We start from the raw sequence: 53,118 nt of genomic DNA on the forward strand, positions 1-53,118 counted from the left end.
GAAATAATAAGACAGACAGAGTGCTATTGATTGTTGACCAGGTATTCATTCGGGCTTGGAGGGAGGGGGCGGGGTGGGTGAGGTGCAAATAGACTGAAATTCTGTGCATATGCACGCAGTTTAAGGTGATTCCGGGGCGGTTGCTTCGGGGATGTGGGTTCTCATAGGGTGGCCGGGTGCGTTGGCGAGTCGTGGCATGGTTATTCGGCGTGGGTCTTGCGGTGGCGGGGTGCGACCGGGAGGCGGTGTCGGTGTCTGGGCGGCCGGGGACGGCACCGGGGGCGCCTGTGGCACCGGCCACAACCGGGTTGGGGGGGGCAGGTTCGCCCTGGCTGGACGATGGACGACCGCAGGCGGGGCTGCCGCGGATGCGGTTGTATTTGGGGGCGCACGAACTGGATGCGGAACTGGCGCTGACGACGGCGGCGATCCAGAAGGGGATGATGTGGCGGACCAACGTGGCGGAGACGGAGGGGATGCTCTTTGTGTTCGGACGGCCGCATCAGACGGCGTTCTGGATGAAGAATGTCCCGATCGACATCGATGTGGCGTACCTGGACACCGAGGGGATCATCCGGGAGATCCACCGGTTGGAGCGGTTCAACACGAACCCGGTTCCGGCGCGGACGGACACCATTCAGTTTGCGCTGGAGACGGCGGAGGGATGGTTTGAGCGGCGCGGGATCGGGCCGGGGGTGATGGTGCGGACGGACCGTGGATCGTTGCGGGAGACCTTTGCGGGTGCGGGGCCGAGACCCTGAAATCATGAAACGACCGAATTCGGAGCGACTGTTCGAGGAGGCGTTGCGGCTCATGCCCGGCGGGGTGAATTCGCCGGTGCGGGCGTTTCGCGCGGTGGGCGGGACACCCTTTTTTGCGCGGCGGGCGGCCGGTGCGCGGGTGTGGGATGCGGACGACCGGGAGTATATCGACTACGTGGGGACCTGGGGGCCGGCGATTCACGGGCATGCCTTTCCGCCGATCATCCGGGCCGTGCAGGAGGCGGCGGAACGGGGAACCAGCTTCGGGATACCGAATCCGCTGGAGGTGGAGATGGCGCGGTTGATCCGGGAGCTGGTGCCGTCGGTGGAGAAGGTGCGGTTCACCAATTCGGGGACGGAGGCGTGCCTGACGGCGGTTCGGCTGGCGCGAGGGGCGACGGGGCGGGATCTGATGGTGAAGTTTGCGGGCTGCTACCACGGGCATGTGGATGCGTTGCTGGTGAAGGCGGGGTCGGGGGCGTTGACCTTGGGGCAGCCTGACAGTGCGGGGATCCCGGCGGAGGTGGCACGGCACACGGTGGTGTTGCCGTTCAATGATTTCGAGGCGGCGCAGGCGCTGTTCCGGGAGCGGGGCCGGGAGATTGCGGGGTTGATTCTCGAGCCGGTGCCGGCCAATGCGGGGCTGTATCTGCCGAAGCCGGGTTACCTCGAGGAACTCCGGAGGTTGACGGACGAGAGCGGGGCCCTGCTGATCTTTGACGAGGTGATGACGGGGTTTCGGCTGGCGCGGGGCGGGGCGCAGGAGGTGTACGGGATCCGGCCGGATCTGAGTTGTTTTGGGAAGATCATCGGGGGCGGGCTTCCCGTGGGTGCGATTGGAGGGCGCGGGGACGTGATGGACCGGCTGGCACCGGTGGGGCCGGTGTACCAGGCGGGGACGTTGAGCGGGAATCCGCTGGCGATGGCGGCGGGGTTGGCCTCGCTGGAGGCGCTGCGGGATGGGGCGGCCTACGGCCGGCTCGAGGCCCTGGGGTCGAGGCTGGAGGACGGGTTGCGGGAGGCGGCCCGGCGACACGGGATACCGATGCGGTTGCAGCGTCTGGGGTCGTTGTTCTGCGGGTATTTCACGGACCGCGAGGTACACAGTCTGGACGACGCGATGACGTCGGATCGGGCCCGGTTTGCGCGGTTCTTTCACGGGTTGCTGGATCGCGGCGTGTACCTGGCGCCATCGCAGTTCGAGGCGGGGTTTGTGTCCACGGCGCACACGGAAGCGGACCTGGAGACCACGGTGCGCTGCGCTTCGGAGGCCCTGGCGGAACTCGCACGGGGATAAGGGCCATGCGCATTCTGGCATTGGATCACGGGACGGTGCGGATTGGGGCGGCGGTGAGCGACGAGCTGGGGATGCTGGCGCATCCGATCGAGCACCTGCCGGCCGAGCCGGCGGCGACGTTTCTCGAGCGGTTGCGCGGGGTGCTGCGGGAGAAGGAGGTGTCGTTGATCGTCGTCGGGTTGCCGCGAAACATGGACGGGTCGCGCGGCCCGGCGGTGGAAAAGGTGGAGGTATTCGTGCAGTTCCTGAAGGAGGCGGTGGCCATTCCGGTGCGGACATGGGACGAGCGGCTTACCACGACGCAGGCGCACCGGATGCTGGCGGAGCGCGGTTTGAGGGAGCGGGAGCGTCGGGGACGGGTGGATTCATCGGCGGCCGCGGTCCTGCTGCAGAGCTACCTCGATGCGCAGGCGGCGGGGGGTGCAGGGGGAACGACCGGGGTTTGAGGTGTGGACGGGTCCGAGCCAGCGGCGGCCGGGGGTGGCGTGGTGAGGTTGCGCCTGGTGGTGGCCTACGACGGGACGGGGTATCAGGGGTGGCAGACGCAGACGATCGGGCAGGGCGTGCAGGAGAAGGTTGAGGAGGCCTTGCGCCGGGTGTTCCCGGGGGCGGGGGCGTTGCATGGGTCGAGCCGGACCGACACGGGCGTGCATGCACTGGGGATGGTGGCGCATGTGGATCTTCCCCGGGGGGAGTGGCGGATGCCGGGTTGGAAGGCGGTGCTGGCGGTGAACGCCCATCTGCCTGGGGACATCCGGGTGATGGGGGTGCGGCGGGCCCGTCCGGATTTCCATGCGCGCTTCCAGGCGATCTCGAAGGAATACCGGTACCGGATCTGGAACGGACCGGCGGAGAATCCGCTGCTTCGTCACCAGGCGTGGCATGTGCCGCGACCGCTGGATCGGGGGGCGATGCGGGAGGCGGCCCGGCACCTGGTGGGGCGGCACGACTTTGCGTCGTTCACGGCCAACCCCGGCTACGCGAGGGCCAGCACGGTGCGGACGATTCTGAGGTGCGAAGTGGTGGGGCGATCGCGGGAGGTGACGGTGGTGATCGAGGGGACGGGATTTCTCTACAAGATGTGCCGGGGCATTGCGGGCACCCTGGTGCAGGTCGGATTGGGGCGCATCGACGTCCGGGACATGGCGGGGATACTGGAGCGACGGGACCGGCGGGTGGCGGGCATGACGGCGCCGGCCCACGGGTTGGTGTTGTGGCGGGTGCGGTATGGGAGGGACGGGGAGCAGGTCTGAGCTGTCCGATGGGGAGGCGCTGCATCGGAGCAGCAGTCCTGAGTTGACTTGGGTGCATCCATGCAAATCGTGGATCCGTGCAAAAGCTTCAGGTTCTCTTTCCTGATCCGATGATGCGGCGGCTTCGCGAGGAGGCGGACCGCGAGGATGTACCGCTCAGCGAGATCATCCGTAAGGCGACAGCACACTGGCTGGATCGTTTGCCGTCGCAGGCGAGGCGGTTGACGCGTGTTCCGGTGGTTGATGCCGGGCGGTGCCTGCTGGACGCGGATGGGATGAAGGAGGCGCTGCATGAATAGCGTGGATGACCCATCCCATCGACGGATGAGGCGCCATTGCTAGGGCGCCACGGTGCATGGGGCGAGGACGGCGTCGCGCATGCCGTGGATGATCTTCTTGTCGGCGGGGCAGAGGGTGGCGAGGACGCCGCCGAGGTGGGGGCGGGCGGCATCGCGGTCACCGACGACGAAGTAGTAGGGGGACAGGCGGACGCGTCCGGGCATGGGGACGGGGGTGGCATGGTCGAAGTCGAACCAGGCGGTCTGGGTGAGGGCGGGTTTGTGGTAGCGCTGGAGGACGTGGGGGGCGCGGGGCCAGTTGGCGAGGGCCTGATCGACGGCGACGGACCAGTCGGCGGAGCTGAGGTCGCTGCCGAGGAAGACGCCGCGGGCGCCCCAGGCCTGGTCGGAGTATCCGGAGATTTTGAGGATGAGATCGCGATCGCGCTGGGAGAGGGCCTTGAGCTGGTGCCAGTCGGTGAGGCCGAGTTCGGGGATGGCGGCGTGGGGGGGGATGGGGGTGGGATCGAGGGCCCAGGAGTACGGGACGAGGCGCAGGAGGCGTTGCAGGAAGGCCTCGCCGAGTTCCTGGCGCCAGAAGTCGCGGAGGTGGCGGTTCCAGAGGAGGGCGAGGAGGAGTTTTTCTTCGAAGAGGGGTTTCGGAGGGGGGGTGAGGGTGAGGTGACCGTCGCGTGCGGCTTGGAAGGCGGGGGCGGCGGCCGGGACATTGGGAAGATCGAACAGTTCGAAGAAGCGATAGACGGCATCACCGTCCTGCCAGTTGCGAAAGTCCTGGGGCCGGACGTGAAAGCGGTCCGGGTCGAGCTGGGCGGCGAGCCATTCCATTTCGGGGCGGTAGGTGGCGGATTCCTCGGAGATGACGAGGTGGACACGGGGAGCGGCGCCGAAGATGCCGGCGAAGCCTTCGCGCATGGCGTGGTCCGAGCCGAGGAACGGGGGGGCATCGGCGGGGGCGGTTTCCCGGTAAGCCTGGTAGAGCCAGGTGGTGAGGCCGATGCCGCCGGGGACGGAATCGAGTTCGGTGATGGCGAGGCCGTTGTCGGTGAGGAGGAGGTCCGGGCGGATGACCCTGGGGACCTCGTTACGGAAGGCGGGATCGCGTTGCCAGGCGATGAGTTCGGGCGGCTTGCCCTGGTCGAGCCAGCGGGCGACCCAGTCGGGGGCTTTGCCGGCGATGCTGCGTCGGTAGAGGAGATTGGCGGCGCGATAGAACTGGAGAAGGACGCGGCCGAGGGATTCGATTTCGCGGGCGAGGGGGGGTGGGAGCGGAAAGGGGTCCAGGGCGATCCGCCAGTGGAGGTCGGCGAAGAGACCGCCGGGCGGGAGCCGGTCGCGGATCTGGCGGGGGCGATCGGACGGTTCGGTGGAGGGCGGGGTGGGGGCTTGGGAAGCGGCCACGCACGAGGCTAACGGGGGTTGGGGGGTGGGGTCACGCATTCAAGCGGGGGAGTGGGAGGGCCGATAGTGAGAGAGAGCCTGAGCGTCGGTTGACGCATTGCGCAGGGTTTGCTGTGTTGACGATCGAACTTCCTTTCCTGGGACCGGTCCCCTCGCGGTGGTGGAGGGGTGCCGCGCGCGGACTGGTGTTTCTCGGCGGATGGCTGGCGCTGGCGGGGCAGGCGATGGGGGATTCCGGGGCATCGGAGGATTCGATTCGGGGCACGATGGACGGCATTTCCGCCTACTGGCAGGTGCCGGACGAGCATCGCGAAGGGCGGCACCCGGTGGATATGTCGGTGGTGGTGCTTTACCACGACCGGCACTGGGGGGTGGGGTATTACGAGGATGAAGCGGGGAACCGGGGTTATCTGCCGGTGAGCCGGGAGGCCCCGGCGTTGGAGGTGGGTCAGCGGGTCCGGGTGCGGGGCGAGACCGATTGGAAGAGCGGTATTTTTGGAGCGGGGACGACGAAGGAAGTTCTGTCGATGGGGGCGGGATGGGAGCCTCTGCGGATTGAGGAGGGTTGGGAGGAGCACGAGCGGTACGATCTACGCTGGGTGGAAGTCGAGGGGCCGGTGGTGCGGACCATCGAGAGCGACGAGCATCATCTGGAGGTGCAGATTCAGAACGCCGGATTCCTGGTGACCGGGCGGATTCTGCTGAAGGACCGGTTTGTCCCGGTTCCGCAGGTGAGCGGGGCGCGGGTGCGACTGAGGGGCGTCTTGACGCGAACCATGGATCCGCAGGGGAGGCTGACGGCGGTGGAGGTTTGGGCGGGCCATCCGGGATTGATCGAGATTTCGGGCTGGCAGCGGGAGGATCCGCGATTCGAGGTGCCCGTCCGAGACATTGGAGATCTGGACACGGTGGCCGGGGGCACGCTGGTCCGCGTGCGAGGCGAGGTGCGCGAACACGAGGCGGGGTTGCAGGTGACGATTCGCGATGCGACGGGCCAGGTACGGGTGCGGACATTGCAGGCGCGGCGGCTGCGTCCCGGGGGGGAGGTGGAAGCGGTGGGCCGGGCGGCGAGAGCGGGAATTGAGACGCGGCTGGAGGATGGTTGGGTGCGTCTGGTGTCGTCCGATCGAAGACGTGAGCCGGTGCCGGCGACGGGTCTTCCCAGGCTGCGGGTGGTGGAACAGGTACGGGAACTGGCCCGGGAGCAGGCCGCGCTGGGGTATCCGGTGGGGTTGCACGGAGTGGTGACCTGGTCGCATCCGGGTGCACCGACGCTGTTTCTGGAGGACGCGACGGGGGGGCTTCAGGTGCGCCTGTCCGAGGCGGATCGCGAGCGGCCGCCGCTGCCGGGCATGGGTGTCTTGATTTCCGGAGTGACGGAACCGGGCCTGTACGCTCCGGTGGTGCGGGCGACGCAGGTTCGGGAGGGTGTTTCGATGGGGCTGCCCGAGGCCCGGCAGGTGACGTTGGACCATGCGCGGGCGGGGATCGAGGAGGGGCAGCGGATCGAATTGACGGGCTACCTGCGGGAGGTTGGGGGTGGGGATGGTTGGAGCCGGATGCGGCTGGCGACGCCCCGGGGCCGGTTTGAGGCGCGGTTGCCGTACGACGAGACGCTGGCGGGGTTGGTGGGAGGGATTGTGAGGGTGCAGGGCGTTTGCGTGGCCGGAGCCAACGACTCCCATCAACTGACCGGGATCGAGTTGTGGCTGCCGTCGTCGGACGGGGTGGTGGTGGATGTGGCCCCGACCGAGGATCCGTTTGGGTTGCCCATGCGAAGCCTGGAGAGTCTGGGACGCTTCGGGACGTTCCGGTCCCTGCACCGTCTGGTGCGGGTTTCGGGCGTGGTGCGATTGCATGTGCCCGGGCAGTACATGGTGATTGAGGAGGGGGAGGATGCGGCGTGGGTGTGGAGCCGGAACACCGAGCCGGTCGTACCCGGCACGGTGGTTGACGTGGTGGGATTGCCCGGGCGGGACGGGCAGGCCCTGATGGTTTACGAGGGCAGTTACCGGGTGAGGCGGGTGGGAGCGGAACCGCCGGCGACGGAGTTGACGGATGTTGCGACGGCGAATCCGGCGTGGGTCCACCGGTTGACCCGGCTGGACGGGGTGGTGCTGGACGTGTTCGGCGGGGAGGAGGGGCTTCACATGGTGTTGGAGAAGGACAGCGCTGCGTTCAAGGCATGGCTGGCGCCCAACACCTTGTGGGCCGGGGGTCCGATTCGGCGGGCGTGGGCACCGGGGAGCCGGGTACGGCTGACCGGGGTGTACAATCCTGCACAGGAGGAGGACGAGGCGATGGCCGGGGGTGTCCGGATCCAGATGAGGGCTCCGTCGGATGTCGAACTGTTGCAGGCGGCACCGTGGTGGAATCTGCGTCGGGCGGCGGGGGTGAGCCTGGGTCTTGGGGTGTGCGCCTTGATGGGATTGGGATGGGCGGTGTCGCTGCAGCGGCGGGTACGGAGTCAGACCGGGGAGATCCGGGCGCAGAACGAGGATCTGGTGCGGGCACGGGATGCGGCGGAGGCGGCGACCCGGGCGAAGAGCGTGTTTCTGGCGAACATGAGCCACGAGATCCGGACGCCGATGAACGGGGTGATCGGGATGACCCAGTTGCTGCTGGGGACGCCGTTGACGAAGGAGCAGTCCTCGATGGCGGCGACCTTGCGGGACAGCGCGGAGTCGTTGTTGAACGTGCTGAACGACATTCTCGACGTCTCGAAGATCGAGGCCGGGAAGGTTGACCTGGAGCGGGTCCAGTTCGATGTGCGGGAGACCGTCCGCTCGGTGACGGCGCTGCTGGGTCCGAAAGCGACGGAGAAGGGGATCGGGATGGTGGCGGAATTGGGGGCTGAAGTGCCGGGGAAAGTCTGGGGCGATCCGCTTCGGGTGCGGCAGGTGCTGCTGAACCTGGTGGGCAACGCGATCAAGTTTACCCGGCGCGGGGAGGTGCGGGTGGGGGTTGACGTGGAGGAGAGCGGGGGGATGGGCGCGCTGCCGGTCTGCCTTCGGTTCACCGTGGCGGACACCGGGTTGGGCATTTCCGAGGAGGCCCGGAGCCGGTTGTTCCAACCCTTCACGCAGGCGGACAGTTCGACCACGCGGCGTTTTGGGGGGACGGGGTTGGGGCTGGCGATTGCGCGGCAGCTTGTGGAATTGATGCACGGTCGGATCGACGTGCGGAGCGCGGTGGGGAAGGGATCGGTGTTCACCTTCACGGCGCGGTTTGGGGCCGGCGAGGGCGAGGGCAGGGAGCGGACGACGTCGCGACCGGAACCGGGGATGCCCGACACCGGAGGCATGGGGGCGCCGGCACTGGGCGGCGGTGGCGGGAGCGGGGTGGACCGGAACGGATGCCTGGCGGGCCTGCGGGTGCTGCTGGCGGAGGACAACCCTGTGAACCGGATGGTGGGCGTCCAGTTTGTGCGGAAGCTCGGGTGTGATGTCGTGGTGGCGAAGGATGGGCTGGAGGTGTTGCAGGCGATGGAGCGGGCGACGTTCGATGCGATCCTGATGGATGGTCACATGCCGGAGCTGGACGGGTACGAGACGACGCGGCGGCTGCGGGAACATCCGCGGCACCGCGGGGTGCGGATCATTGCGTTGACCGCGGATGCGATGAGCGGGGATCGGGAGCGATGCCTGGCGGCGGGGATGGATGATTACCTCAGCAAGCCGATCCGGATGGAGGCCTTGCGGGCGGCATTGGAGCGGGTTCGGTCCGGGGTGTGTGCCGGTGCGTGAGTGTACCGGGTGGAGCTGTTACCGGGCGGACCGGGGTCTGGCGGGGGATGCGGGTCGTGCATCCCGGAGTTGTGGGGAGAGGCGCGAACTTCGCGAAGCGTCGCCTCGGAGGGCCGGGTTCCACGAGGCCGCAACGGTGTGGAGCGTTGGGTTGAGGACTCGCGGAGCTCGTCCCTCCGATGCGTTGCCTCCTCACCCAAAAAATCTGGGATGCACCGGGATGCGGGCGGAGCGAAGGGCCGGGCTTTTCTTGGGAAGCGGGGGTGCCTAGGGTTTCGGCGAGGCATGGCGAAGGCCAATCGTTATTACATCCCGGGGGAGGGGCGTGCGTCGGGGGTGCGCGACCTGTTCGCGTCCATCGCCCACCGTTACGACCTGATCAACGATCTGCAGAGTCTGGGGTTGCACCGTTGGTGGAAGGGGCGGCTGATCCGGTGGGCGGGGGTTCGACCGGGGGAGGAGGCGCTGGACCTGTGCTGCGGGACCGGGGACATCGCCTTCCGGCTGGCGGACGAGGGGGCGCGGGTGACGGCGGTGGATTTCAGCGAGGCGATGCTGGCGGTGGCGCGGAAGCGTGCGGAAGGGGGAGCGGGGCGGGGCGGGGACAGGGTGCGATTCGAGCAGGGGGATGCATTGGGACTGGCCCATGGGGCGGGGCGGTTCGACCTGGTGACCATGGCCTACGGGTTGCGGAATCTGGGCAGCCTTGACGGGGGATTGGCGGAGATGGCGCGGGTGACGCGGGCTGGGGGGCGGGTGTTGATTCTGGACTTCGGGAAGCCACGGGTGGGTTGGTGGCGCTGGCTGTATTTCCTGCACCTGCGGACGGTGGTGCCGTTGCTGGGACGATGGCTGTGCGGGGACACGGATTCGCACGGGTACATCCTGGAATCGCTGCGGCGCTATCCAGAAGGGGAGGAAGTGGCGCGCCGGATGGAGGGGGTGGGCTGGGAGCGGGTGGAGTGGTGGAACCTGCTTGGGGGGGTGATGACGGTGCACCGCGGCTGGCGGGCGCTTCCCCCGGGGGAGGGCGGGGAAACTGAAGGGACCGGGGAAGGGCGGGGGGGAGGATAGGACTCCCCGCCGGGAAGGTGGGCGGGAGGAACCGGACCGTGCGGTCAGGCCGGTGTCGCGAAGCGTCTGGCGACGTCATCCCAGTGGATGACGTTGAAGAAGGCGGCGACGTAATCGGCGCGGCGGTTCTGGTATTTGAGGTAGTAGGCGTGTTCCCAGACATCGATGCCGAGCAGGGGGGTACGGCCGGCCATGTAGGGGGAATCCTGGTTGGGGGTGATTTCGAGCCCGATTTCACCGGACGCCTTGTCCATGCTCAGCCAGGCCCAACCGGATCCGAAGACCGACATGGCGGCCCGGGTGAACTCTGTTTTGAAGGTGTCGAAGGTGCCGAACTTGCGGACGAGGGCTTCCATGAGGGGTCCGGAGGGGGTGGCGCCACCGTTCCGTCGGAGGAGATTCCAGAAGAGGGTGTGATTGACGTGGCCGCCGCCGTGGTTGCGGACGGCGGTGCGGATCGATTCCGGCACGGCTCCCAACTGGGAGATGAGGTCGCGGGCGGACTTGGCGGCAAGTTCGGGATGGCCTTCGAGGGCCCGGTTCAGGGAGGTCACGTAACTGGCATGGTGGCGCCCGTGATGGATCTCCATCGTGCTCTTGTCGATGAACGGTTCGAGGGCGTCGGCCGGATAGGGAAGGGGATCGAGCCGGTGGGGGCCTACGGGGTTGGCGGCCGGTTGGGCCGGTTGGGCCGGTTGGGCCGAGGCGACGAGGGTTGGGGAGAGGGCGGAGGCCAGGGCGACGGTTTTGAGGGCTGAGCGACGGTTCATCATAGGAATACCCGGGCAGGATGGGGCTGCACGGACTCGCGTCAACCGCGGGATGGACTGCGGCCAGGCAGGCGGTGCATCCCGGAGTTGTGGGTGAGGAGGCAGAGAATCGGAGGGACGAGCTCAGCGAGTCCTCCATCCACGGCACCCCTTCGCTGCGGGCCGGAGTCAGGAGGTGGGGCGATCCTCCACGACATCTTCGATCGGGGGCGGGGTGGGATGGGGAGGGGACAATTCGCCGCGGTCGAGGCGGCGGAGGTAGTCGCGGTAGGCGCGCATGGCGTGGTGACCGAAGAGGAGGAGGATGGGGATGTTGGCGAAGAGCATCACGCCGGTGCCGAGGGCGGTCCAGTCGTCGAGCTGGGCATCGGTACGGATGAATCCGAGGGTGGCGACGACGATGACGGCGCAGTAGGCGACCTTGTAGGGGAGGACAGCGCGGGGGCCGGCGAGGTAGATGACGCCCTGCTCGCCGTAGTAGCACCAGGAGATGATGGTGGAGTAGGCGAAGAGCCAGCAGGCGAGGGTGACGAGCCACATGCCGAGGCCGGGGAGGACGCGGTCGAAGGCGTGGCCGGTGAGGGCGGCGCCGACGTAGTCGCCATAGATGCCGAGGTGGGGGGAGCCGTCGGGGTTGAGGACGGGTTCCGGGGCAAGGGAGGCGACGAGGGGGGTCCAGCGGACGGTCCAGCCGTCATCGGCGTTGCCTGCGACGACCCCGGCGACGCGGTGGAGGTTGCCGTCGGTATTGGGATTGGGATCGGCGCGGACGAGGAGGAAGAGGGTTTCGTTGGCACGCCAGCCGGGGCCGGAGGCGAGGTTGGCGACGCGACGGGCTTCGGCGGATTTGGGGGGCAGGGGAGGGGTTTCGAGCTGCCAGGAGCGTGGGGAAGCGGGGGAAGCGGGGGGGATTGCGGTGAAGCGGAGTTCGGTGCCCGGGGGGAAGGTGGCTTCGGGGCCGCGGTTCCAGGCGCCGCTGAGGAGGATGACGAGGGTGGTGAGGGTGCAGACGACGAGGGTGTCGATGAAGGGTTCGAGGCCGGCGACGACGCCTTCGCGGACGGGTTCGCGGGTGCGGGCGGCGCAGTGGGCGATGGGGGCGGAGCCCTGGCCGGCCTCGGAGGAGAAGAGGGCGCGTTTCATGCCCCAGAGGAAGGCGTAGCCGGCGGTGCCGCCGAGGAAGGCGCCGGTGGCTTCGGAGGGGGAGAAGGCGGCAACGACGATGGAGCGGAGGACGGCCGGGACATCGCCGAGGTGGACGACGAGGACGTAGGCGGCGGCAAGGAGGTAGAGGGCGCACATGAGGGGGACGAGGCGGCCGGCGACGGCGCCGATGCGACGGATGCCGCCAATGACCACGGTACCGACGAGGAGGCAGAGGAGGACGCCGACGACGAATCGGGGGACGGTGGGGAAGTAGGTGTGGGTGATTTCGGCGACGTTCCAGGCCTGGAACATGTTGCCGCCGGTGATGGCGGAGATGATGAGGGTGACGCAGAAGAGGCCGCCGACGAAGGAGCCGAGGCGTGGGAGGCCGAGGCGGGCGAAGCCGGCCTTGGCGACCCACATGGGGCCGCCGTGGGGGTTGCCGGGTTCGTCGGTGTTGCGGTAGAGCATGGAGAGGGTGACCTCGGCCGATTTCAGGGCCATTCCGAAGAACCCGACCATCCACATCCAGAACACGGCGCCGGGACCGCCCACGGCGATGGCGAGGGCAACGCCGCCGATGTTGCCGAGTCCGACGGTGGCGGAGAGGGCGGTGGCGAGGGCCTGGAAATGGTTGATGGCGCCCGGGTCGTGAGGGTCGTCGTAGCGACCGCGGATGACCCGAACGCCGTGGGTGAGGGCACGGTACTGACTGAAGCCGGACCAGAAGGTGAAGAGTACGCCGGTTCCGAGGAGGATGTAGAGGACGACATCATGCCAGAGGATGGCGTTGATGGCGGGGAGGAGGTTGGCGAGCCGGTCCATGATTGGGGCGGTATTTTGGGGGGTGAGCGGGGCGGATGATGACGAGATGGGCGGGATTGTGAATCGCGCAGTGGGTTGGCGTGTCCCGAATCCGTTGTCGGCGTTGGGGCGATGGGGTAATGGGTGGGGCATGACGCTGGTGGAGCGGGTACGCGAAGCGGGCGTGGTGGGGGCGGGCGGGGCCGGATTTCCGACGCACGTCAAGCTGGGGGTGCCGGCGGAGGTGGTGTTGGGCAACGGGGCGGAGTGCGAGCCGTTGTTGCACAAGGACGGGGCGGTGATGGAGCGGACGGCGGGGGCGCTGGTGGAGGGGATGCGGCGGGTGATGGGGGCGGTGGGGGGGGTGGGGGGGGTGGTGGCGATCAAGGGAAAGAACCGCGGGGCGTGGGAGGCCGTGGAGGAGGCATGCCGCGGAGTGGCGGTGGAGGTGGCGGAACTGGGCGACTACTACCCGGCGGGGGATGAGTACGACCTGGTGCATGCGGTGACGGGGCGGGCGATTCCGCCCGGGGGTCTGCCGCGGGATGTGGGCTGCCTGGTGCAGAATGTGGAGACGCTGGTGAACGTGGCGCAGGCGGCGGAGGGGCGGCCGGTGACGCACAAGACCCTGACCGTGGCCGGGGCGGTGCGGGAGGCGGTGACCCTGACGGTGCCGCTGGGGACTTCGATGCGGGCATGCGTGGAGGCCGCGGGAGGGGCGGAGGATCCAGAGAGCGTTTTGATGATCGGGGGGGTGATGATGGGGGAGGTCACGACGGACTGGGGGACGCCGGTGACGAAGACGACGGCGGGGGTGGTGGTGTTGCCGCGGGGTCACCGGGTGGCGGTGCGGAAGCTGACGCCGCCCCGGGCGCAGGCGGCGATCGGGAGATCCGCATGCGACCAGTGCCGGTACTGTACGGAGATGTGTCCGCGGTATCTGCTGGGTTACGCGGTGGAACCGCACCTGGTGATGCGGGGATTGGGGTTCACGGCCCCGGGTTCGGAGTCATGGAACGAGTGGGCGGGACTGTGCTGCGCGTGCGGGCTGTGCACGTTGTACGCGTGTCCGGAGGATCTGTTTCCGAAGGAGGCGTGCGACGACGCGAAGGCCGGATTGCGGCGGGGGGGCTGGCGACCCGTGGTGCGGGGGCCGGTGGAGCCGCATCCGTTCCATGAGGGAAGGCGGGTGCCGTTGAACCGGTTGATCGGACGGCTGGATCTGGCCGGGTACGACCGTCCGGCGCCCTGGCGGGAGGCGGCGGTGAGGGTGGAGTCGGTGACCTTGCCGTTGAAGCAGCATGCGGGTGCGGCATGCCGGGCGGTGGTGCGGGTGGGCGACCGGGTGCGGATGGGGCAGCGGGTGGGCGAGGTGCCGTCGGGGGAACTGGGGGCGCCGGTGCATGCCTCGATGGACGGGGTGGTGGAGGCGGTGGAGGCGACGAGGATTGTGCTGAGGAGGACCGCATGAACGGGAAGTCGATTGGATTGATCGAGCTGACGAGCGTGGTGGCGGGATTTGCGGCGGCCGACGCGATGCTGAAGGCCGGGGACGTCCGGTTGCTGCTCTCGCGGTCGATCTGTTCCGGGAAGTACATGGTGCTGATTGGCGGGGAGCCGGCCGCGGTGGAGAGCGCTCTGGAGGCCGGGGTGCGGGCGGGGCGGGGGTGTCTGATCGACCGCACCCTGATTGCCAACCTCCATCCCGAGGTGCTGGCGGCGATCGGGCGGGGGACGGTGCCGAAGCCGGAGGGGGCGCTGGGTTTGGTGGAGTCGTTCCAGGTGGCAACGATGGTGGCGGCGGCGGATGCGGCGGTGAAGGCGGCGGACGTTCGGATCCACGAATTGCGGTTGGCCATGGCGCTGGGGGGCAAGGCGTTCGTGGCTTTGAGCGGCGAGGTGGCGGCGGTGCAGGCCGGGGTGGCGGCGGCCCGCCGGGTGGTGGAGGAGGCGGGGGCGCTGGTGAATGCGGTGGTCCTGGCCCGTCCGCATCCCGATGTGTACCGGGAGATGGTGTAGGGGGGAGGCCTGAAACCTGAAAGCTGAAAGCTGAAGGCGGAAACCTGAGACCTGAGACCTGAGACCTGAGACCTGAGACCTGAGACCTGAGACCTGAGACCTGAGACCTGAAGCCTGGGGGGTGGGTCAGGGGGGGGGAGGAAGGGGGGAGGCGGGGGGTTGCCAGGGGACTGAGCCGGCGCGCTGGATGTGGATGCGGAGGGCGGCGAGGAGGGTGCGGAGCTGGTTGGGTTGGGTGGGGGCGAGGTTGTGTTCCTCGCGAGGATCGACGTCGAGGTGATAGAGTTCGAGGGGACTGAAGGGGTCGTTCTGGACCAGTTTCCAGCCATCGCGCAGGAGGGCGTGATAGCTCATGCCGCCGTAGCGTCCGCCTTCGCGCCGGACGAAGTAGAATTCGCGGGAGGGGGTGAGGGGCTGACCGCGGAAGGCGGGGAGGAGGCTTTCGGCGTCAAGGTCGTTGGGAAGGGGAAGGGCGGCGAGTTCGAGGAAGGTTGGGAAGACATCGAAGGTCAGGGCGGGCTGGGTGCAGAGGGTCCCGGGTTCGATGGTGCCGGGCCAGCGGGCGAGGAAGGGGACGCGGAGGCCACCGTCGTAGTGGCTTTGTTTGCCGTCGCGCCACGGATCGTTGTTTTGGGCATGGGGGAGGGAGCCGCCGTTGTCGGAGGTGAAGACGACGAGGGTTTTCTCGTGGAGGCCGGTGCGGCGGAGGGTGTCGAGGACACGACCGACACCGTGGTCGAGGTGTTCGACGAAGGCGATGTTGCGGGCACGGGGTTCGTCGAGGCCGGGGTGGCGTTGGCGGACCCGGTCGAGCCAGTCGGCGGGGGGTTCGATGGGGAAGTGGGGGGCGTTGTAGGAGAGGAAGAGAAAGAAGGGTTGGTCCCGGGTGTGGGCGCGGTCCTCGATGTAGTCAATGGCCCACTGGGTGAAGAGGTCGGTGGCATGGCCGACGGGGTGGATGGGGTCCGCGTTGAGGCGGAGGTAGTGGTGGCCGTGACGGAGGTGGCGGGTGTAGCTGTCCATCATGTCGCCGAGGAAGCCGTGGAAATGGTCGAAGCCGCGTTCGTTGGGGGTGTTGGGGGATGCCAGTCCGAGATGCCATTTGCCCACCAGGGCGGTGTGGTAGCCGGCCTGACGGAGGTGATCGGCGAGGGTGGGGGTGGCGGGATCGAACCAGCCCCAGGAGTCGCGGGGGTCGGTGCGGATGACGCCGGGGACGCCGACACGGTCGGGGTAACGTCCGGTGAGGATGGCGGCGCGGGTGGGGGAGCAGACGGTGGCGTTGGCCCGCATGGCGGTGAAGCGGAGGCCTTCGCCGGCGAGGCGATCGAGGTGGGGGGTATGGACGTCCGCGGCGCGGTAGGCCGAGACGTCACCGATGCCGAGGTCATCGGTGAGGATGAAGAGGAGGTTCGGAGGCGCGGCGTGGGGCGAAGGGCCGAGGGTAAGGAGGGTAAGGAGGGTGAGGAGGGTGAGGAGGGTGAGGAGGAGAGGGTGGAGGGACATGGGGATGGCAGGGGATCAGGGTGACAAAGGACCGGCCATGGGGGGCGTTTCGAAGGCAGGGAGGGCAACGAGAAGGGGCCTGGGCACGGGGGAACGGTATAGGCTGCTGAGAACCTGGTGGGTAGCTGGAAGTGAGCTGGAATGAGAATGATATAGTAAGTCAGACACATTGGTGTTGACGTGCGGAAGATATAACAAGTGCAGACCCTTTGATGTTGACCGAGGATTGATAGAAAGGCAGGCGCAATGCTGTTGACTCCGCAGAGGAGTCCGGCGCCGATGGGGTTGGGGGTTGAGATTGGCGTGGGCGGAGGGGGTGGGAGGGGTTAACACGGGGGGGTGCGGGAGCCGAACGGGAACGAGGGTGTGACGCCATCGGCGTTGCCGGCCGCGGAGTGGGCGCGGCGCCAGGAGTCGTCGCGCCGGAGCGTGCGGAGGGCAAACCTGGCGGTGGCGACGGCGCTGGGGACGGTGCTGGCGCTGGCGTTCGGGGCGGTGTGGCAAGGGCATTGGGCGGTGAGATCGCAGGGGGAGGCGATCGTGGAGCGGGAACGGGCGGAACTGGCGCAGGCGGAGGCGCGGCAGGAGCTGTGGCGGGCGTTGCTGGCGGAGGCGCGGGCCACGCGGCAGAGTTCGACGCTGGACCGGCGGGAGGTGGGATTGTCGATTCTGGCGCGGGCGGCGGGGCTTGGGGCGACGGCGGAGCTGCGGGACCAGGCGGTGGCGACGCTGGCGCTTCCGGAATACCGGCTGGAGGCCTCGATTCCACTGGGGGACACGGCGAACCGGTATGCGTTCGATCGGGCGGTGCGAAGGGCGGCGGTGGTGATGCCGGACGGGGACGTGGTGGTGCGGCGGTTTCCGGACGGGGCGGAGGTGGCGCGGTTGGGGCGGGAGGGGACGTCCGTGCCGGGAGAGCAGGGGATGCCGATGCTGCTGGAGTTCGATCCGGCGGGGGAGGCGCTGGCGGTGCGATATGCACGGGGGGCGTTTGGGGTGTGGACGCTGGGGGAGGCGGGGCTCCGGTTTGTGCGGGATGGGGACCGGGAACGCCGTCAGGCGAGCGTGCCGCGGTTTACGAGCGACGGGCGGCACCTGGTGGCGCCGGTGTTTGCGCCGGACGGGTTTGCGGTGATCGAGGCGGACACGGGCCGGATGGTGGCGCATTTCCCGGAGGTGAGTTCGTTCCGTCATGCGGCGCCGCGTCCCGGGAAGACGCAGTTTGCGGCGGACCTTGGGACACGGGTGGCGCTCTTCGATTGGGAACGGGGAGGGGAAGTGGCGGCGCATCCGTTTCCGGCGGGGGCACGGGCCCTGGCGTGGACCGGGGATGGAAGGCGGCTGGCGATTGCGGGGAATGCGCTGGAGGTCGAGGTGTGGGAGCCGGGGACCGGGGAGGTGCGGCGGTTTCCGGGCCATGGCGACGACGTGTACGACTGCGCATTCGATCCGGCGGGGAGGCGATTGGCGACGTCGTCGCTGGATGGGACGGCCCGGTTATGGGATGCGGTGGATGGGCGGTTGCTGGCGGTGGCGACGGACCGTCGATTGGTGGCATGGGGGCCGGGGGAACGGTCGGGATGGGTGGTGAGCCGCGAGCGGTTGGAGGTCCGCGTGGGTCCGGTGGGCGGTGTGCTGGAGCGGGTGGCCGGGGTGCCGGGGCGTTCGGACGGGCTGACGTTCGACATGGATGGAGAAGGACAATGGGGATGGTCACGGGACGGGGAGGGAAGGGTATGGCAATGGGATCTGGGGCGGGGAACGGGGCCGGAGCCGACGGGACTGACCGGGGTGAGTTCGCTGAGTTACGATGCGGCGGGGTCGGTGTTGCTGCTGACGCGGGACGGCTGGCTGGAGGCATGCCCGTGGGACCGGATCGGCGACGGCGGGTTGCCCGGTGCGATGTCCGGGACGCCTCGCCGGCTGGCCGGGGTACGGAGCCGCAACGTGGATCTGGTGATGGCGGGGTTGGGGGGGCGGGGGCGGGTGCTGGTGGAATTGGGGGCGGGCGCGGTCTGGGCGGATTCCGGCGAGGACGGGCGCGATCCGGTGGAGATCGACGATCTGTTGCACAGCAGCGTGGATCGCCGGTCGGGGAGCGCGCGGGGGACGGGGACGGTGGCGTTGAGTCCGGACGGGCGATGGGTGGCGTGCGGGGCGGACGGGATCCGGGGTCCGGGGGTGTTCGACGTACGGACCGGGCGGCGGGTGGCGACGTTGGGGGAGGAGACGGGCGGGGTGCAGTTCAGCGCGGACGGGCGCTGGGTGTTGCTGGCGTCGGTGCGCGGGTGCCAGGTGTTTGAAACCCGGGGCTGGGAGCGGGTGTGGTGGCGGCCGGCGGCGGTCCGGCATCCGAACTACTCGGCGGTTGGGGCGGTGTCTCCGGACGGGACGCGGGTGGTGTACGGGGAATCGTCGCGGCATCTGGTGCTGCTGGAGGGCGGGAGCGGGCGGACGCTGGCGGCGCTGGAATCGCCGGCCGCCTCGCCGTGGGTGGCGGCACGATGGAGCGACGACGGGAGACGGGTGATCGGGCTGACGCGGGAGAATGCGGTGGAGATCTGGGATTTGGAGGCGTTGGGGGAGGCGCTGGCGGGGATGGGACTGGATTGGGACAAGCCGCTGAGCGGTCCTCCGGTGGCGGTGTTCGGGGAGGTGGAGATGCCGAGGTACCCGACGTGGGTGGCGATCGGGGTGCTGGCGACGGCGGGGATGGTGGCGGGGATTGCGATGGTATCGCTGCGACGGCACCGGAGGCTGATCGGGGATTACGCGGTGGCGGAGGATCGGGCGGCGCGGCGCGATCGGGAGCTGGCGCTCGAGCGGGAGGTTGGGGAGCTGAAGAGCAGTTTTGTGACGATGGTTTCGCATGAATTCCGGACGCCGCTGGGGATCACCATGAGTGCGGTGGAATTGCTGCGGCACTATCTCGACCGGCTGAGTGCGGGGAAGCGCTCGGAACTGCTGGAGGACATCTACGGGGCCACGCTGCGGATGTCGGGGTTGATGGAGCAGGTGCTGCTGCTGGGGCGGGCGGAGTCGGGTCGTCTGGGATGCCGGACGGGGCCACTGGACCTCGAGGGTCTGGTGGGACAACTGCTGGATGAGGCGCGGTCTGCGACGGCGCGGCGATGTCGTTGTGTGTTCGAGACGGAAGGGGATCTTGACGGGGCGCGGGGTGACGAATCGTTGCTGAGGCACATTCTTTCCAATCTGATTTCGAATGCGGTGAAGTACTCGCCGCCGGGCGGGGAGATCGGGGTGGGGATGCGGCGCGACGGGGAGGACGCCGTATTGAGCGTGCGGGACCGGGGGATTGGGATTCCGGAGGCGGACCAGGGGCGGTTGTTCGAGGCCTTTCATCGTGGCGGCAATGTGGGGCAGACACCGGGGACCGGGCTGGGGCTGCTGATTGTGAAGCGATGCGTGACATTGCATGGGGGCGGGATCGCGGTGGCGTCGAGGGAAGGGGAGGGGACGGTGTTCACGGTGCGGCTTCCGCTGTTCGGGCCGGGCCGGGGGGAGAGAACGCAGGGGGGGGGCGGGGCTGCGGGCGGATCGGACGGAAGTCGGATTGGCTTCGCCGGGGAGACTCGGGCAGCGTGACCGGATTGCCGATGAAACGGATTCTCGTGATCGAGGACCAGGCGCCGATGCTGCGGAACCTGGCGCTGCTGCTGGAGTTTGAGGGGTACCGGGTGCTGACGGCATCCGACGGGCGGGAGGGGCTCGAGGTGGCGCGGCGGGACAAGCCGGACCTGGTGATCTGCGATGTGATGATGCCGGAGCTGGACGGGTTCGGGGTGGTGCGGGCGCTGAGAGCGGAGGACGAGACGGCGGACATCCCGTTCATTTTTCTGACGGCGCGTGGCGAGCGGGCCGATGTGCGCACGGGGATGAACGAGGGGGCGGACGACTATCTGACCAAGCCGGTGATCCGGGAGGAGTTGCTGGAGGCGGTGGCGACGCGGCTGGCGCGGGCGGCGGCGGTGCGGGAGCGGATTGCGCAGGTGCGGGGCGGCGGCGGATTCCATCCGGATTTCAGTTCCCACGAGCCGCTTCGGGCGCGGCTGGGACTGACACCGCGGGAGGCGGAGGTGTTGTTGTGGGTGGCGCAGGGGAAGACCAACGGGGACATTGCGACGATCCTGGGGTTGTCGGAGAAGACCGTGAAACAGCATCTGGGGAGCAGCTTTCAGAAGCTGGGGGTGGAGACGCGCACCGGGGCGACCCTGCAGGCGCTGGAAGTGCTGGCGAATCCGCGGGGTTGACGGGGGCATGGAGGTGCGTTGACGCGGCAAGCCGGGTTCGAAGAGGATGGGAGGTGTCACGATGAAACCGGCAATACCCATTCTCAGGATCTTCGATGAGGCGAAGGCGCGGGAGTTTTACGTGGCGTTTCTGGGGTTCGGGGTGGATTGGGAGCATCGGTTTGCCGAGGGGATGCCGTTGTATGTGCAGGTGTCGCGGGGGGAATGCGTGCTGCACTTGTCGGAGCACTTCGGGGACGCGTGTCCGGGGGGGACGGTGCGGATCGAGACGCCGGATCTGGATGCCTATCTACGAGGTTTGCGGGCGGCGGCGTACCGGCATTGTCGTCCGGGCGAACCGGCGCTTCAGCCGTGGGGTCTGCGGGAGATCGACCTGGCGGATCCGTTTGGCAACACGCTGATCCTTTTCGCGAAGCCCTCCGGGGCGGGCTGAATTCTGCGAGGCCGCAGGGGAGTGGAGCGGTGGGATGAGGACTCGCGGAGCTCGCCCCTCCGGATGGCGTCCCTCCGGAGATGGGATCGGTTGGCATTGGGGCGGCGGGGGATTATGGTGGCCGACCTTTGAAGCTCATGAAATCGAAACGAAGCGGATGGATGGCGGCAGGGCTGGTGGCGTGCGTTCTGGCGGGGGTGACGGCGTGGGGGCAGGGGACGCGACGGGGAGGCGGGGAGGGGGGATTCCACGGATCGCTGGCCGGATTGTTCGGGGATGCGGTGGCCTTCAGTGCGGATGCGGAGGTCGGGCTGACGAACCGGACGGACCAGTCGCGGTTGAATGTCCCGATGCGGGTGTTCAAGAGCCGGGACCGGTTTCGGTTGGAGGTCGATCTGCAGCGGGTGCAGGGGGCGGGGAATGCGGCGCAGGGGTTGAGCACGCTGCGGGGAATCGGGATGACGAAGATGACCTGCCTGGTGTTGCCGGAGGAGAAGGGGATGATCCTGATGTTTCCCGAATTGAAGGTGGGGATGCGGTTGCCGTTCTCGGAGACGGCGCTGCCGGCGGACGGGTTCCGGGTGGAGAAGCGGGCGGCGGGGAAGGAGACGCTGGAGGGACAGGCGTGTGTCCGACAGGAGGTGCAGGTGACGACCTCGGACGGGGCGCGGGTGGCGGGCACCGTGTGGGAGGCGACCGCGTTGAAGGGGTTTCCGGTCAGGATGCTGTTCCAGCCGGAGGACAGCGGGCTGGGGCTGCGGTTCAGCCAGGTGCGAATGGCGGCGCCGGGCGAGGAGATGTTCCGGGTGCCGTCGGATGTGCGGCTCGTGGACGGGGCGGCGGGGTTGATGCAGGAGGCGATGAGCCGGGCGCTGCAATCGGGTGGGCTGGGGCGCTGAGAGCCTGTCTGAGGGGGTGGTGACCGGGCCTGTGACCCGGGTCGGGCGCGGGATCAACGGGCTGCCTCGGCGAGGGCGTCGAGGACGATCGACGGGGTGAGGAGGGAGGGCAGGACGATGGGATCGCGGGCCGGGTCACGGGGATAGACCACGACGAGGGGGACGCCGGCGCGTTGGAAGCGCTGGAGTTCGCGGGTGATGGCGGGCGGGTAGTCGGTGTGATCGCCCTTGAGGGGAACCCCATTGATTTCACGGAGCCGGGCGCGCACGGCGGGGATCTCGATGGACGAGCGTTCGTTGAGTTTGCAGTTGAGGCACCAGTCGGCGGTGAATTCGACGAAGACGGGGCGGCCTTCGGCACGGGCGGCGGCGACGGCTTCGGGGGACCAGGGCTGCCAGGGGATGCGTTCGGAATTGGACTGGGTGGTGGCTGGGACGGGGGTGGAGGCGCGAGGGGATCGCCATTGGAGTTCCTTTTCGAGGGCGACGCCGTAGAAGGCGGCGACGACGACCAGGGCGACGGCGATGGCGAGGCCCTGGCGTTGGCGACCGCGCTGGACGAATTCGCCCCAGACCCAGGCGGCGAGGGCGAGGCCGACGAGGAAGAGTCCGAGCCAGAGGGCGCCGCCTTCGCCGAAGCGGCGGGCGGTGAGGGTGTAGAGCCAGAGGGCGGTGGCGAGCATGGGGAAGCCCATGGCGACCTTGAAACGTTCCATCCACCGGCCGGGTTTGGGGACGAAGTGGAGCCAGGCGGGCTGCCAGCTCAGGAGCAGGTAGGGGGCAGCGAGGCCGAGGGCCACCGCGGTGAAGACGATCAGGATGGTGGCGGCGTCGGCGACGAAGGCGTAGCCGAGGGCCGGAGCCAGAAAGGGGGCGGTGCAGGGGGTGGCCAGGGCGACGGCCAGGACGCCGGTGAAGAACGAGCCGGAGTAGCCTTCGCGGCTGGCGAGGTTGCCTGCCGAGTCGAGGGCACGTCCGGTGAAGTTGATTTCGAAGACGCCGAACAGGCTGAGGGCCACCAGGAGAATCAGCACCGTCATCAGGACGAGAAAGACCGGATTGCCGAACTGCATGCCCCAGCCGGCGACACCCGCGGTGGCCTTGACTGCGATCACCACGGCGGCCAGGACAAGGAACGACACCCAGACTCCGACCGAGTAGGCGTAGCCGTGGCGGCGGATTTCGGCGGGGCGTCCGCCCGCTTGGCGGACGAACCCGAGGATCTTGAGGGCGATCACCGGGAGGACGCAGGGCATGGCATTGAGGATGATCCCGCCCAGGAAGCCGAAGAGGATGGCCGTGGCGAGGGAGATGGAGGCGGATGCGGGTGTCGAGGCGGTCAGGGCGGTGGAGGCACCGGCGGGGACATTGCCCGGGTCGCTGCTGATTGGGAGAAGGGCGTCGAAGGCGAGCGACGGGACTTGGCCCGGGTGGGCGAGGACCAGGAGGCCGCCGACGGCTTCCGGCCAGGTTCCATCGAAGAGCCGGACCTGTTTGCGGAGTGTGACGACGCCCTCCGGCCCGGGACGAACCTCCGTCGCGGTGAGGACTTCGAAGCCGTCGCCCTCGTAGGGATAGAAATCCGGGGAACCGGTCCCGGCCGGGGGGCGCCAGCGGATGAAAAGGGTACGTTCCTCGCCGTCGGCGGGTCCGTCCCAGGAAGCCACAGCAGCGCCTTCGGGCAGGGGAGGGGGCAATTGCCCGACGGCGGCGGCCAGGAGGGCGGCGTGGGGGGAGGGGCGGGTTTCCGGGCCGACGACGAGTTCGGCGCGGACGGTGGCGCGTCCGGGGACGCAGACGGCTTCGCATTCGAGCCACTGGATCGCGGCTTCGAGGGTGACCGGGCCGTGGGGGGCGTCCGGGGCGACGGTGAAGGGGACGAGGAGGGTGACGGACTTGTGGTGGACGAAGGTGACCAGGCCCTGATCGGAGTAGGTGGCGGGCGGGGGCCAGAGGATGGGTTCGGAAGAGAGGAAGGCGGGGAGCTTCCAGTTGAGGGAAGTGGGGGCGCCGGAATCGCCGCCGTTGCGCCAGTAGGTGTGCCAGCCGGGCCGGATGGTCATTTCGAGACCGGCGAGGAAGCGGTCGCCCGGGGCGACGGATTCGACCGGGAGAATCAGGCGGACCTGGGTGGATTGAGCGGCGAGGGCGGGGGTGGCGAGCAGGGCCCAGGCGATCGGGATGAGGGCCCAAAATCGAATCCGCAGCATGCGGACATCATGAAGCGAGGAGGGAAAGGGGGCAATGGCCGGGGGGCCTTGCCGGGAGGACTCGCGGAGCTCGTCCCTCCGAAAGGTGAAACGGGGTGGTGAATCCGGAGGGCCGAGCTCTGCGAGGCCGCGGGGGAGGGGTGCGGTGGGGATGAGGACTCGCGGAGCTCGTCCCTCCGGGAGGGGGGGATTACGGAGCGGCGATCCGGAAGAGATGGGATTCGGAGCGGATGAAGAGGGTGCCGTCGGTGACGGCGTAGGAGGCGAGGGTACGCTCGTCGATGGGGTTCTCGGCGAGCTTCTGGAAGGTGCGTCCGGGGGCGACGACGACGCCGAGGCCGGCTTCATCGAGGAGGTAGATGCGGTCCTCGGCGAAGACGGGGGAGGCGGAGATGGGGCCGGTGGCGCGTTCCTGATAGTGCAGGGTGCCGGTGCGGGCATCGACGCAGGTGAGGACGCCATTGTCGGCGAGGAGATAGAGTTCGTCGCCGACGAGCAGGAAGCTTGGGGTGTGGCCGGCGCCACGATTGAGGGACCAGCGAAGGTTGGATTCGGTGATGTCGCCGGAGCCATCCGGATCGATGGCGAGGGCGACGGGTTGGTTGTAGCCGGTGCCGGCGTAGAGGAGGCCGTGGGCGAAGAGAGGTTTGGGGATGACCGAGTAGCCGCCGTGCTGGACGCGCCAGAGTTCGGAACCCGAGGCGGGGTCATAGGCGGCGATGAGGCCGCTGCCGGGGGCGACCACCTGGGATCGGCCGCGGACGAGGATGGCGGTGGGGGTGGAGAAGGAGAACTTCTGGCGGAGTTCGATGGGGGGACGCGGGGTGCGCCAGGCGAGCTGGCCGGTGGCGGGATCGAGGGCGACCACATGGGGATCCTGGCCGCCGTCGGCGGTGAAGATCAGGCGATTGCCAAGGAGGATGGGGGAGGCGCCGTTGCCATGGACGGGCGGGTAGGGGAAGGCGTTGGTGCGCCAGACCACGGCGCCGTCGAGGTCGAGGCAGGCGGTACCCATGTGTCCGAAGTGCACGAACAGGCGTGAGCCGGCGACGATCGGGGTGGGGCTGGCGTGGCTGTTCTTGCGGTGGATGGCGGGGGCGTCCTGGCCTTGGGAGAAGATGTCGGTCTGCCAGAGGAGGCTGCCGGTGGCGGCGTCGAAGGCGAGCGCGGCGAGGGAGAGAGTGTCACCTGCGCCCGGAATGGCGGCGGTGAGGTAGAGGCGTTGACCGGCCAGGACAGGGGAGGACCAGCCCTGGCCGGGGACGGCGGACTTCCAGGCGACGTGTTCGGAGTCGGTCCAGCGCAGGGGGACATTGCGGGCGGGGGAATGGCCATTGCCATCGGGGCCACGGAACTGGGGCCAGTCGGGGGAGGCGAGGGCGGAGGAGACCGTGAGGGTGAGGAGGAGGGTCAGGAGGGCGGGCGCGGAGTGCGGCGGGCGCGACATGGCGTCGAGGTTACGGTGCCGGGGTGCGGGCGCAACGGGGGTGGACCGGAAATCCGTGCATGGGCGCGATGAACGGCGTGCACGGTCAAGGAAAGGGCGGTCCCGGGTGGGGACCGCCCTTCGATGGAACGGAAGCGGATGGGGTGGGTCGGCGACCTCAGTGCGACACCTTGGCGGCGTCGGTGCCTTCGAGGTGGACCGGGCGATAGCCGCCGATGCCCTTGAAGTAGAGGAGCAGGCCGAGATAGATGGCGGCCATGATGGCGGGGATGACGGAATCGGCGCGCAACGTCTGGCGGTCGCCGGTGATGGAGGCTGCGATGACCGTGCGCTCGTCCGGGGTCAGGCGGGCGAGGGCCTGCTCGGGGTCGCGGATGCCCTGCGCGAGGAGTTCGGTGCGGGCGATGGCGAGTTTGGACTGCACTTCGCCCAGTTTCCGACCGTCGAGGCCGTGGGCTTCGGCGAAGAAGAGGAACTTGCTGGGTTGGGCGGCCTGGTACTCGGCATGGAGGGCAGGGTTCGCCTGTTCGAGGGTTGCGCCGGCGAAGCGGTCCTTGGCGTAGCCGAGGCCGGGGGAGCCGATGAGGCCGGCGGACATCATGCCGATGCCGCCCATGATGGAGATGGCGATGGCACCGGTACGGGGGAAGCGGTCGGAGACGACGGCGAGCATGGTCGGCCAGAAGAAGGTCTTGCCGATGGCGTAGATGGTGAGGGCGAAGATGGCCCCGGCGAAGGTGGCGATGCCGGCGGCGAGGTTGAGACCGACGCAGGCGAGGAGGGCGCAGGTCAGGAGGAGACCGACCGGCGAGAGGCCGATCTTCTTCTCGATGAAGTCGGCGCAGAAGCGGAGGAGGAACATCAGCATCGAGGTGAACACGAAGAGCTGTTTGCCCTCGGCCGGGGTGAGGATGTTGCCGGTGATGTTCTGGATCCAGCCATCGGTGCCGAGTTCGACGGCGCCGACGAGGGCATGGGCGATGAAGAGGACGAAGAGGAGCCAGGCGCCCCAGGAGAACCTGGTCATGACGGCGACCACGATGAGGAGGGCGCCGGCCAGCAGGTAGGAGATGATGGTGGGGACACCGAGGGCGCTGGAGAAGAAGAGCGCGAGGAGGAAGCAGACGACGAGGGCGCCGAGGAGGCCGACATCCTTGAACATTTCACCGAGCTTCAGGCCCTTCTGGGAGGCCTCGGACTTGGGCATGTGCTGGCCGAGGAACATGACGCCATAGACGATGGTGGGGATGAGGAAGAGGCTGAGCTGGGCCTTCCAGGACCAGGCGAACTGCTCGCCGAGCACCCAGCCGATGACACCGCCGAGCACGAGGCCGGCGGGCCAGCTCGCGTGGAGGATGTTCAGGTAATGGGTGCGGTTGTTGGGGAAGAGGGTGGCGACCAGCGGATTGGAGACCGCCTCGAGGGTGCCGTTGGCAACGGCGAAGATGAAGGTGCCCCAGTAGAGGAACTGGTAGGCGGTGGCGGCCTCCATGCCGGAGGTGGCGCCGAAGGTGACGAAGGCGGAGAGGACGTGGAAGGCGAAGGCGGCAATGACCAGCTTGCCGTAGCCGAGTTTGTCGCAGACGACGCCGCCGATGATGATGCCGAAGCAGAACCCGGTGAAGCCGGCGCCGTTGATGGCCCCGAGCTGTTCGCCGGTGAAGCCGAATTCGGCGCCCCAATTGGCGAGGATGCCGCCGCGGATGCCGAAGCCGACACCGGCGGCGAGGATGGCCATGAAGCCGGCCCATAGAAGGCGCCCCGCGTTGGGTGCGATCCCGTCCTTTTTGATGTTCATGATGGAGTTGGAGTCAGGTGGGGGTTGGTTGGTTGGAAAGGGAACCCCGCCGCAACGGCGTGGCCGGGGGCGGGGTTCGGGTCGGGTTGGCGGGTTAGAGGGTGAAAGGCGGCAGCTTCACGATGGCGCCGCCCTTGAGGGCGGACTGGTGGGCGCAGAGCCCGACGCAGGTCCAGTTGGCGGACTGGCGGGCGTTGGGGAAGGGATCGCGGTTTTCGAGGACCGCCGAGAGGAATTCGTGGGCGAGGTGCGGATGACTTCCGCCGTGGCCGGCGCCCTGGGTGAAGCTGAGATGAGTCTTCTTGCCGAGGTCGTACACGCCCTTGGTGGTGAAGGGGCGGATGCCCTTCGGGAGCCGCTTCGCGTAGTCGGGGGCGCGGACCAGCTTGGGGATCTTGGGTTCGGGGAGCTTGGCGCGGTGCAGCACGAGGGGCTCGTGTTCGATCAGGGGCCATTCGACGGAGGCCTTGGAGCCGTACACGTCGATGCTCTCGCGGTACTGGCGGGCGACATCGAACAGGGAGCGGTAGATGCGGGCGGAGAGGTCGCTGTCGCGGAATTTGATGTGGGTGGTCTCGACGGCGAAGGGGGAGTCGTAGTGGCCGATGAGTTCCTTGCGGATGGTGCCCGAGCCGAAGCAGCTCACGTATTCGGCATCGAGGCGGAGCAGGCCGCAGACCGGGCCGACGCAATGGGTGGCGTACCACATGGGCGGGAGGCCGGGCCAGTAGTTGGGCCAGCCGTCCATGTCCTGCTGATGGCTGGCCTGGAGGAACTGGATCTTGCCGAGGGTGCCCTTGTCGTAGAGTTCCTTCATGTAGAGGAACTCGCGGGCATAGACCACGGTCTCCATCATCATGTAGTGGAGGCCGGTCTTTTTCTGGAGCTGGACGATCTTGCGGCAGTCGTCGATGGAGGTGGCCATGGGGACGGTGCAGGCGACGTGCTTGCCGGCCTGCAGGGCCTCGATGGACATCCAGCCGTGATCGGGGATCGGCGAGTTGATGTGGACCGCGTCGATGTCGGGGTCCTTGAGCAGTTCCCGGTAGTCCGCGTATCGCTTCTCCACCCCGAAGGCGTCGCCGATGGCGTCGAGCTTGGACTTGGACCGCTGGCAGATGGCGGCCATGCGGGCGTTGGGGTGGCGTTGGTAGATGGGGATGAACTCGGCACCGAAGCCGAGACCGACGATCGCGATGTTGACCTTCTGCTGGCTCATGCTTGTTCCCGTGGCCGATTCCACCTCTCCACGGGAGAACGGGGCAGAACGGCTCCCCTCCCTGCGCGGGTGGACGGCGGTTGAATGGGGCAGATGACAGCGCGGGGGTGGAAGGGGTGTCAATTCGGAAACGCCCCAGAGAAGTCGGAAGGGGTGCTGAATCAACGGGGCGAGCCGGTATGGCGGGGAGATCGGCGGAAGCCGTGCTGGGCCCACAACCGCCAGACCATGGTCAGTGCTTCGCGGACGATGCGCCCGGTGATCTTCGAGTTCCCCTGAAACCGGTCGGTGAAGATGATCGGCACTTCGGTGACACGAAGGCCACGGCGCCAGGCCCGGTGAGTGAGTTCAATCTGAAAGCTGTAGCCGTTCGACTGGACGGCATCGAGGTCGAGTGCGGGGAGGGTTTCGCGCCGGAAGCACTTGAAGCCGCCGGTGGGGTCGGTGAAGGGCATGCCGGTGATGATCCGCACGTAGAGGGCGGCTCCCAGGCTGAGCATGAGGCGGTGGAGGGGCCAGTTGATCACCCGGATTCCGTCCCGATAACGCGAACCCAGGACGAGGTCGGAGGCGGCGCCGGCCTCGAGGAGTCGCGGGATGTCATCCGGGTTGTGGGAAAGGTCGGCATCCATTTCGAGAACGAACGGGTAGCCGCGTTCGAGGGCCCAGCGAAAGCCGGCGAGATAGGCGCGACCGAGTCCATCCTTTTCGGCACGGTGCAGGACATGAACCCGCGGATGCCGGGCGGACAATTCGTCGGCGAGGGCTCCGGTGCCGTCGGGCGAGTTGTCATCGACGACCAGCAGTTCGATGGGTTCGGGAAGGGCGAGGAAGCGGCGAACGAGTTCCCCGAGGTTTTCGCGCTCGTTGTAGGTGGGGGTGACGACGAGTGCGCTCGGGGTCATGGTCGGATGCAGTCGTAACCGCGGGTGTGGCGCGGGTGCAAGAGCGGGATTGAGGGGATGGCGAGTGGCGGATCGGGTGGATCGGGTGGATCGCAGGTTATGGCCCCAAGTCGCGACTTGTGGGGGGGGGGGCTTCCGGGGGGTGAACGTTCAAAGCCGGTTCGACCCCTGGCTAATCCTTGGATGAGTACGGGCAAGGGGTCATCGCCATGGGGACTTCCCGGTCGGTGCGGACAGGGCTGTCCGCGCTCCGACGCGTGGGGGTGGGCACCCTGCGTTCATCCTCCGCGGCGCACATCACCCGTGAGGGGACACGCCGGCGACGTCGGGGAGGAGGCCTGGTGCGGCGGATCAGGAAGCGCGACCGCGGCGCTTGACCTTCAACTGGGCGAGGGAATTGGCGAGGGCGGCCTTGGCGGCGGCGACGTCGTCGTCGCTGAGTTTTTCCTGGAGCCGGGCTTCGGCCCGTTTGCGGGCCTCCTCGGCCTGGGTTTCGTCGATGGCATCCGCCTGGATCGCCATGTCGGTCATGATGGCGACGCGGTCGCCGGTGATCTGGACGAAGCCGTCTCCGATGGCGAGGTGGTGATCCCGACCGTCCTTGAGGGCAACGACCTCCCCAGCGGCGACCTGGGTGAGGAGGGGGACGTGCATGGGGAAGACCCCCATTTCGCCCTCGACCGCGGGGAGGGTCACCATCTCGACATCCTCGGAATAGATCCGGGCCTCCGGGGTGACGATTTCGAGTTTGAGGGTGGCGGGCATGGCGCGGGGCTGCCGGTGGATCGGGGGGGGAGGCGGTCTAGACCTCGTGGATCTCCTCGATGCCGCCCTTCATGTAGAAGTTGGCCTCGGGAACGTCGTCGTGCTTGCCCTCGAGGATTTCCTTGAAGGCGCGGACGGTATCGGCGACGGGGACCTGCTTGCCCGGGCGCCCGGTGAACACCTCGGCCACCGAGAAGGGCTGGCTGAGGAAGCGCTGGATTTTGCGGGCACGGAAGACGGTGAGCTTGTCGTCCGGGGACAGTTCGTCCATGCCGAGAATGGCGATGATGTCCTGGAGGTCCTTGTAGCGCTGGAGCACGCGCTGGACGCCGCGGGCGACCTCGTAGTGTTCCTTGCCGACGATATCGGCGGCGAGGGCACGGCTGGTGGAGGCGAGGGGATCGACGGCGGGATAGATGCCCAGCTCGGCGATGGAACGTTCGAGCACGATGGTCGCGTCGAGATGCGCGAAGGTCGTGGCGGGGGCGGGATCGGTGAGATCGTCGGCGGGGACGTACACCGCCTGGAAGGAGGTGATGGACCCCTTCTTGGTGGAGGTGATGCGTTCCTGGAGGTCGCCCATTTCGGCGGCGAGGGTCGGCTGGTAACCGACCGCGGAAGGCGTGCGCCCGAGGAGGGCGGACACCTCCGAGCCGGCCTGCGAGAACCGGAAGATGTTGTCGATGAAGAGCAACACGTCCTGGTTCTTCTCGTCACGGAAGTACTCCGTGATGGCGAGGCCGGAGAGGGCGACGCGGAGGCGGGCGCCGGGTGGCTCGTTCATCTGGCCGTACACGAGGGCGATTTTGGACTCCTCGAGTTTCTGCTGCTTGATGACGCCGGCCTCGGACATTTCCTGGTAGAGGTCGTTGCCCTCGCGGGTGCGTTCACCGACCCCGGCGAAGACGGAGACACCGCCGTGGAGTTTGGCGATGTTGTTGATGAGCTCCATGATGACGACCGTTTTACCGACGCCGGCGCCGCCGAAGGCGCCGACCTTGCCGCCTTTGAGGAAGGGGCAGATGAGGTCGATGACCTTGATCCCGGTGGTGAGGATCTGTGGGGAGGGGTTCTGGTCGGCGAGGGCCGGGGCGGCGCGATGGATGGGGTAGCGCTTTTCGGAGACCACCGGGCCGCGTTCGTCCACGGGTTCGCCGGTGACATTGAGGACGCGACCCATGACGCCGTCGCCGACGGGCATGGAGATGGGGACGCCGGTATCGGTGATGGCCATGCCGCGGCGGAGGCCGTCGGTGGTGGACATGGCGACGGCACGGACCCAGTGGTCCCCGAGGTGTTGCTGGACCTCGAGGGTGAGGCGGGTGGGCCCGACGAGGGGGAGTTCGTACTCCACCACCAGTGCGTTGTAGATGGCGGGGAGTTGATCGGGGAACTCGACGTCCACGACGGGGCCGATGATCTGAACGATTTTGCCTTGGTTCATGCGGCTAAGGGATGAGGGAACGGGGGGGAGTGAGGGAAAGGGTTGGGGGCTCAGCTCAGGGCCATGGCGGCACTGGAGATTTCGAGCAGCTCATTGGTGATGCTGGCCTGGCGCATCTTGTTGTATTCGAGGGTGAGGTCCTTGATGAGCTGCCTTGCGTTGTCGGTGGCGCTCTTCATGGCGACCATGCGGGCGCTGTGCTCGCTGGCCTTGGCCTCGAGGAGGAAGTGGTACATCTGGAAATTGAGGTAATGGGGCAGGAGGGCGCCGAAGACATCGGCGGGGTTGGGTTCGAAGAGATACTCGAAGGACGGGCCCTGGAGGGTGTCGCCGCCGGTCTGACCTCCGAACGCGGTTCCGGCACGTTTCACTTCCCCGATGGGGAGGAAGGGGTGCAGATCGGGGCGCTGGGTCATGACGTTGATGAACTGGGTATAGAGGACATCCACGCGGTCGACCTCGCCCTTGAGGAAGAGTTCCTGGGCGAACTTGGAGAGGCTGCGGGCTTCGGAGAAGGCGGGGGAATCGCGGTAGGCGAATTCGGCGGCGAGGGTTCGGCGGGTACGGGCGACGAACTGGGACGCCTTGCGACCGGCGGTGATGTAAATCGTCGAGGCCGGTTCGAAGCGTCCGGCTTCGCGGAGGAGATTGGAGTTCAGGGAGCCGCAGAGGCCCTTGTCGGTGCTGATGACGATGATGGCGCGCCGGCCTGCCGGAAGCGAACCGTTCTCGCGCGAGGCGTTCCCGCCCTCGCCTTCACGGACCCCCAGCAGGGGATGGGAAAAGTCACCGGCATGAGCGGCGACCGAGGCAAGGACCTCGTCCATCAGGCCCGCATAGGGGCGGCCGGAGAGGGCGGCCTGCTGGGCCTTGCGCATTTTCGCCGAGGCCACCATTTGCATGGCCTTGGTGATTTGCGCCGTGTTCTTGACCGACTTGATCCGGCGCCGGATATCGCGCGTGCTGGGCATGCGACGCTTAGCGGTAGGTGTGTTTGAACTCCGCCACGGCGGCCTTGAGTTCGCCGGTGAGGGCGTCGTTGAGGGCGCCCTGGGTGCGGATGGAATCGAGGAGGGCGGACTTGCGGGTGGCGAGGAAGTCGGTGAGGCGGTTCTGGAAATCCTTCACACGATCCACCGGCACGTCGTCGAAGAATCCGTTCTGGACGGCCCACATGACAGAGGCCTGGACCTCGACGGGGATGGGGTTGTACTGGGGCTGCTTGAAGACCTCGACGATGCGTTTGCCGAGTTCGAGTTTGGCCTGGGTGGCGGCGTCGAGGTCGGAGCCGAACTGGGCGAAGGCGGCGAGTTCGCGGAACTGGGCGAGGTCGAGTTTCACGCGGCCGGCGACCTGTTTCATGGCCTTGACCTGGGCGGCGGAGCCGACGCGGGAGACGGAGAGACCGACGGAGATGGCGGGGCGGACGCCCTGATAGAAGAGGTCGGTTTCGAGGTAGATCTGGCCGTCGGTGATGGAGATGACGTTGGTGGGGATGTAGGCTGAAACGTCGCCCGCCTGGGTTTCGATGATGGGGAGGGCGGTCAGGGAGCCGTTGCCATTCTTCTCGTTGAGGCGGGCGGAGCGTTCGAGGAGGCGGCTGTGGAGGTAGAAGACATCGCCCGGGTAGGCTTCGCGGCCGGAGGGTCGCTTGAGGACGAGGGAGACCTGGCGATAGGCGACCGCGTGCTTGGACAGATCGTCGTAGATGATCAGCGCGTCCATGCCGTTGTCCATGAACCATTCGCCCATGGCGCAGCCGGCAAAGGGGGCGAGGAACTGTTCGGTGGCGGAATTCGAGGCGGAGGCGACGACGACGATGGTGTAGGGGAGGGCGCCGTTTTCCTCGAGGACGCGGATGATGTTGGCGACGTTGGACTGTTTCTGGCCGATGGCGACGTAGATCGAGTAGAGGGGGCGGAAGGCGGGGTCGTTGGCGGCGGCGGCGGCGGCGTTGAGGCGGGCGTTGTTGATGATGGTGTCGATGGCGATGGTGGTCTTGCCGGTGGACCGGTCGCCGATGATCAACTCGCGCTGGCCGCGGCCGATCGGGATCATGGCGTCGATGGGCATGATCCCGGTCTGGACGGGCTGGCTGACGGATTTTCGCTTGATGATGCCGGGGGCGATCTTCTCGACGGGATAGAAGGCGGTTTCCTGGATCGGGCCTTTTTCGTCCACGGGCTGTCCGAGGGCATCGACGACACGGCCGAGGAGACCTTTGCCGACGGGGACCTGGAGAAGGCGGCCGGTGGTGCGGACCTCCTGACCTTCACGGATCTGGGTGTAGGAGCCCAGGATGATGGCGCCGACTTCGGTTTCCTCGAGGTTCTGGACGAGGCCGGTGGCGCCGCCGCCGAAGTCGAGCATTTCGCTCATCATGGCGTCGGTGAGGCCCTCGATCTTGGCGACGCCGTCGCTGATTTCGCGGACGACGCCGACGTTCTGGCGGGCGACGCCGGATTTCACCTGAGCGATCTGGGCTTCGATATCCTGCAACAAGGTGCTCATGTCGGATGGGAGGGAGGGATCTGGAAAGGGATTGGGGTGGGGATCAGAAACGGGCGTTCAAGGCTTCGAGGCGGGCGCGGATGGAGCCATCGTACACATCGCTGCCGACCCGGATGCGGAGTCCGCCGAGGAGGGCGGGATCGACCTGGAAACCGAGGTCGAGACCGGGGCCGTAGCGTTGTTCGAGGGAAGCCGCGAGGGTGTCCTGGAGGGGCTGAGGGGTTTCCACGGCGTTGACGACGGTGGCGCGGCGACTGTCGAGGTGGAGTTTGAGGAGGCGGTGGAAATGGGTGAGCGCGGCGAGGTAGCCCCGGGGTTTGGATTCGAGGACGCGCCGGGTGGTTTCTCGAACGCGGGTTTCTTCCAGGCGCCCGTCGAGGAGGCAGGCGCGGAAGAGGGATTTGCCGTCGCGTCGGGCCTGTTTGGAGATCCTCATGCCGGGTGGGAGGGAAGTGGGGGACTCAGGCGGCGATCTGCTTCTGGGTTTCCTCGGCGAGGCGGCGCTGGTCGTCCACGGTGAGGATTTTGCCGGTGACCTGACCGGCGAGCTGAACGGCGAGGCGCCCCATCTCCTGCCGGAGGTCCTGCTTCATCTTGAGGTAATCGGCCTGGGCGGCCTCGCGGGCCTTGGCGATGATCTGCTCGGCCTGGGCGATGGCCTTCTGGGTTTCCAATTCCTGGACGCGGGCGGCGGCGGCGCGGGCTTCCTCGATGAGCTTGGTGGCATCGAGGTTGGCCTGCTGGAGGAGTTCGCGGCGGGTGGTTTCGGCTTCGGCGAGCTTCTGTTTGATGCGTTCGGCGTTGGCGAGGCCGTCGGCGATCTGCTGACGGCGCTGGGCGAGGACCTGGAGGATGGGTTTGTAGGCGAAGCGATGGAGCAGGAAGGCGACGATCGAGAAGCTGATGAGCTGGGAGATGAAGAGCTGCCAGTTCACGCCGAAGGTGGCGGCGGTTTCACCGATGATGCCTCCACCGCCGGCGGCGGCGAACAATGCGATTGCGTCCATGGCCATGAGTCAGGGGAAAGGGGGGGATGCAGGGTCCTGGTGACCCCGCATCGGGGCGGTTTATCGGGCGAGGAAGATCGCGAAGAACACGATGCCTTCGGCGAAGGCCGTGCTCAGGATCGCCTGCACGAGGATTTTGGTGGAGGCTCCGGGATTGCGGCCGACCGCTTCCGAAGCCTTCATGCCGATGATGCCGACACCGATCGCGGCACCGAGACAGGCGGCCGCGACGTGAATGTTGCCGGTCATCTCCGCCAGCATGGGCATTAACATGGTAGTTTTCCTTTCTTTGTTGCAGCAGCGGCCCCCGCAGTCCTGCCACGGTCCGGCCGCCGCAATCCGTGGGGGGTTCAGTGCTTCGCGGGGGCCGCGTGACCGTGCCCGTGGTCATCCTCGTGCTGACAGATCAGCAGGGTGAACACGGAGGTGAGGAGCATGAACACCAAGGCCTGAACCAGGCCCACCAAAAGTTCGAGAAAGTAGAAGGGGATGGGCAGGAGCCATCCGAGTTTGGCACCGCCGAGAATGGCCATGGTTTCGAGCATGCTCTCGCCGGCGAAGACGTTTCCGTAGAGACGGAAGCTGAGGGAGACCGGGCGGAAGAGGATGGAGACGACCTCGAGGAGACCGACGACGAGGAAGACCCCGATCATGAGGATCTTCAGGGCGCCGGCGGTATCGCCTTTGGGGCCGAAGATATGGAGGACGAACCCCTTGGCGCCGTTGGCCTGGAGGGCCCAGACGGTCCAGCAGGCGAAGAACACCATGGCCATGGCCAGGGTCATGTTGAGGTCCGCATTGGTGCCACGGAAGATGGGTTCGCTGAGGTGATGGAAGCTGCCGTCCGGTTCGGGGTGGCCCCAGCCGATGGAGCCGACGCCGGGGATGAGGCCGAACCAGTTCGCGGCAAGGATGAAGATGAAGATCGTGGCGAAGAACCAGAACGTCTTCTTCACAAGGTCCGGCCCGATGATGCCTTCGAGGAAATCGTGAAGGCTCTCGACCAGCCATTCCCAGAAGTTCTGGGCGCCCTCGGGGACGGCGCGGATGGAGCGGGTGGCGGCACGGGCGCCGAGGATCAGGGCGACGGCGACGATCCAGGTGACGACCATCGAGTTGGTGACCTGGAAGAAACCCAGCTTGAAGAGCACCGGGGCGGCGGAGGGCAGCCCGTGGGCGCCTTCGGCGGCCCGGGTGGCGAGGGGCAGGCCGGACAGGCCGGCCAACAACAATGCCGATCGCAATGCGCGCATGAATCAGGTCGGATCAGATCCCGCCGCGCCAGCCGAGAATCGAAGCACCGAAAATCGGAGCGCCGAAGCGTTCAACCCTGCGCAAACGGGGCGGAGACGTTGCCGCGTTGTGAAATCCTTCACAAGGAATTTCTCGGGCCGGGAAGTGCCCTGCTCTCCGTGCATCCCGGAGCGGGTGGGGAGAGGTGCGAACTCGGCCAAGCGGCGCTTCGGAGGGCCGGGTTCCACGAGGCCGCAACGGTGTGGGGCGTTGGGTTGAAGACTCGCGGAGCTCGTCCCTCCGGTTCGCTGGCTCGGTACCGACAACATGGGGATGCACCGCGGGCCTCCGAGCTTCGAGGAAAGCCCTTTGCATTCGCGGGCGCGTTTTCCATCCTCAGCGGGCCATGATGAAGCCGTTGGCGCTCCTGCTGCACGAGAAGCCGGTGCCGGGAACGCAGTTGAGGAACAAGCTCGAGGGGCTGGAATACCGCGTCGCGACGGTGTCGGATCCGCGCGACCTGGTGACGACGGCGACGCGGGAGATGCCCATGGTCGTGGTGGCGGACCTTACCAACCGGCAGGGGGACGTGCTGGCGGCGGTGGCGGCGATGCGGGTGAACGAGGCGACGTCGCATGTGCCGGTGATTGCCTACGGACCTCGGGAGGATGGGCAGCAGCGGGAGACGGCGTTGGCGGCGGGAGTGAAGGTCATGGCCACCGAGGCCACCATTGTGCCGCATCTGGCGCAATTCCTGGAGCACGCGCTGCAGTTGGAGTGAGATCCGGAGTGAGATCCGGAGTGACTCTTCCGAGACGCGCCCCGCTCACTCCTCGCCTTGCCCGAAAATCGGCGGCGCCATCGCTTTCCTCCTTGCTGCATGGATACGGCGATGGCGGCCTCCATGAAGGATGCCATGGATGTGATGAGCAGGGGTGCGCGCTATTCCGCTCAAGCGCTCAGGGCTGACGGACGGTGTTGAGGGCGTTCACCTGCCACGTGTCGAGCTGCTGCCGGGAGCCGTCCGGCCATTGGATTTCCACCGAATCGATCCGGGGAGTCCCCGGCCCGAGGCCGAAGGTGACGGGCAGCTCGGACTGGGAGAGGTAACTGCGGGTGGGCATGACCTGCCGGGTCTGGGTGCGGCCGTTGGCGGTCACCCGGACCAGGGCGCCGATGGCATCGCGGTTGGCGCGGGTGCCGACGAGGCGGAAGCGGATCCAGGAATGGCCCAGGTTCTGGTCATTGCGCAGGAGGATGGGCGGCCCGCCGACCTGGAGGAAGAGGACATCCAGATCGCCGTCGCCATCGATGTCGGCGTAGGCGGAGCCACGCCCGACGATGGGTTGGAAGAGGTCCGGCCCGGCGCGATCGGCGTGGATGGGTACGAATCCGCCGTCGGTGGCGCCGGCATTCCAGAAGAGCTGGGCGGGTTGGCGGTAGGCCTGGCTTTCCTGGAGGAGGGAGATCTCCTCCTCGAGATGGCCGTTGCAGGTGAGGAGGTCCGGCCAGCCGTCGAGGTCGTAGTCGAAGAAGAACAGGCCGAACTTCAGAAGCAGCCGGCTGACCGGGCCGATGCCTTCGGCGATGGCCTCGTCGGTGAAGATCGCGGAGGGGCGGTCGGCCACGTACAGGGCGGTCATCTCGTTGGCGAAATTGGCGATGCCGATGGCGAGGGCGTCGTCATTGCGGTGATGGACGGTGTCGATGCCCATGGCGCCACGGGCGTTGCCCAGCGGGTCGAAGGCGACCCCGAGGCGGGCGCCGACCTCGGCGAAGGTGAGGTCATGGCGGTTGGTGAACACCAGATTCTGAACGGTGTCGTTGGCCACCACGAGATCGATCCAGCCGTCGCCGTTGAGGTCGATGGGGGCGATGCCGAGGGACTTGGCCGCCGGGACCCCGGTGGCCGGATTGCGGACGGCGAGGCCGGCCTGGGCGGTGATGTCGGTGAAGCGTCCGTTGCCTTCGTTGCGATAGAGGTACGGCACGGTGCCCTGGAAGTTCATCGGCGGGCCGTAGGCGCGGTTTCGTCCGTCGAGCGAATACCCGACTTGGAAGTCGATGTCGCGGGACCACTGGACATAGTTGACCACGACGAGGTCGAGGAGGCCGTCGCGGTCGAGGTCCACAAAGGCGGCCGCGGTGCTCCAGACCTCGGGACCGCCTCCCACGCCGGCGGACGCCGTGACGTCTTCGAAGCGCCCGTTGCCAAGGTTGCGGAAGAGGCGGTTGGAACCGACGGCGGTGATGAACACGTCCACCAGTCCGTCGTTGTCGAAATCCCCGCAGGCGACGCCCATCCCGTAGAACGTGACATCGAGCCCGGAGCCGGCGGTCACGTCGGTGAAGCGCCCGGTGCCGTCGTTGCGATAGAGGGCATGGGTGGGGGCGGGGACGGGCGGCTGTTTCGCCCAGGGCCAGGGGGCACCGTTGACCAGGAGGAGGTCGGGGTGTCCGTCGCCATCGAAATCGAAGAAGGCGCCGCCGCCGCCCATGGTTTCCGGGAGCAGTTTCTCGCCCTCGGCTCCGGTGAAGTGGGTGAAGCGGATCCCGGCGGAGGCCGTGACATCCGTGAACCGGACCGTGGGGACGACGGCCTGCTCATGGGTGCGGGCGACGGGCGTGCGGATTTCGGTCACCTGCGGCGGCGGCGCGGGGGTGGGGCGCCGGAACCAGAGGAGGGTGGCGCCGATGGCGAGGACGATGCCAATCAGGGCATAGGCCGAGCGCCGCATGGCGCGGCCGATGATCGCATCGTCCAGGGGTGCCTGATCGTCGGCATCGGGTAGGGGTTCCCGGTCCGGCGGGGACGGGGGACGCGAAGCGGGGGACGACATCGGCGCGAGGGTGCGACGGGTGAGAGGGGAATTCCAGCGTGGAAGTGTTGAGGGGCAGGGGGGCCCTTTGCGATTGTTGTTCCGGAGGCACCCGTTCATCGTCGTCAGGGTATTCAGGTCATGGACGAGGCGCCTCCCACCAAGCTTAGCAGCCTGACGATCCAGGGGTTCCGGTCGATCCGGGACCTGAAAGGCTTCGCCGTCCGGCCCATGAACGTGTTGGTCGGGGCGAACGGTTCGGGAAAGAGCAATTTCGTGGAGTTTTTCCGGATGCTGCGGGCCCTGTGCAATGAGGGACTGCAGCGCTTTGTGATCGGGCGGGGAGGTGCTGACGGGTTTCTCTTCAATGGCCCGAAGGTGACCCCGAGGATCCGCGGAGACGTGCAGTTCGGGGAGAACCGGTATCAATTCACCCTGGCTCCGACGGCCTCGGGGGAGCTGATGATTGAAAGTGAGTCAGTTCCCTACGGCCTTCATCGGAATGACATGGGCGGCGGCCGGCTCGAGTCCCTGCTGAAGGACCGGATGAAGAAGAGAGCTTCCTGGAACCAGCCCGATAAGGTTTATTTCTACGTCTGGAGGGCCATGATCCAATGGGTGGTGTATCACTTCCACGACACCAGCCTCCTCGCTGCCGCGCGGCGCGAGTGCCCGGTGGAGCACCATCGTGAGCTGGGTGAGGATGCCGGAAATATCGCGGCCTTCCTGCTGCACCTGCGCGAGAACCATGCGGCCACGTATCGCCGGATTCGGGACGTGATCCAAGGGGTGGCTCCGTACATCGAAGACTTCCTCCTGGAACCGCGTCGGCGCGGGGATGGCGATTTTGTAAAGCTGGAGTGGAACCAGCGCGGAGTGCCATCGTTCCCGTTCCAGCCTTATCACTTGTCGGACGGGACCCTTCGGTTCATCTGTCTCGCCACGGCCGTGCTCCAGCCGAAGCCGCCACCCGTTCTGATCCTTGATGAACCGGAACTGGGACTTCATCCGTACGCTCTGGACCTGCTTGTGGATCTGTTGAGGGATGCATCCCGGCGCGGGGTGCAGGTGATCGTCTCGACGCAGTCCCCTGCCTTCCTGAATCGATGTGATCCGGAGGATATTGTGACCGTGGACCGTGAGGGAGGGGCTTCGGTCTTCCGGCGACTGGAGGAGGAGCCTCTCGCCGCCTGGTTGGAGGACTACACCCTGGGTGAGCTCTGGCAGAAGAATGTGATCGGAGCTGACCTCAATCATGAGTAGGGAATGCGTGTTGGCTCTGGTCGAGGGGCAGACGGAAAGGGGAATTGTCAAGCAGGCCATCGCTCCCTACCTGGGGGAGCGCGGCGTGTACCTGCGGGCGCAAATCATCGGAAAGCCGGGGCACAAGGGCGGGGTTCCCGCGGATTTCGGTGTCGTGTTGAAGGAGTTGACAGCACTGGCGAAGCAATGGCCGACGAGAGCGCTCACGACGCTGTTCGATTACGCCGGGATGCCTCGTGGATGGCCTGGAGTCGAGAGGGCTGCCGGTCTGACTCATGAGGAAATTCCACGCTGCATCGAAGGCGCGATGCGCACGGAGGTGCTTCGAAACCTGGGTGACCTGCTCCGACCTGACCGGTTTATTCCCTACGTGCAGATGCATGAGATCGAAGCCCTGCTCTTCGCCGGTCCCGAGATCATGCAGATGCCTTCGATCAAAAGGACTTGGCGGATGGCTTTCGGAGGATTGTTGAGCAGTGCGGCGGCTGCGAACGGATCAACACAGGTCCGGAAACCCGGCCCTCGAAGCGAATCACAGCTGCGTATCCCAGCTATCGGAAAGGGGATAGCGACCTCGCGCATGCCCCTGGAATTGTGTCGCGGATAGGCATCGAGCCAATACGGCAAGCCTGTCCCCACTTTCACGAGTGGTTGACCGTGCTCGAAGGCTTCGGCGGATCTGCAATCCCTGCGAATCCGGATTCATCGGGTATGTCGCATCCGAGCCCATGACGGGTTATGCCATCCGGGAGAGGGTGGTCTCGACGGAGCCGGGGGGGAGCCAGTGGACGTTGGGGGGGAGCGGGGAATCGGCGGGCGGAGGGCTGCGGTGGACGATGAAGGTGAGGGTGGGAACGCGATGGGCTTCGAGGCGGTCGCGCAACTGGCGGCGGGCGGGATCGAAGTCGAGGAGGACGAGGATGCAGCCGCTGAGGCGGTGGAGGTGACGGAGGACGAGGGTTTCGAGATCGTCGAGGCGGCCCTGGGGATCGAGTTCCACGCTGGCGAGGATTTCGAGCATCTGCTCGGCGTGGGCCAGGCCGCGTCCGGCGGTGAAGACGTAGGCCTGATCCCCGATGAACATCAGATCCAGCAGGGAATCGCGCTGGTCCACGGTGCTGACGAACGACGCCGCCAGGCGCACGGCGTCCTCGAAGGCATCCGACTCGGGTCCTCCGCCGAAGGTGTCGAGGAGGAGTGCGTGGCGGACGAAGAACTCCTCCTGGAACTCCTTCACGACGGGCTGGCGGGTGCGGGCCCAGCCGGCCCAGTGAATGCGGCGGACCGGATCACCGGGGCGGTAATCGCGGACGGACACGAACTCCTCGGATTCTCCGACCGAGCCGGCCATGGCGATGCCGCCCGCCTGGAGCCGGCGCGACTGGCCGGGGAGCGGGATGGGAGGCAGGCGGAACGGGCGGGGAAGGACGATGACCGAATCGGGTTGTTGTCGGACGACGCCCAGGCGTCGGAAGAGGCCGAACGGGTCGGAGCGGGCGACCTCGGTGCCGGCGAAGGTGAGGCGGCCCCGGCGGAGAGCGGTGACCGGCACCACCACCTCGGTTCCGGCGGAGGCCGGCAGTGGGGGCAGGGGGATGGGTTCGAGGCGGGCGCGGGTCTTGCGGGCACAATGCCAGGTCCAGCGGTAGAACCGGTAGCGGCGATCGAACCAGTTCCGGCGTTCCTCGCCGGGTTCCGCGAGGTGGGAGAACTCGTAGAGGGTGGGCCGCGGATCGGACACCCCTTCCCAGAGGTCCATGGCGGGCAGCGGGCGGGGGGTGAGATTGCGGACGTGGAGCCGGAGGGGGAAGGCGATGCCGGCAGTGACGCGGCGGGGCAGGGTCCGTTCGAGGGCGAGGCGGCGTCGCGGTTTGCGGGCCCAGACCAGGGACACCAGAAGGAGGCAGAGGAGCACTCCGAACAGGTGGTGGGACATGGTCTGGGAGATGTCCGTGAAGGCGCCCGCCGTCAGGGTGGCCCAGAAGAGAAGGGCCCCCGCGGGGGTGATGTGGCGGCGCAGCCATTGGCGGATGGCATGGAACATCCAGTAACTGCGGTGCAGCCGGCGATCGAGGCGGCTGGCCTCGGGCGCGGTGAAAGCGTGAGGGGTTTCGCGGCCGGGAGACTGGCCGGAGCGGTGGCCTGTCGATTCGGGGGGCCGGGTGAGGGTGGGATGCAGCACGCGGTCCGGCGCGGACGGGAGGACGGGCGGCGTGCGGCTCATGGGGAGGCCGGATTCAGCGGGGCGGCGGGTGGCGCTGGAGGAGTTCGGCGACCAGCGCCTCGGGGCTGGTGCCGGCGAACCGGGCCTGGGGATCGACGACCAGGCGATGGGCGATCACGGGAACGGCGAGATCGGCCAGGTCGGCCGGGGTGACAAAGTCGCGACCGTCGAACAGTGCCAGGGCCTGGGCGGCCTTCATGAGGGCCAGCGAGGCACGCGGACTGGCGCCCAGCGGGACGCCGGGGAGACTCCGGGTGGCCTGGACCAGGGTGACGATGTAGTGGAGGAGTTCCTCGCCCACCCGGACTTCCCGCACGGCGGCCCGGACGCGCCTCAGTTCATCCTGGGAACAGCACGGTTCGATGCGGCTGAGGGGGTGTTCGCGGACCTGGGCGGTGAGGATGGCCACCTCCTCGACGGGCGGCACGTAGCCCAGTCCGAAGCGCATCATGAAGCGGTCCATCTGGGCTTCGGGGAGGGGGTAGGTGCCGCGGAACTCGACCGGGTTCTGCGTGGCGATCACGAAGAACAGGTCGGACAGGGGGCGCTGGGATCCATCGACGCTGACCTGGCCCTCGGCCATGGCCTCGAGGAGGGCCGACTGGGTGCGCGGCGAGGCGCGGTTGATTTCGTCGGCGAGGAGGATGTCGGTGAAGACGGGACCTTCCCGGAACCGGAAGGCGTGTTCCTCCTGGTAGAAGACCGAGACGCCGACGATGTCGGTGGGAAGGAGATCCGGGGTGAACTGGATGCGGGTGAAGTGCGCATCGATCGACAGGGCGAGCGTCTTGGCCAGGGTGGTCTTGCCGGTGCCGGGAAAATCGTCGAGCAGGACGTGTCCGCCCGCGGCGAAGGCGGCAAGGAGCCTCCGGGTGGCCACTTCCTGACCCCGCAGGACGCGCTGGATGTTGTCCGACAGGCGGCGCAGGACCTCGGCCGCCCCGGCGGGATCGTCTGGCATGCGCGGGACGATGCGATGGGCCGGGCCTGGATCGCAACCTTGCACTCAGTCGGGCGCTTGCCGGTGGGGCGTGGGGACGGGCAAGGTCGGGAGCATGCCTTCCGGCGGTGCCATGAAGTCACGGCGATGGGGCGGGTCGGTCCGCGGCGGCCGGCTTGGGTGGGTGGCCGCCATGGCGCTGGCGGGATGGGCGTGGGGGAACCCGGTTCAGGCCGGGGCGGACGGGCTGGAGCCGCCGTATTCGATCCGGGTGTGGCGGGTGGAGGATGGATTGCCGGACAATGTGGTCCACGCGATTCAGCAGGGGCCCGATGGATACCTGTGGATCAGCACGCCGGGAGGACTGGCGCGCTTCGATGGGGTGCGGTTCCGGGTGTTCGACCGGCGCGAGCCCGGACTCGAGAGCGATCGCAGCGTCCGGATGGCGCCCGGGGCGCAGGGCGAACTTTGGATTTCGATGGACCGGGGGGAACTGGTGCGGTTGCAGGACGGGCGGTTCACGACCTTCGATGCCAGCGCGGGTTGGCCGATGGAACGTTTCCAGGCCCGGGGTGGAGTCAGGCTGCCGGATGGGGCCATGGTGTTTGTCACGGCTTCTGGAAGTCTGTGGCGGTACGACGGACGGCATTTCTCCGGGATGCAGGGCCCCCCAACGGAGCAACCCGTGACCGGCATGGTGAACGACGAGGCGGACCCGGCCTGCCTCTGGGGGCGCACGGTGCAGGACCTGTTCCGGTTCGACGGGGAATCATGGACGCAGGTTCCCACCCACGGCGGGGCGGAATCCGGGGAGGAGCACCGTCGTTTTGTGGCCATGGCTCCCCGTCACGGCGGAGGGGTCTGGCTGCTCCGGCGCGGTTCCGTCACGGGGATTCAGCCCGATGGGGGTGAGCCGCTGGTGTTCCCTTTTCTCGAGATCCCGAGCGCGGCCTCGCTGGTCGAGGACGCGCAGGAGCAATTCTGGATTGGGACGTGGAGTGCCGGTCTGGTGCATTTGAACGGGAGGACGGGTGGCGTGCGGGTGTTGGGCCGGGAAGAGGGATTCCCCGCGGCGTCCGTGCGGGCCATGATTCTGGATCGGGAGGGAAATCTTTGGGTGGGGACCAATGGCAGCGGTCTGGTGCGGGTGCGTCCGGGGATCTTCGGGAGCCGGGACCGGGCCCGGGATTTCCCGGCGCCAGACTTCATGCCCCTGAGCCTGGCGGAGGATGAGAATGGACGGATCTGGGTGGGGCGCCTCGATGGCGGGCTGGCGGTGATCGATCGGGCGGGGGCGGTGCATTCCGGCGAACCTGGGCCGATCAATGCCTGGTCGGCGGCGGCGCGACGGGACGGCCGGCTTTGGTTCGGTACGTACGCCGGGGTGTGGTTCAAGCTGGATCAGGCCGGACGCACTGCGCTTCTCGGGACCAACAAGGTCGATGGGGCGAGTCCCCTGATCCGCACGCTGTGCGAGGATTCGCACGGAACGCTGTGGGTGGGCACGGAAGGGGGCTTGTGGCGCCACAACGACGCGAAAGGCGTCCTGGAGCCAGGAGCCGACGGATCGATCCGGGACGCGGTCCAGGTGATCGAGCGCGATCCGGGCGGCGGACTCTGGATCGGACTCCGCGACGACGGGCTGTTGCACCTTCACGGTGCCGAGGTGAAGCGGATCGAGGGGGAACTGCCCAGTCCCGGAGTGCGGTCGCTGCTGGCGGAGAGGGAGGGTTCGCTGTGGATCGGAACCCGCCTTGGGCTCGCGCTGTACCGCCATGGGCGGATTCGCCCCATCGACGCGGGGGAACGGTTGGGCGAGGCGGAGGTGACGGGCATTCTGGACGACCAGGCGGGGTCGCTCTGGCTGGGATCGACGCGGGGAGTCTTCCGGTTGTCCCGCACGGGCATCGAGGCGTTTCTGCGCGGGGAAACGCGCCGGGTCCATCCGGGCGCCTACGGCACGGTCGATGGGCTTCCCTCGAATCAGAGCGCGTCCGGGTGCCCTTCCGCGTTGCGGGCGCGGGACGGGCGATTGTGGTTCGCGACCGTGGATGGGGTGGCGGTGGTGGATGCGGCGCGACTGCCGCGTTCGCTCAATCCGCCACGGATGGTGGTCGAGGAGGTGCTGGTGGATGGGGTACCCGGCGCGGGACGGGGTTCCGTGGCGCCGGCGACCGTGACGGTGCCGCCGGGGCCGCGTCGGGTGGACATTCGCTACACGGGGATCAGTCTGGGTGCGCCGGAAGCGGTGCATTTCCGGTGGCGCATGGTCGGGTTCGATTCGGAGTGGCGGGAGGTGGGCGGCGAACGCATCGCCTCGTTCCACGGCCTGCCGCCGGGCCGGTACCGGTTCGAGGTGATGGCGGGGAACAACGACGGTGTCTGGAGCGCGTCGGCGGCGACGGCGGCACTGATCATCCGGCCGGCGTGGTGGCAGACGTGGTGGTTCCGCGCCGCCGGGGGCGGGGCGCTGGCCGGCATGGTGGCCCTGGGCTACGGCGCCCGGGTGGCACGGCTGGAACGGGCACGCCGGATGCAGAGGGAGTTCTCGCGGCGGTTGATGGAGTCGCAGGAACAGGAGCGCCGCCGGCTGGCATCGGAACTGCACGACAGCCTCGGACAGAACCTGCTGGTCATCAAGAATCGGGCCCTGCTCGGCCTTCGCCATGAAACGCAGGCTGCCCGGATGTCGCAGGAACTGGCCCAGGTCTCCGAACTGGCCTCGCAATCCCTGCGCGAGGTGCGGGCCATGGCCCATGAACTGCGCCCGTTCCAACTCGATGAACTCGGACTGACCCAGGCCATCACCCACATTGCCCGGCGTCTCGGGGACGCATCGGACATCGAGGTCGGGACCGATCTCGAGGACCTCGACGGCGCGCTGCCGAAGTCCGCGGAGATCCACTTCTTCCGATCCGTGCAGGAATGCCTGACCAACATCGCCAAGCACTCGGGAGCGCGAACCGCCAGCGTTCGGGTCCGGCGTGAAGGGAACCACCTGGCCGCTCTGATCCGGGATGACGGCTGCGGGTTTGATCTGCGGGGGGCCGGCGCCGGTTTCGGCCTGCGCAGCCTGCGCGAGCGGGTGGGCACGCTGGGAGGCCGGATCGAGTTCGAGTCCCGTCCCGGAGCCGGCGTCCGGGTGGAGATTGTGGTGCCCCTGGCGGAAGCCATCCCCCCCGAATCATGACCTCGCCCCACGAACTCATCCTGGCGGACGATCACCCGGTCTTTCGGCGCGGCCTGGCGGATGTGTTGCGCGAGGAGCCTTCGGTCCGGGTGGTCGGGGAAGCCGGGGACGGCGAGGAGGCGCTGGCCTTGATCCGGGCCCGGCGACCGGCGGTGGCCATTCTGGATGTCCACATGCCCAAACGGACCGGCCTCGAGGTGGCGCGGGCCTTGAAGGAGGAGGGCCATCCGACACGGGTGGTGTTGCTCACGATGCATGAGGATCCCGAGTTCCTCGAAGCGGCGATGGACCTCGGGGTCTGCGGCTACGTGCTCAAGGAGAACGCCGTGACCGATGTCCTCGCGGCGCTCAAGACCGTGCTGGAGGACCGGATCTACATCAGTCCCACGATGTCCGGCCTGGTGGCGCGCCGCGCCGGGGAACGGGCGTCCCTGAAGCGGGAGAAGCCCGGGCTCGACCGGTTGACCCCGGCGGAACGGCGGATTCTGCGGCTCATCGCCGACGACAAGACCACCAAGGAGATCGCCGGGGTGCTCGGCATCAGCGTGCGGACCGTGGACACGCACCGGCAGAACATGAGCCACAAACTGCACCTCGAGGGAGCGCACAGCCTGCTGAAGTTTGCCTTCGCGAACCGGTCGAGGCTGTGAGGGTGGGGCAGGGATGGGCCGGGACGGGCTGGTCACGAAGGTCGTCGCCACGCCTGCGGCAACACCTGGGACCGGACAGAAATCACATCATTCAAGTCTGGAATATCCACATATTTACGTTAATTTGTGGATCGTGATCCCGAGATTACTAAAGAAAAAGCTGCTTGCGGCACTCGATGGGAGCGAGTCGCGCAAGGTCGTGTGCCTGTTCGGTCCCCGGCAGGTGGGAAAGACCACGCTGCTGCGGACCCTCTTCGCAGAACTCCCGGGCAACCGGGAATTCCTGAATGGCGACTATGCGGACGACCGGGCGCTGCTGGTGCCGGAAAGGGCGGCCTTGCAACGGCTGGCGGGGCACCTGGATCTGCTCTTCATCGACGAGGCGCAAAACGTGCCCGAGATCGGCCGGGTTCTGAAGCTGCTGCACGATGAGTTCCCCCGTCTGCGGGTGGTGGCGAGCGGATCGGCATCGTTCGATCTGCGCCGGAAGACGGGGGAACCTCTGACCGGACGGCAGGTGGTCTTCCATCTGTTCCCTTTCGCGCTGGCCGAGTTGAAGCCGGGCGCCACAACGGTCCGGCAGTGGATCGAGCACGGGATGATCTACGGCTGTTATCCCGAGGTGGTACTGACCGTGTCGCCGGAGAAGAAGCGGGCTGCGCTCCGACAGCTCGCTGCGGACCATCTCCTGAAGGACCTCTTTGCCCAGGTGAACGTGAACCGCGACCGGCTGCACGATCTGTTGCGCCTCATCGCGCTTCAGGTTGGCTCCGAGGTGTCCCTCCATGAGCTGGCGGGCGCCGTGCGGCTCGATGTGAAGACCGTGGACCGCTATCTGGGATTGCTTGAGGACGCTTTCGTGATCTTCCGGCTTGGCGGGTTCAGTCGCAACCTCCGCAAGGAGGTTGGGAAATCACGGAAGATCTACTTCACGGACCCGGGCATCCGTAATGCCCTGCTGGACGCCTTTCACCCGCCCACGTTACGCGATGACCTGGGCCGGTTGTGGGAGAACTACCTCCTGATCGAACGGCGCAAGCGACTGGCCCACGAGGGGATCTCCGTCACGCATTGGTTCTGGCGCACCTACGACCAGCAGGAGATCGATCTCATCGAGGAGACGACTGACGGCGCGCGGCTTGCCGCCTTCGAGTTCAAGTGGAATCCAGCTGCGGGCCGGACCCGCCTGCCGAAGGCGTTTCTCGACACCTATCCTCATGCGGAGGCGATGGTGGTGACGCCGGAGAACGTGCAGGATTTCCTGCTTTGAACAGGTGCCGATCGGGGAATGGCGAATCGGGGATGGCGAAGGTTGCTCTGGCTACTGGAGACGCATCATCCATTTCAGTGAAAGATGAAATCCGGGCCTTGGCGGGCCGTTACGCGGCCGGGTCGAAAAATGCAGCACGGACAACCGTGTCGCCGAAATGGAGCAGGGACGGCATCACCAGGTTTCCGGGTGCGGCTCATGATCGTTGTTCCAGATCCGGCGCGCCGCATCGGAGGCCTCGGTCCACCGCCGGAACTTCCTGTATTCGACATGTCCATCAACAAACACGGCATTGGCGCCGGCGTTGTGGGGCTGGCCAAGGGCGGCCTTGTTATCCGGGTAAGGGTTCACGTAGTCGAACAGGTTTCCCACGGCATCGGCGATCGCCAGCATTCCGCTTGGCGCCTTGACGGCGGAGTCCGCCACCGATTGCAGCCTCCCATCCACCGTCACCGCAGGCCCGAGCCCCAGCGGCGTGACCACGGGCGGTCTCCACACCGTTCCAAGCCCGTTGTAGCCGTACCCGTATGGATTCAATTCAAAGGGCCGAAGCTCGATCGTCGGCAGCCCTGTCGGAGTGTCTCCGAAACTCACACTGCTTCCGATCCCTCCCGCCGGTTGGACAGGACCGGAGCCGCCGCCGAACCGCTGCACCTTTTTCGCCGGACAGTGAAAAACCGTCCTCTCATGTGGCCTGGCAAGACGCACGGATAGATCCCAGACCTCGCCCCCCAGGACGTACCGCGCCAATTCCGGCAGCCCTCGGGTCCCGGGCATATTCGGCGAGCCCAACCAGGTGGCATCGGTCGAGGTCGCCTGCGACGGGAAACCCCCGGGATAGGTCCCGGCATCCCCGACATACAGGTTGAGGGCGATCCCCAGTTGCCGAAGGTTCCCCTTGCAGACCGCCGAGTAAGCGGCCGACTTCGCGCGGGATAATGCCGGGAGGAGCAGCGACGCAAGCACGGCAAGGATGGCGATCGTGACGAGCAGCTCGATGAGAGTGAAGCCTCCTTCCCGGGTCCCCATTCCCTCGTCCCGGACCCGTCCGGGCCCCATGCCACGTTCTGGAGTGAATCTGCGGATCATCGTACGGCGGGCGCAGGTTGAGGATTTCACGACTACGTCCGCACTCCATCATGGCCGAAAAGGAAGAGTCAAGGGGGAATGCCGCCACGGGCGCATCTGCGAGTTGTCGGAAGGCGCAACGGAATCGGGGTCGGGGTCGCTATCGGAATCGGTATCGACGGGAGCCATAAAGCTTCGCGCATCCCCGGAGATCATTCCGGTTCGATTCCGATAGCGATCCCGACCCCGACGGTCCCCTCCTCGTATCCATCGACCGATCGCATCTCCGTGGGTGTCGGAGTCGCGGTGGGTCGAGAGCTCCGCGTCGGTAGCTCCGCTCCATCCTGTTCATCGTGTTCATCCTGTCCAAGACCTCAGACCCGTTGACGTCGGGTCCGATTCTACATTCCTGGCACAAACGATGCTGACGAGCCTGCCCCAGTTGCACCAACGGACTTGCCCGAATGGAGGTTCTGCTTAGGCTGCGAGAAATGAAAACCCGACCCCACAGATGAATCATGGAGGGCATGCCGAAGGGCCGAGTCGTCAGGGTGTGAGTGGCGGTCTAGCCCGACTTGGCGGATTCGAGGGGTCACCAGAGCGTAAGTCTCGTAAAATCAACAGATCGGGACCATGGGTCTGCACTACAGACCCGGTTGCGGGGGCACCTCCTTCGCCGCGATGCGCGGGGGTGGTTGCGCGGGTAGCGTCAGCTTCAACTTCTCCAACAACAGTCGAAGTTCTGCTTCCGGTTGGGTGTAGCGCGTGAGGATCAGCTCGCAACTATTCGCAGCGTCCTTTTCCACCGTCGGGATATGCACGTCCACCATGACCATCGATGTGAACTTTTCCAAAGCGCTACGAACCGTCAGCCCCGGGGCCAGTTGCTTGAGTCGATGTCCCAATATCACGTGAAGGCAGTACGCCAGGAAGCACACGAAGATGTGCGCCTCGATCCGGCGTTCAGAGTTGATGGTGGATCGGCCGGATGCCGAGGTCCCCTTTGATCTCCTTGAAGGCTTGCTCGACGGCCACCAGCTGGATGTAGAACTGCCACAGGCGAGCCGGATCGCCGTCCTTCAGGTTCGTCCGAGACAGATACCGGCCTTCCCGGCGCCTCACCTGACGGAGCTTCTTCTTCCTGAGTTCATACGTGAAGGCACCCTTCCCGGGGTCGATCGTCACCTGGACCAGGGGCCAGGCACTCGGGGACTGGTTCTGCGCCGCGCACAACTTCATCAGCAACTGCTCACGACTCAGGTCCATCTCCGAGAGTTCTCCCAGGCGCCTCCAAGGTTGCTTGAGCTGGCGCCGGCGCATCGCCCGTTCCTTGGCGACGCGATCGACGCTTCGGGCCAGCACATAGACTTCCTCCAGATCGGCGAGCAGCTTGACCTCCACACCTTCGCACACCTCCTGCCACCACAGATCGGTCAGGCGCTTCTCCAACCGACTCAACCGCCCTTTGGGCGTGCCGACCAGATACTGTACCGGCGGATCGTGCCGGCGCATCGATCCTCGGGAAAGAGGGCGAGTGTGCGGGGATCGGACTCCTGCTCACTCAGAACCTCAATGGACTTTCGCCAGGCGGCCTCCTGGGAAGAGTTGATCTCGCCCAGGTAGAGAACATGGCGCTGAGCGATGCGCCCGTCACTCAGGCGCCGGTTCTCGACCAGACTCCAGTAACGATGTTCCTTCCCATCCTTTTTCCGGGTGCAGTAGCGCAGGAACATGGCCGCCAGCGAGGATACACACGGCGGGAATCCCGGGAATGGGCAGGGTCTTCACTACAGCACTTTGGAGCCCCGAAGCAGAACCCGCGCCAGCGTCCTATCAATGACTTCCACCGACCAAATTTGCTCTCTGCCGTCCGAATCCGCCAAGTCGGGCTCGCGCCGAGCAGATACCAGCCACCAGAACAGTACGCTGATCATCTCAGGGTCGAATTTGTACTCTGAAGAACCTGTGGCCGTCGTGAAGGTCTGCCCAAGGAACAAGCAAGCCCGAATCGCGAAACTGAATGCCCTCCCGAACCTGATTCCAATCCATAAGGTTCGTGGTAGATTCAAGATCGACGTGTGCCCCTGTTGAGATTCCCACCTCGAACCACAAGCCTTCAGCACGGACCCGAGGGACCGCGACCATCAGCGGTGCGATGGACTGTCCAACGAGTCGAATAGCATCAGCGACCACCAACCCGGGCACGTCACCGCCGGGTGAGAGAATCAAAAAATCATTTGTTCCCCCGTCGAGAAACACATCATCAGCAACCTTGAGCCAGGCACCTGAAGCCCTGGGTTGGTAAACGACGACGTTGCTACGACCGCCCGGAACGGGTATGTCCCAGAGAGCGGTTCCATATTGAGGAGCCCTCACGACGCTGGGCATCCATGCCATGACTGCATAGACGCCGGCAAGATGCACCTGCGGTCGATAGGCAACTCGGACCGGCGGGGCAGCGTTCGCACCCGCGACCCGGTAGACACCGCCGGAGTATCCACGGCCGTCGTGTTGCACTGCCCAGGTACCCTCAACAGAAACCCCCGCATCATCGTCATCCAGGACCAAGTTCGTAACAGAATCAGAGAAATGCGCTGTAATGCTGAGATTCGTAGATATATTTATCTGCGTTGGGTTGTCTGGTCGCGTGTGGTCTCCACTCCACCGCGAGAAGCTGGTTCCCAGATCAGGCACCGCCGTCAATCGAACCATCTCCCCGTAAGGATAGGAGCCCCTGAAAAACCCGCCGTCCAATTTGGGTTCCCGATCCACCCGGCCGGTACCTTGTATGCGAAGGCGCAACTCGAAGAAGATTGTTAAGCGGGCAACTGCGCTGGTGGTGCTGCCGAAGCGGTTACGCGCCACTAACTGATAGTCGCCCTGGTCTCGGAGCTGGCAGTTAGTTATGACAATCGAAACGTTTGTGGCTGCAGGAATGTCTAGTCCATTGTTCTGCCATTGAAAATCGACCGGATGGATGCTCCGAACGTTGGGGGAGAAAGCCACGTTCGAACCGAGTTGAAGCCCAAATGGAGAAGGAGCCGGCTGGCTGACGAATACCGGAGCAACGTCCTCCGATAGTCGGGTCAGAAAGAAATCGCCTGCTCCGTATGAGGTGTAGGTGTTGTGCCCGAGCGGCAGCGTCCCTTCAGACCACAATGCGAGGCTCACGGCGCCCCCGGCGTCCACCGCCAGGTTGTTGCCGCGCGAGTTCCCGGTCAGACTTGATTCAATGAACCAGACGAGGTTGTCGTTGCGATCATATTTGGCGACCACCCACCCCACGCCCACCTTAGAACCTGTTAGAAGATAATGTCCTCTTGATGCGGCTGCCACTCTGGCCGGCGCAATTCCGTGCATTCCAAAAGCGCTGATTAAGCCACCCTCTCCGTCAAATTTCGCTACATAACCGGTAGGAAACCCCAACCCGGCACCTACTATTTGGTTTGTCTCTCCGAAGGTGATCTTCGACTGATGGG

General features: G+C 67.0%; 41 protein-coding genes and 1 pseudogene. 19 read left to right on the forward strand and 23 right to left on the reverse strand.

The window, feature by feature from the left end; genetic code table 11:
• Positions 1-191: 191 nt before the first annotated feature.
• The 5 genes from KF833_20330 to KF833_20350 all read left to right on the forward strand — a co-directional run bounded on the left by KF833_20330 (position 192) and on the right by KF833_20350 (position 3,610).
• Entirely contained in the window at positions 192-761 is a 570-nt protein-coding gene (locus KF833_20330) for a DUF192 domain-containing protein (protein ID MBX3747663.1), read from the forward strand.
• A gap of 4 nt (positions 762-765) precedes the next feature.
• Positions 766-2,058, forward strand: a complete 1,293-nt coding sequence (gene hemL / locus KF833_20335) for a glutamate-1-semialdehyde 2,1-aminomutase (GenBank protein ID MBX3747664.1) — start codon at positions 766-768, stop codon at positions 2,056-2,058.
• 5 nt (positions 2,059-2,063) lie between these two features.
• Positions 2,064-2,504 (forward strand): Holliday junction resolvase RuvX, encoded by a 441-nt coding sequence (ruvX, locus tag KF833_20340; protein MBX3747665.1) that lies wholly within the window; start codon positions 2,064-2,066, stop codon positions 2,502-2,504.
• 3 nt (positions 2,505-2,507) lie between these two features.
• Positions 2,508-3,311, forward strand: coding sequence for a tRNA pseudouridine(38-40) synthase TruA (gene truA / locus KF833_20345; protein ID MBX3747666.1), 804 nt, complete (start codon positions 2,508-2,510; stop codon positions 3,309-3,311).
• Positions 3,312-3,388: 77 nt separating this feature from the next.
• The gene (locus tag KF833_20350; protein ID MBX3747667.1) at positions 3,389-3,610 is read left to right on the forward strand and encodes a ribbon-helix-helix protein, CopG family; all 222 of its coding nucleotides are present in this window, start codon (positions 3,389-3,391) and stop codon (positions 3,608-3,610) included.
• A gap of 39 nt (positions 3,611-3,649) precedes the next feature.
• Here KF833_20350 and KF833_20355 read toward each other — a convergent pair whose 3' ends face one another.
• Complete coding sequence (locus KF833_20355) at positions 3,650-5,008, reverse strand: hypothetical protein (GenBank protein MBX3747668.1); 1,359 nt, start codon at positions 5,006-5,008, stop codon at positions 3,650-3,652.
• Positions 5,009-5,124: 116 nt separating this feature from the next.
• On the opposite strand from KF833_20355, the gene KF833_20360 reads away from it, so the two are divergent.
• Both KF833_20360 and KF833_20365 read left to right on the forward strand, forming a co-directional pair.
• Positions 5,125-8,754, forward strand: a complete 3,630-nt coding sequence (locus KF833_20360) for a response regulator (protein MBX3747669.1) — start codon at positions 5,125-5,127, stop codon at positions 8,752-8,754.
• Positions 8,755-9,039: 285 nt separating this feature from the next.
• A complete protein-coding gene (locus tag KF833_20365; GenBank protein MBX3747670.1) occupies positions 9,040-9,828 on the forward strand; it encodes a ubiquinone/menaquinone biosynthesis methyltransferase in 789 nt (262 codons plus the stop codon).
• A gap of 44 nt (positions 9,829-9,872) precedes the next feature.
• Here KF833_20365 and KF833_20370 read toward each other — a convergent pair whose 3' ends face one another.
• The gene (locus KF833_20370; protein ID MBX3747671.1) at positions 9,873-10,598 is read right to left on the reverse strand and encodes a superoxide dismutase; all 726 of its coding nucleotides are present in this window, start codon (positions 10,596-10,598) and stop codon (positions 9,873-9,875) included.
• Between the two features lie 168 nt (positions 10,599-10,766).
• Complete coding sequence (locus tag KF833_20375; GenBank protein ID MBX3747672.1) at positions 10,767-12,569, reverse strand: sodium:alanine symporter family protein; 1,803 nt, start codon at positions 12,567-12,569, stop codon at positions 10,767-10,769.
• A 130-nt stretch (positions 12,570-12,699) separates the two neighbouring features.
• On the opposite strand from KF833_20375, the gene KF833_20380 reads away from it, so the two are divergent.
• Both KF833_20380 and KF833_20385 read left to right on the forward strand, forming a co-directional pair.
• The gene (locus KF833_20380) at positions 12,700-14,019 is read left to right on the forward strand and encodes a 4Fe-4S dicluster domain-containing protein (protein ID MBX3747673.1); all 1,320 of its coding nucleotides are present in this window, start codon (positions 12,700-12,702) and stop codon (positions 14,017-14,019) included.
• Positions 14,016-14,567, forward strand: coding sequence for a BMC domain-containing protein (locus tag KF833_20385; GenBank protein ID MBX3747674.1), 552 nt, complete (start codon positions 14,016-14,018; stop codon positions 14,565-14,567). Before KF833_20380 ends, KF833_20385 begins: the two co-directional genes overlap by 4 nt.
• A 126-nt stretch (positions 14,568-14,693) precedes the next feature.
• On the opposite strand, the gene KF833_20390 is transcribed toward KF833_20385, so the two are convergent.
• Entirely contained in the window at positions 14,694-16,073 is a 1,380-nt protein-coding gene (locus KF833_20390) for a sulfatase-like hydrolase/transferase (GenBank protein ID MBX3747675.1), read from the reverse strand.
• 366 nt (positions 16,074-16,439) lie between these two features.
• Here KF833_20390 and KF833_20395 point away from each other — a divergent pair, with 366 nt between their 5' ends.
• From KF833_20395 to KF833_20410, 4 genes are all read left to right on the forward strand, one after another.
• Positions 16,440-19,679 carry a hypothetical protein gene (locus KF833_20395; protein MBX3747676.1) on the forward strand — a complete coding sequence of 1,080 codons (3,240 nt, stop codon included), beginning with the start codon at positions 16,440-16,442 and terminating at the stop codon, positions 19,677-19,679.
• An 11-nt stretch (positions 19,680-19,690) separates the two neighbouring features.
• Positions 19,691-20,344, forward strand: a complete 654-nt coding sequence (locus KF833_20400) for a response regulator transcription factor (protein MBX3747677.1) — start codon at positions 19,691-19,693, stop codon at positions 20,342-20,344.
• A 61-nt stretch (positions 20,345-20,405) separates the two neighbouring features.
• Complete coding sequence (locus tag KF833_20405) at positions 20,406-20,777, forward strand: VOC family protein (GenBank protein MBX3747678.1); 372 nt, start codon at positions 20,406-20,408, stop codon at positions 20,775-20,777.
• Between the two features lie 137 nt (positions 20,778-20,914).
• Entirely contained in the window at positions 20,915-21,676 is a 762-nt protein-coding gene (locus tag KF833_20410; GenBank protein ID MBX3747679.1) for a hypothetical protein, read from the forward strand.
• A 53-nt stretch (positions 21,677-21,729) separates the two neighbouring features.
• Here KF833_20410 and KF833_20415 read toward each other — a convergent pair whose 3' ends face one another.
• From KF833_20415 to atpB, 13 genes are all read right to left on the reverse strand, one after another.
• Positions 21,730-23,886: a thioredoxin family protein gene (locus KF833_20415; protein MBX3747680.1), complete on the reverse strand. Its 2,157-nt coding sequence runs from the start codon at positions 23,884-23,886 to the stop codon at positions 21,730-21,732.
• 190 nt (positions 23,887-24,076) lie between these two features.
• Complete coding sequence (locus KF833_20420; protein ID MBX3747681.1) at positions 24,077-25,333, reverse strand: PQQ-like beta-propeller repeat protein; 1,257 nt, start codon at positions 25,331-25,333, stop codon at positions 24,077-24,079.
• A gap of 157 nt (positions 25,334-25,490) precedes the next feature.
• On the reverse strand, positions 25,491-27,131 hold the full coding sequence (locus KF833_20425) for an MFS transporter (protein ID MBX3747682.1): 1,641 nt from the start codon (positions 27,129-27,131) through the stop codon (positions 25,491-25,493).
• Between the two features lie 94 nt (positions 27,132-27,225).
• Complete coding sequence (locus tag KF833_20430; GenBank protein MBX3747683.1) at positions 27,226-28,350, reverse strand: Gfo/Idh/MocA family oxidoreductase; 1,125 nt, start codon at positions 28,348-28,350, stop codon at positions 27,226-27,228.
• 161 nt (positions 28,351-28,511) lie between these two features.
• Positions 28,512-29,255 carry a polyprenol monophosphomannose synthase gene (locus KF833_20435; GenBank protein ID MBX3747684.1) on the reverse strand — a complete coding sequence of 248 codons (744 nt, stop codon included), beginning with the start codon at positions 29,253-29,255 and terminating at the stop codon, positions 28,512-28,514.
• 351 nt (positions 29,256-29,606) lie between these two features.
• Positions 29,607-30,020, reverse strand: coding sequence for an ATP synthase F1 subunit epsilon (atpC, locus tag KF833_20440; GenBank protein MBX3747685.1), 414 nt, complete (start codon positions 30,018-30,020; stop codon positions 29,607-29,609).
• Between the two features lie 37 nt (positions 30,021-30,057).
• Positions 30,058-31,464: a F0F1 ATP synthase subunit beta gene (atpD, locus tag KF833_20445; protein MBX3747686.1), complete on the reverse strand. Its 1,407-nt coding sequence runs from the start codon at positions 31,462-31,464 to the stop codon at positions 30,058-30,060.
• Between the two features lie 50 nt (positions 31,465-31,514).
• The gene (atpG, locus tag KF833_20450; GenBank protein ID MBX3747687.1) at positions 31,515-32,435 is read right to left on the reverse strand and encodes an ATP synthase F1 subunit gamma; all 921 of its coding nucleotides are present in this window, start codon (positions 32,433-32,435) and stop codon (positions 31,515-31,517) included.
• Between the two features lie 7 nt (positions 32,436-32,442).
• Positions 32,443-33,975: a F0F1 ATP synthase subunit alpha gene (atpA, locus tag KF833_20455; protein ID MBX3747688.1), complete on the reverse strand. Its 1,533-nt coding sequence runs from the start codon at positions 33,973-33,975 to the stop codon at positions 32,443-32,445.
• Between the two features lie 43 nt (positions 33,976-34,018).
• A complete protein-coding gene (locus KF833_20460) occupies positions 34,019-34,411 on the reverse strand; it encodes a F0F1 ATP synthase subunit delta (GenBank protein ID MBX3747689.1) in 393 nt (130 codons plus the stop codon).
• Between the two features lie 25 nt (positions 34,412-34,436).
• Positions 34,437-34,982, reverse strand: a complete 546-nt coding sequence (gene atpF, locus KF833_20465) for a F0F1 ATP synthase subunit B (GenBank protein MBX3747690.1) — start codon at positions 34,980-34,982, stop codon at positions 34,437-34,439.
• A 60-nt stretch (positions 34,983-35,042) separates the two neighbouring features.
• Positions 35,043-35,255 carry an ATPase gene (locus KF833_20470; GenBank protein MBX3747691.1) on the reverse strand — a complete coding sequence of 71 codons (213 nt, stop codon included), beginning with the start codon at positions 35,253-35,255 and terminating at the stop codon, positions 35,043-35,045.
• A 77-nt stretch (positions 35,256-35,332) separates the two neighbouring features.
• Positions 35,333-36,235 carry a F0F1 ATP synthase subunit A gene (atpB, locus tag KF833_20475; GenBank protein MBX3747692.1) on the reverse strand — a complete coding sequence of 301 codons (903 nt, stop codon included), beginning with the start codon at positions 36,233-36,235 and terminating at the stop codon, positions 35,333-35,335.
• Positions 36,236-36,621: 386 nt separating this feature from the next.
• Here atpB and KF833_20480 point away from each other — a divergent pair, with 386 nt between their 5' ends.
• Positions 36,622-36,996: a hypothetical protein gene (locus KF833_20480; protein ID MBX3747693.1), complete on the forward strand. Its 375-nt coding sequence runs from the start codon at positions 36,622-36,624 to the stop codon at positions 36,994-36,996.
• 178 nt (positions 36,997-37,174) lie between these two features.
• On the opposite strand, the gene KF833_20485 is transcribed toward KF833_20480, so the two are convergent.
• Positions 37,175-39,055, reverse strand: a complete 1,881-nt coding sequence (locus KF833_20485) for a CRTAC1 family protein (protein MBX3747694.1) — start codon at positions 39,053-39,055, stop codon at positions 37,175-37,177.
• A 120-nt stretch (positions 39,056-39,175) separates the two neighbouring features.
• On the opposite strand from KF833_20485, the gene KF833_20490 reads away from it, so the two are divergent.
• On the forward strand, positions 39,176-40,297 hold the full coding sequence (locus KF833_20490) for an AAA family ATPase (protein MBX3747695.1): 1,122 nt from the start codon (positions 39,176-39,178) through the stop codon (positions 40,295-40,297).
• A gap of 7 nt (positions 40,298-40,304) precedes the next feature.
• Positions 40,305-40,904 (forward strand): DUF4276 family protein, encoded by a 600-nt coding sequence (locus tag KF833_20495; protein ID MBX3747696.1) that lies wholly within the window; start codon positions 40,305-40,307, stop codon positions 40,902-40,904.
• A 129-nt stretch (positions 40,905-41,033) separates the two neighbouring features.
• Here the strand turns inward: KF833_20495 and KF833_20500 are convergent, their stop codons facing one another.
• A complete protein-coding gene (locus tag KF833_20500; protein ID MBX3747697.1) occupies positions 41,034-42,521 on the reverse strand; it encodes a DUF58 domain-containing protein in 1,488 nt (495 codons plus the stop codon).
• 13 nt (positions 42,522-42,534) lie between these two features.
• Complete coding sequence (locus KF833_20505) at positions 42,535-43,482, reverse strand: MoxR family ATPase (protein ID MBX3747698.1); 948 nt, start codon at positions 43,480-43,482, stop codon at positions 42,535-42,537.
• A gap of 112 nt (positions 43,483-43,594) precedes the next feature.
• Between KF833_20505 and KF833_20510 the strand changes: the two genes are divergently transcribed.
• From KF833_20510 to KF833_20520, 3 genes are read left to right on the forward strand one after another with little or no spacing between them, the layout of a single operon-like run.
• Entirely contained in the window at positions 43,595-46,651 is a 3,057-nt protein-coding gene (locus KF833_20510) for a hypothetical protein (GenBank protein MBX3747699.1), read from the forward strand.
• On the forward strand, positions 46,648-47,301 hold the full coding sequence (locus tag KF833_20515; GenBank protein ID MBX3747700.1) for a response regulator transcription factor: 654 nt from the start codon (positions 46,648-46,650) through the stop codon (positions 47,299-47,301). Before KF833_20510 ends, KF833_20515 begins: the two co-directional genes overlap by 4 nt.
• A gap of 13 nt (positions 47,302-47,314) precedes the next feature.
• A complete protein-coding gene (locus KF833_20520; GenBank protein ID MBX3747701.1) occupies positions 47,315-48,571 on the forward strand; it encodes an ATP-binding protein in 1,257 nt (418 codons plus the stop codon).
• Between the two features lie 174 nt (positions 48,572-48,745).
• On the opposite strand, the gene KF833_20525 is transcribed toward KF833_20520, so the two are convergent.
• The 3 genes and pseudogenes from KF833_20525 to KF833_20535 form a co-directional block, all read right to left on the reverse strand.
• Positions 48,746-49,630: a prepilin-type N-terminal cleavage/methylation domain-containing protein gene (locus KF833_20525; protein MBX3747702.1), complete on the reverse strand. Its 885-nt coding sequence runs from the start codon at positions 49,628-49,630 to the stop codon at positions 48,746-48,748.
• A 653-nt stretch (positions 49,631-50,283) separates the two neighbouring features.
• Positions 50,284-51,372, reverse strand: a pseudogene (locus tag KF833_20530) (transposase).
• A 202-nt stretch (positions 51,373-51,574) separates the two neighbouring features.
• Positions 51,575-53,118: hypothetical protein (locus tag KF833_20535; protein ID MBX3747703.1), on the reverse strand; the 1,544-nt coding region annotated here is incomplete at its 5' end.

The sequence above is a fragment of the Verrucomicrobiia bacterium genome (genome assembly GCA_019634625.1).
Lineage (GTDB): Bacteria > Verrucomicrobiota > Verrucomicrobiia > Limisphaerales > CAIMTB01 > CAIMTB01.

What these genes read in the sequence shown, in the direction of transcription:
- KF833_20510 (MBX3747699.1), top strand. Translation starts at nt 43,595, where the DNA reads ATGAAGTCACGGCGATGGGGCGGGTCGGTCCGCGGCGGCCGGCTTGGG.
- hemL (MBX3747664.1), top strand. Translation starts at nt 766, where the DNA reads ATGAAACGACCGAATTCGGAGCGACTGTTCGAGGAGGCGTTGCGGCTC.
- KF833_20390 (MBX3747675.1), bottom strand. Translation starts at nt 16,073, where the DNA reads ATGTCCCTCCACCCTCTCCTCCTCACCCTCCTCACCCTCCTCACCCTC.
- atpD (MBX3747686.1), bottom strand. Translation starts at nt 31,464, where the DNA reads ATGAACCAAGGCAAAATCGTTCAGATCATCGGCCCCGTCGTGGACGTC.
- KF833_20405 (MBX3747678.1), top strand. Translation starts at nt 20,406, where the DNA reads ATGAAACCGGCAATACCCATTCTCAGGATCTTCGATGAGGCGAAGGCG.
- KF833_20365 (MBX3747670.1), top strand. Translation starts at nt 9,040, where the DNA reads ATGGCGAAGGCCAATCGTTATTACATCCCGGGGGAGGGGCGTGCGTCG.
- KF833_20420 (MBX3747681.1), bottom strand. Translation starts at nt 25,333, where the DNA reads ATGTCGCGCCCGCCGCACTCCGCGCCCGCCCTCCTGACCCTCCTCCTC.
- KF833_20370 (MBX3747671.1), bottom strand. Translation starts at nt 10,598, where the DNA reads ATGAACCGTCGCTCAGCCCTCAAAACCGTCGCCCTGGCCTCCGCCCTC.
- atpF (MBX3747690.1), bottom strand. Translation starts at nt 34,982, where the DNA reads ATGGACGCAATCGCATTGTTCGCCGCCGCCGGCGGTGGAGGCATCATC.
- atpG (MBX3747687.1), bottom strand. Translation starts at nt 32,435, where the DNA reads ATGCCCAGCACGCGCGATATCCGGCGCCGGATCAAGTCGGTCAAGAAC.
- KF833_20470 (MBX3747691.1), bottom strand. Translation starts at nt 35,255, where the DNA reads ATGTTAATGCCCATGCTGGCGGAGATGACCGGCAACATTCACGTCGCG.
- KF833_20490 (MBX3747695.1), top strand. Translation starts at nt 39,176, where the DNA reads ATGGACGAGGCGCCTCCCACCAAGCTTAGCAGCCTGACGATCCAGGGG.
- KF833_20480 (MBX3747693.1), top strand. Translation starts at nt 36,622, where the DNA reads ATGATGAAGCCGTTGGCGCTCCTGCTGCACGAGAAGCCGGTGCCGGGA.
- atpA (MBX3747688.1), bottom strand. Translation starts at nt 33,975, where the DNA reads ATGAGCACCTTGTTGCAGGATATCGAAGCCCAGATCGCTCAGGTGAAA.
- KF833_20385 (MBX3747674.1), top strand. Translation starts at nt 14,016, where the DNA reads ATGAACGGGAAGTCGATTGGATTGATCGAGCTGACGAGCGTGGTGGCG.
- KF833_20380 (MBX3747673.1), top strand. Translation starts at nt 12,700, where the DNA reads ATGACGCTGGTGGAGCGGGTACGCGAAGCGGGCGTGGTGGGGGCGGGC.
- KF833_20520 (MBX3747701.1), top strand. Translation starts at nt 47,315, where the DNA reads ATGGGCCGGGACGGGCTGGTCACGAAGGTCGTCGCCACGCCTGCGGCA.
- KF833_20460 (MBX3747689.1), bottom strand. Translation starts at nt 34,411, where the DNA reads ATGAGGATCTCCAAACAGGCCCGACGCGACGGCAAATCCCTCTTCCGC.
- KF833_20500 (MBX3747697.1), bottom strand. Translation starts at nt 42,521, where the DNA reads ATGAGCCGCACGCCGCCCGTCCTCCCGTCCGCGCCGGACCGCGTGCTG.
- KF833_20425 (MBX3747682.1), bottom strand. Translation starts at nt 27,131, where the DNA reads ATGAACATCAAAAAGGACGGGATCGCACCCAACGCGGGGCGCCTTCTA.
- KF833_20375 (MBX3747672.1), bottom strand. Translation starts at nt 12,569, where the DNA reads ATGGACCGGCTCGCCAACCTCCTCCCCGCCATCAACGCCATCCTCTGG.
- KF833_20525 (MBX3747702.1), bottom strand. Translation starts at nt 49,630, where the DNA reads ATGGGGCCCGGACGGGTCCGGGACGAGGGAATGGGGACCCGGGAAGGA.
- KF833_20415 (MBX3747680.1), bottom strand. Translation starts at nt 23,886, where the DNA reads ATGCTGCGGATTCGATTTTGGGCCCTCATCCCGATCGCCTGGGCCCTG.
- atpC (MBX3747685.1), bottom strand. Translation starts at nt 30,020, where the DNA reads ATGCCCGCCACCCTCAAACTCGAAATCGTCACCCCGGAGGCCCGGATC.
- ruvX (MBX3747665.1), top strand. Translation starts at nt 2,064, where the DNA reads ATGCGCATTCTGGCATTGGATCACGGGACGGTGCGGATTGGGGCGGCG.
- KF833_20410 (MBX3747679.1), top strand. Translation starts at nt 20,915, where the DNA reads ATGAAATCGAAACGAAGCGGATGGATGGCGGCAGGGCTGGTGGCGTGC.
- KF833_20430 (MBX3747683.1), bottom strand. Translation starts at nt 28,350, where the DNA reads ATGAGCCAGCAGAAGGTCAACATCGCGATCGTCGGTCTCGGCTTCGGT.
- atpB (MBX3747692.1), bottom strand. Translation starts at nt 36,235, where the DNA reads ATGCGCGCATTGCGATCGGCATTGTTGTTGGCCGGCCTGTCCGGCCTG.
- KF833_20485 (MBX3747694.1), bottom strand. Translation starts at nt 39,055, where the DNA reads ATGTCGTCCCCCGCTTCGCGTCCCCCGTCCCCGCCGGACCGGGAACCC.
- KF833_20505 (MBX3747698.1), bottom strand. Translation starts at nt 43,482, where the DNA reads ATGCCAGACGATCCCGCCGGGGCGGCCGAGGTCCTGCGCCGCCTGTCG.
- KF833_20435 (MBX3747684.1), bottom strand. Translation starts at nt 29,255, where the DNA reads ATGACCCCGAGCGCACTCGTCGTCACCCCCACCTACAACGAGCGCGAA.
- KF833_20400 (MBX3747677.1), top strand. Translation starts at nt 19,691, where the DNA reads ATGAAACGGATTCTCGTGATCGAGGACCAGGCGCCGATGCTGCGGAAC.
- KF833_20515 (MBX3747700.1), top strand. Translation starts at nt 46,648, where the DNA reads ATGACCTCGCCCCACGAACTCATCCTGGCGGACGATCACCCGGTCTTT.